We start from the raw sequence: 45551 nt of genomic DNA on the forward strand, positions 1-45551 counted from the left end.
CAACGCCTGGCAGACGCCGAGATCATCGACCAGATCATCACCTTCTTCCTCGTCGGGACCGAGACATCCGCAACCGCCCTCGCGTGGGCACTGCAGCCGATCCTCGCCCTGCCGGCTCGTCCGCCGTGCTGTAGGGCCCCGCCCGGTGAATCCCGCCGCCGCGCCGTCTCGACGCGTCCGGCTCGCAGCGGCTGCCGTCGAGTGATGAACTCCCCGGCCGGCCGAGGGCTCACCGGGAACTCCGCCCGTCAGGAGGCAGTCCCATGGCCGTTCTGTGCAAACCGGCGATAGCTGTGCCGGAGCACGTCATCACCAACGAGGAAACCCTCGAACTGGCACGTCGACTCCACCACGACCATCCCCAGCTCGATCTGGCGTTGCGCCTCATCAAGAACACCAGAGTGCGGAAGCGGCATCTGATCCAACCCATCGACGTGGTGCTGAAGCACCCGGGGCTGGACGAGCGGAGCGCCGTCTTCGAGGCCGAGTCCAGGGCCCGCGTCCCGACGGTCGTACTCAGGGCCCTCGAACATGCCCAAGTGGAGCCGTCCCAGATCGACCTGATCATCTATGTGTCGTGCACCGGTTTCATGATGCCGTCGCTCACGGCGTGGCTGATCAACAAGCTGGGCTTCCGGCCGGAGACCCGGCAGCTGCCGATCGCACAACTGGGCTGTGCGGCCGGCGGTGCGGCGGTGAACCGGGCCCATGACTTCTGTTCGGCCTACCCGGGCGCCAACGTGCTGATCGTGGCCTGCGAGTTCTGCTCGCTGTGCTACCAGCCCACCGACCTGGGCGTGGGATCGCTGCTGTCCAACGGCCTGTTCGGCGACGGGGTCGCCGCCGCCGTGGTCCGCGGCGAGGGCGGGACCGGGATCCGGTTGGAGCGTAACGGCTCCTACCTCATCCCGCACACCGAGGAGTGGATCTCCTACGCGGTCCGCTCCACCGGGTTCCACTTCCAGCTGGACAGACGGGTGCCGGGGACGATGGAGCCCCTCAGCCCGGCCCTGCGTGCGGTGGCGGAGCAGCACCAGTGGGACGTGGGCAGACTGGACTTCTACATCGTCCACGCCGGCGGCCCACGGATCCTGGACGACCTGAGCCACTTCCTGGAGGTGCCGTCCGAGGCCTTCCGCTTCAGCCGGGCCACCCTCACCGAGTACGGCAACATCGCCAGTGCGGTCGTGCTCGACGCCCTGGCCCGGATGTTCGACGAGAGGTCGGCTCTCGACGGCCACCACGGGCTGCTGGCCGGGTTCGGCCCGGGTATCACCGCCGAGATGTCCCTGGGCACCTGGGCATCGTCCGATTCCTGACGCGCGAAGGGGAGCGCTCCTCCATCCGGCCCCCCGTCCGGCCGCCGGCGTACCCCGACCGGTCGATCCGGACGGGGTTCGGTGCAGGCGCACCGCCGTGGCAACAACGCGGGGCCCGACTCCTGTGTTTGCCTTCGGCTCTGGAGGTGTGCCTGTGAAGATCGGAGACGGAACGCCCGGGAGAAGTACTCCCCCCGCTGTCCCACGACGGCCGCTGCTGGCGGCGGCCGGGCTGGCGCCGGTGCTGGTCGGCCTGGGAGGTGACACCGCCGCACAGTCGGCTACAGCCCGGGCTCCCGGCGGTGGTCAGCCGGCCGTGCCGGTGCCCACCCCGGTGCCCACCACCGAGGCGGACTGGGTCGACGTCGTGCGGGCTCTCGGCCGGCCGGGCAGGCTCATCCGCGGGACCTACCACCACACGCCCTTCCCCCGGCACGACCTGCACGTGGTCAGCCGCGGCGTCGTCGTCAGCACCGGGCTCGCACTGGGCTCGCACGTCTCCTTCGCCCGGTACGACGACGGCGGCACGCTGCTGATGGGCGATCTGGTGGTCACCGCAGACGAACTGCCGGCCCTGACCGACGCCCTCCACGCCCACGGGATCGCCCAGACCGCCATCCACAAACACCTGCCGGCCCAGACTCCTGACATCTGGTGGACCCATGTCTGCGCACACGGCCATGATGCCGCGGCACTGGCCCGCGGGCTGCGGACCGCGCTCGACTCCACCGGCACTCCACCGCCCCACCCGCCCCGGCCCCACCCGCACCGCCCCCTCGATCTGGACACCGCCGGCATCGATGCCGCGCTGGGCGCCAAGGGCACGAGCAGCGAGGACGTCTACGCCTGCATCTTCGTCCGCCGCGAGACCATCATGGAGGAGGGGCACGTCCTGCCGGCCGGCCTGGGCGCGACCTCGGCCTTCAACTTCCAACCGCTCGGCGGGGGACGGGCCGCGCTCAGCGGCGATCTCTCCATGGTCGCCGCCGAGGTCCAGCAGGCGCACGCGGCGCTGCGGAGGGGCGGTATCGACCTGGTCGAACTCCACAACCACGGTCTGACGGACGAACCGCGCCTCTTCTTCACCCACATCTGGGCCGAGGGCGATGCCGTGGCCCTGGCCAGAGCGGTCCGCCCCGCGGTCGCCGCCACCAATGCCGTGCCGGCCACCACCTGACCGACCGGCACCGGTGGCAAGCCTCGGCCATGCCCGACGAGCGCGGCCGGCTGCCGGGAGCGCACCCGGGGCTCCCCCGCCCCCGCGCCAAGTGGCCGCCGGCCGTCCCGAGGGGGGCGCCCCGGTTCCCGGCAGGTTCGGTCGCGATGCGGAGCGCACCAAGCTCACTGATACTGAGCCCGATGGTCGGTGACGGAGCGCAGCGCTGTTGCCACGATCCGCGCCCGGCCGTGCGCCGTCGTGGGCGCAGCAGCCGCTGGGCGGGGCGGACGGACGCCACGACCGGCGACCACCTGCTCGGCGGCGCACCGACCGCCGAGTCCTGGACGGAGAAACCGAGGATGCTGAACCGACGAGACCTCCTCAGGGCCGCCACCGTAGGCGGCCCTGTGGCCGCCCTCTTCCCATGGAGCCTCACACCGAGCCCGGCCCATGCCGCGCCGGCCGCACTGCCGGCCGGTCCGGCCAGGTCGGGGCCCAGGAGGCGGGCCGCCCGCATCGTCCCCTTCGAGCACGCCATGCGGGTGCCCCCGGTGCTGAGTCCGGTGTCGCGGACGGACTCCTCGGACCTGTACCGGCTGCGGATGGCCGAGACGGAGGTGGAGATCGTCAAGGGGCTGCTGACCACCGTCCGGACCTTCGGCGGCTGCTTCCCCGGTCCGACCATCCGGGCGGTCAAGGGCCGGGAGGTGGTGGTCCAGCAGACCAATGACCTGAGCGTGCACACCTCCGTCCACCTGCACGGCGGCAATGTGCCGTCGCGGTACGACGGCCTGCCGATGGACCTCGTCGAGCCCGGCGAGACCCGCGAGTACCGCTACCCCAACGAACAGGTGGCCGCCTCGCTCTGGTACCACGACCACGCGCACCAGCTGGAGGCCGAGAACGTCTACCGCGGTCTGGCCGGCGCCTACCTGCTCAGCGACCCGCACGAGAGCGGCCTGCCGCTGCCGAGCGGCGAGTTCGACATCCCGCTGCTGATCCGGGACGCCCGGATCGAGACGGACGGCAGGCTGGTCTACACCGACCCGTACGAGTGCCCGCACATGCTGGTCAACGGCAAGGAGCGGCCCTACTTCGAGGTGGCGGCGCGCAAGTACCGCCTGCGGGTCTTCAACGTCTCACCCAACCGCCACATATCGCTGCGCCTCGCCGACGGCGAGCCGTTCACCCAGATCGCCTCCGACGGCGGGCTGCTCGCCGGGCCGGTGCAGTTGGAGGAACTGACCCTGTCCGGCGCCGAACGCGCCGAGATCGTGGTGGACTTCGCCCGCTACCCGGTCGGCGAATCGGTGGTACTGGAGAACACGGCCGCGCTGGAGACCGAGCGGTCCGAGGTGCTGCGCTTCGACATCACCCGGGAGGCCGAGGACCGTAGCCGGATCCCGGACGTCCTGGCCACCCTGCCGCCGGTCCCGGAGGCGACGGTGCACCGGGAGTTCTGGCTGACGACCTTCCCGGACACCAGGATCAACGGGCGCAAGTACGACCCGGACCGGACCGACGTGCGGACCACCCTCGGCTCCAGCGAGATCTGGACGATCCACAACCACCTCACCCGCCGGCCGGCCGGGGTCTTCCACGCCCCCCACTCCTTCCACACCCACCTGGTGCGGTTCCGGGTGCTGGACCGCGACGGGGAGCCGGTCGGCCCGGCCGAGGCCGGGCTGAAGGACACTGTCCCGATCCATCCGGGCGAGACCGTCCGGATCGCCATGACCTGGGGCGACTACCCGGGCCAGTACGTCTATCACTGCCACCACCTGGTGCACTCCTCGCACGGCCAGATGGGCCGGATCGACGTGCTGGCCTCAGCGCCGGAAGACTCCGACCAAGAGTCGGACGATACCGGCTCGTCCTCGTCCTCGGATGCCTCCGGCTCCGGAGCCGGCCGGTCCGGATCGTCGGCGTCCGGAACGGGTCGGCGGCGACGGCGGCAGCCTCAGCACGGTCGATACCGCCACGGGCACCGCGTCGGTGTCCGGGCCTGACCCTGTCGGCATCCCGGCGTGCGACTTCCTGCGATCACGGTCGTGAGCCGGTCTCGCGGGCACCCGGGGCCCGCGAGACTCCCGAGGAGTGCGGAGCGGTGGGCAGTGCCGCGTTCACGGCCCCGCGATCGCGCCACGGGGCCGGGCGGCGGATCGGCCACCGGGCCCAGGGGCCCGTCGTTCGCCGAACCTAGGACGTGCCAAGGGCCCAGCTCTCCGGGTCGGTCCAGGCGGACAGGGTGCGGCGGCTCTCGAAACGGCACTCGCGGCCGGTCAGCGGGTCGGTGAACTCGACAGCGGAGGCGAGGAGCTGGAGCGGGCGGCGGAAGTCGTCCGGAGCCGGTTCCGGCAGCACCACCGGGTACACCGGGTCGCCGAGGATCGGCACGCCGAGCCCGCACATGTGCAGGCGCAGCTGGTGGGTGCGTCCGGTGAGCGGGCGGAGCCGGTAGCGGGCGAGGCCGTCACGGTGGTCGAGCAGATCGATCCGGCTCTCGCTGTTCGGCGGGGCGTCGACCTCGCGGGCCGCGATCACGCCCCGTTCCTTGACGATGTGGCTGCGGACGGTGCGCGGCAGGTTCAGTGCCGGGTCGTAGGGGGCGACGGCCCGGTACTCCTTGCGGACCAGCCGGTCGCGGAAGAGGGTCTGGTAGGCGCCGCGGTCCTCCGGCCTGACCACGAACATGGCCAGGCCGGCGGTGAGCCGGTCGAGCCGGTGGGCGGGGCTCAGCGCGGGCAGGTCGAGGGCGTGCCGCAGCCGGGAGAGGGCCGTCTCGACGACGTGCCTGCCGCGCGGGGTGGTGGCCAGGAAGTGCGGCTTGTCGACGACGACCAGGTGATCGTCCCGGTGCAGCACCTCCAGGTCGAACGGGACGCGGACCTCGTCCGGCAGGTCCCGGTAGAACCACAGGTGCGCGCCGGGCCGGAACGGCGCGTCGGGCGCGACCGGCCCGTCCTCGCCGACGATCTCCCGCCCGTGCAACGCCGCGTCGATCCGCTCGGCCGCCACGGCCGGCAGCCGCTCGACCAGGTGGGCGCGAACGGTCGGCCAGGGGCCCTCGGCCGGCAGCCGCAGGTGCACCGGGTCCACGCCGTTGCGCTGTGGGAGGGGGGAGGCCGGGCGGCGGCTCTTTCGTCTCATCTCGCGGCCCAGCCTAGTCGGGTGCGCCCGGCCGTCCTCGTCCGAGGTGCCGCCCGCGGGGGCGCAGAGCAGAGTGGACAGTAGGCCCGCCCAGCCGCTCAGTTCTGGAGGACGCGTGACCGCCGCCGACGGCTCGGCCGGTATGCCGCCGCTGCACGTGCCGCGACGCACCCGGCTGCTGCTGCACGTCTCCTTCGCGCTGCTGGTCGGCGCCGTCGTGGCCGATCTGGTGACCGGCCCCGGCACGACGCTCTCCCCCGTCCTCGCGGTGGCGCCGGTGCTGGCCGGAGCGACCACCCGCACGGCCCGGGTGCCGCTGATCGCCGGGGTGATCGCCGTCCTCGCGGTCGGGCTGCTGGAGTCCACCAACACCGATCTGCCGACCGGGGTGCACGTCACCGCGCTGATCACGGTGCTCGCCGCGACGCTGGCCAGTGCCGCCAGCGTCGTCCTGGTGGCGGCCCGCGAGCGCGAGCTGTTCCAGGTCCGGACGGTGGCCGAGGCGGCGCAGCGGGCCCTGCTGCGCCCGCCGCCGGACCGGATCGGGCCGCTGCGCCTGGCCGTGCGGTACGTGGCGGCGGCCGCCGGGGCCCGGATCGGCGGGGACCTGTACGCCGTGGAGGAGACCCGCTTCGGGGTGCGCATCCTGCTCGGGGACGTCCAGGGGCACGGCCTCCCGGCGGTGGAGACGGCGGCGGACGTCCTCGGGGTGTTCCGCGAGGCCGCGCGGACCGAGTCCGACCCCGGGCGGCTCGCCGAGCGGCTGGACGCGGCGCTGGCCGCCCGGCCGTCGGACGAGGGCCGGTTCGCCACCGCGCTGCTGCTCGACGTGGCGCCGGACCGGGGGCCGGTGCGGCTGGTGAACTGCGGCCACCCGCCCCCGCTGCTGCGCCGGGCGGGGCGGGTGAGCGAGCTGGAGCCACCGTTCCCGGCGCCTCCGCTGGGGCTGCTCGGGCTCACCGGCGACGCGTACCCGGACCGTCGGTTCGACCCGGAGCCGGGCGACCTGCTGCTCCTGCACACCGACGGCGTCTCGGAGGCCCGGGACGCCGGGGGCCGGCTCTACCCGATCGCGGAACGGCTGCCCGGCCTGCACGGCGGCACCCCGGCGGACCTGCTGGACGCCGTGCTGGCGGACGTCGGCGGCTGGGTCGGGGACGCCGGGCTGTCCGACGACGCGGCGGTGCTGGCGATCCGCTGGGAGCCGTGACGGTGACGGGAGGCCGACTGTCAGTGGTGTGTGCAAGGCTTCGCGCACGGTCGGGTGGTGCCCGGCCGCCACGGTCGGCGCGCCCGTCGGCCGTGGAGACGTCCGACGAAGGGAGCGTGCCATGGGTGCCACGGCGAGCGGGTCGTTCGAGCTGACGGCGTTCGAGCCGGTGGAGACGGAGGAGCGGGAGGGCGCGTCCTTCGGGCGGGTCGTCGTCGCCAAGACCTTCACCGGCGGGCTGAGCGGGGCGAGCGAGGTGCGGATGCTCTCGGTCACGGGCCCCACCGGCAGCCCGGCCTCGTACGTCGCGGTGGAGCACGTGACGGGTGAACTGGGCGGGCGCAAGGGCTCGTTCGTGCTCCAGCACGCGGCCTGGGACACGACCGGTACGACGATACGCGTGGTGCCGGGCACGGGCACGGGCGAGCTGGCCGGGATCACCGGGGAGTTCCTGCTCACCGTCGACGAGTCCGGCACCCACACCTACGTCCTGGAGTACGAGCTGGGCTGACGCCGGCTGCGGCGCGCGCAGCCGGCTGCCCGAGCCGTCAGAGGACGGGCTGGCCCGCCTCCAGCCGCTGGATCGCGGTCCGGACCGCGTTCGTGAAGCTCCAGAACAGCGGCAGGGTGTTGGTCGCCCGCTCGGCGCGGGTGTTCTTGCCCGGCGCGAACATCGCGACCCGCAGGTCGGTGGTCATCTCCAGCTGGGCGCCCATCCCGAGCAGGCTGCGGTTGCAGATGTTGTCCGGGGAGATGCCCGCGATCTCCTCCTCGCCGGAGGCGGTCACGGCCCGGATGCCCGCCGCCGCGAACTCCTCCATCAGGTACTGCCGGAGGGTGGAGTTCAGGCCGCCGACGAGCACGGCCTGGGCGCCGGCCTCCAGGCCGGCCTGGGCGGCGGTGCAGCCGTGCAGCGACACCACGTTGCGGCTGCCGGCGCACATCGCGCGGGCCACCGCGTCGTCGCAGTGGGTCGAGGTGACGTGCAGTTCGCTGTTGTTGGAGGAGCGCAGGCCCTCGAACATCCAGAAGTCGTGCACCGGCCCGGCGGCCGGGGTCGGGGTGAGGTCGGCGGGGTGGTAGCCGGAGATGGCCAGGCACAGTTCGGAGGTGCCGACCTCGATGCCGCCGCCGTGCGGGGCGATGACGGTGGTCCGGACGAACGGCGTACGGCTCTGCAGGCTCTGGTCGTCGATCAGGTGCCTGCGGTAGCGGCGGCCGTAGTCCACGCCCTCGACCACGGTCGAGCTGGCGTAGAGGGCCGTGTTGGAGGGGTAGAGGTCGGCGGCGGCGCTCGCGGGGGTGCTTCCCACGGCAGCGCCGAGGGTGCTGAGGGCCGGGGCCGCGGCGAGCGCGGCGATCAGGGTTCGACGATTGATCACGGTCAGGGATCATGACAGGAGGTGGGCGATAGGCAAAGACCCCGTAACGCCGTCACCAAGTCGACGCCATGTCACGGCGGGATCGGCCTGACGGTGCGACACCGGCTCGACGGACGCGGGCCGCGTCCCCTGGAGCGCCCGCCCACGCTGTCACGATGATGCGATCAGTGCACGATCGACATCGGAGGGTGGCACATGCCCGGCACGGCGGTGGATCGTACGACGGCGGTGAACGCGGAGCCGGAGACGGTCGAGCAGGTGGTCGGCCGGCTGCGGGAGATCGGGGCGGCGCTGCCCCCGGCCGACGGGGTGGCGGTCTTCGACCGGCTCTACCTCACCGTGACGGAGGCGGTCCTCGAACGGCTGGGCGCCGGGTACTTCGCCGACCCGCCGGCGGTGGCCGAGCTGGACGTGCTGTTCGCCGGGCGGTACCTGCGGGCCGTGGCCGCCGACGCGGCCGGGCAGGAGCCACCCGCCTGCTGGCGGCCGCTGTTCGCGCTGCGCGCCCACCCGGGCGTGCACCCGCTGCAGTTCGCGCTGGCCGGAATGACCGCCCACATCCAGCACGACCTGCCGCTGGCCGTCGTGGACACCTGCCGCCGCCGGGGCTGCGGGCCGGCCGACGTCGAGGAGGACTACCGCCGGATCAACCGGGTGCTGGCCGAGGTGGAGACGGCCGCCCGGGAGCAGCTGATGCCCGGGCCCGACCTGCTGGAGCTCGCCGAGCCGCTCACCCACCTGCTCGGCGCCTGGTCGGTCGAGGCCGCCCGCGAGAGCGCCTGGGGCGCCGTCGAGGCCCTGTGGGGCCTGCGGCACCTGCCGGGCGCCGCCCAGGCCTTCGCCGCCGCGCTGGACGGTTCGGTCGGACTGCTCGGCCGCGCCCTGCTGCTCCCGCTCGGGTCCCTGCTCCCACCCGAGCCGGGCACCGGGAACGCCGGGGGCACCGGGCCGGAGGACGGCCAGGGCGCCCTCCCGGGCACCGGGCACCCCGCAGCGGCCGCAACCGCGGCCGCGGCCGTCCGGCTCCCCGAGGCGAGGAACCGGACGGCCCGCCGCGATCAGGCCCAGCTGGAGTGCAGCGGCTTGCCCTCGGCGTAGCCCGCCGCGCTCTGGATGCCCACGATGGCCTTCTCGTGGAACTCCTCCAGGCTGCCGGCGCCCGCGTAGGTGCAGGAGCTGCGGACGCCCGCGATGATCGAGTCGATCAGGTCCTCGACACCCGGCCGGGCCGGGTCGAGGAACATCCGGGAGTGCGAGATGCCCTCCTCGAACAGCGCCTTGCGGGCCCGGTCGTACGAGGAGTCCTGGGCGGTGCGGTTGCTCACCGCGCGGGCCGAGGCCATGCCGAAGCTCTCCTTGTACTGGCGGCCGTCGGCGTCGGTCTGGAGGTCGCCCGGGGACTCGTAGGTCCCGGCGAACCAGGAGCCGATCATCACGTTGGAGGCGCCGGCGGCCAGCGCCATCGCGACGTCGCGCGGGTGGCGCACGCCGCCGTCGGCCCAGACGTGCTTGCCGAGCCGGCGGGCCTCGGCGGCGCACTCCAGGACGGCGGAGAACTGCGGCCGGCCGACGCCGGTCATCATCCGGGTGGTGCACATGGCGCCGGGGCCGACGCCGACCTTGAGGATGTCGGCACCCGCCTCGACCAGGTCGCGGACGCCGGCGGCGGAGACCACGTTGCCGGCCACGATCGGGATCTGCGGGTCCAGGCCGCGCACCGCGCGCAGCGCGCTGATCATGGACTCCTGGTGGCCGTGCGCGGTGTCGACGACCAGCACGTCGGCACCGGCGTCGATCAGCGCCTTGGCCTTGCCCGCGACGTCGCCGTTGATGCCGACGGTGGCGGCGATCCGCAGCTTGCCGGCCGCGTCCACGGCCGGGGTGTACAGGGTGGCGCGCAGCGCGCCCTTGCGGGTGAGGATGCCGACCAGCCGGCCCTCGCCGTCCACCACGGGGGCGAGCTTGCGGTGCGCCCCGGAGAGCTTGTCGAAGGCGGTCCGCGGGTCGATGGCCTCGTCCAGCACCAGCAGCTCGCGGGACATGATGTCGGCCAGGCTGGTGAAGCGGTCCACGCCCTGGCAGTCGGATTCGGTGACCACGCCGACCGGCCTGCCGTCCTCGACCACCACGACGGCGCCGTGCGCGCGCTTGGGCAGCAGCGAGAGCGCCTCGGCCACGGTGGCGCCGGGGGCGAGCGTGATCGGGGTGTCGAAGACGAGGTGGCGCTGCTTGACCCAGGAGACGACCTCGGCGATGACCTCGGTGGGGATGTCCTGCGGGATGGCGACCAGGCCGCCGCGGCGGGCCACGGTCTCGGCCATCCGGCGGCCGGCGATGGCGGTCATGTTGGCCACGACCAGCGGGATGGTGGTGCCGGTGCCGTCGTTGGAGCAGAGGTCGACGCCCTGCCGGGAGCCCACGGCGGAACGGCTGGGGACCATGAAGACGTCGTCGTACGTGAGGTCGTACGAGGGCTTGAGGTCGTTCAGGAAGCGCATGAAGAAGGGCTCTCTGGCTGGGGGATACACCTCGGGTGCGGTTGCGGCGGTGCCGCCGGAGCGCACTCGGGCGCCCGGCACCCAGCATTCGATTCTCCGTGAGGGTGGGGAGCAAAAGCCAGTTCGAGCAGCATTGCTGGGGCTGTGCACAATCCGTGATCAATGCTCCGCGCGTAGACATGGAGGATCCTCCAAAGACCCCCTCCGACGTCCGGTTTTCGCCCCGGTCCGGAGCGCTCCCGTAGCATTCACGCGGTAACGGGCATGGCTTCACGCGTGTGGGCGTGGCGAACGGGAAAGCGACAGCAGGCGTGGGCATCGGGCAGACCGACATCCGGCAGACGGACATCGAGCAGACGGACATCGAGCAGGACCGGGTCGAGGGCAGCGGGGATGAGATCGACTACGGTCCCGGCCTCGACCCCGAGCGGCTGAAGCTCTGCCTGGAGGTGCTCGCGGAACTCGACGAACTGCACGTGGACCACCCGGACGCGATCACCGTCCGCCAGGCCGTCGGCGGCATATTCCGAACCCTCAAGCAGCGCCGCCGCCAGGAGACCCGGGCCCGCAAGACCGCCAACGACCGCGCGGTCACCGCCCGCACCGCCACCGGCGCGCCCACCCGGATCGACGACGAGACGGCCGGCGCCTTCGGCCTGACCACCGTCACCACCACCGAGATCGCCGGCATCCTGGAGCGCCCGCGCTCCTGCTACACCTGCAAGCAGCGGTACGTCGAGGTCGACGCCTTCTACCACAACCTCTGCCAGGACTGCGCGGTCAAGAACCGCTCCCGCCGGGACGCCCGCGCCGACCTCACCGGCAAGCGCGCGCTGCTCACCGGCGGCCGCGCCAAGATCGGGATGTACATCGCGCTGATGCTGCTGCGCGACGGCGCCCACACCACCATCACCACCCGCTTCCCCAACGACGCGATCCGCCGCTTCAAGGCGATGCCGGACAGCGCCGACTGGATCCACCGCCTCAAGATCGTCGGCATCGACCTGCGCGACCCGGCCCAGGTGATGGCGCTGGCCGACGAGGTCGCCGCCGACGGCCCGCTGGACATCCTGATCAACAACGCCGCGCAGACCGTGCGCCGGCCGCCGGAGTCCTACCGCGAGCTGGTCAACGCCGAGTCCGCACCGCTGCCGGCCGGCGAGCTGCCGCAGGCCACCACGATCGGCCGCTTCGGCAGCGGCAGCGTCGACCTGCCCGCCCTCCCCCACCAGGCGAGCGGCGACCCGCAGCGGATGGCCGCCGAGGACGTCACCTCGCTCGCCCTGGTCACCGGCTCCGCCACACCCGCCCGGATCGCGGCCGGCACCGCGATCGACGCCGGCGGCCTGGTCCCCGACCTCGCCGACACCAACAGCTGGGTGCAGACCGTCTCGGAGGTCGGCCCGATGGAGCTGCTGGAGGTCCAGCTCTGCAACTCCACCGCGCCGTTCATCCTGATCAGCCGGCTGCGTCCGGCGATGGCCGCCTCCGGCTCCCGCCGCAAGTACGTCGTCAACGTCTCCGCCATGGAGGGCGTGTTCTCCCGCGGCTACAAGGGCGCCGGCCACCCGCACACCAACATGGCCAAGGCCGCGCTCAACATGCTCACCCGCACCAGCGCGCAGGAGATGTTCCAGACCGACGGCATCCTGATGACCGCCGTCGACACCGGCTGGATCACCGACGAGCGCCCGCACCCGGACAAGATGCGCCTCGCCGACGAGGGCTTCCACGCCCCGCTCGACCTGGTCGACGGCGCGGCCCGGGTGTACGACCCGATCGTGCGCGGCGAGGCGGGCGAGGACCTGTACGGCTGCTTCCTCAAGGACTACGAGCGCGCCAACTGGTGACCGACTGAAGGAGATGGCGAGTTGAGCACAGCACCGGCCGTACCCACCGCACCGCCCCCGCCGACCGCGCCGCTGCTCGGCGCCGGGATCGTCGTGCCCACCGGGGACGGCCGGGTGCTGCTCGGCCGGCGGATCACCGCCGGCGAGCCGCCCACCTGGAGCCTGCCCGGCGGCAAGGTCGACCTCGGCGAGTCCTTCGAGCAGACCGCGGCCCGCGAACTCGCCGAGGAGACCGGCATCGTGCTGCCCGCCGCGGCGATGCGGGTGCTCGCCGTCCACCTCGACCACGAGCTCGGCCGGCCCCGGCTGACCGCCGCCGTGCTGGCGCCGCCCAACCTGGCCGAGGCCCTGGTCACCGAGCCGCACGCCTGCGCCGGCTGGGAGCGCTTCCCGGTGGACGCGCTGCCGGAGCCGATGTTCTACCCGTCCGCGCTGGTCCTCGGCAGCTGGCTGCCCGGGCTGGCCGTGGCGCGGGCGGACGGGACGCACGGCTACCCCGTCGCCCGCTGACGGCGGGCGACGGGGCGGCACAGGGCACAGGGCAGCGGGCAGCGGGCAACGGCCGGAGCCGGGATCAGCCGTTACGGGCCGCCTCGGGCCCGGTGATCCGCTTCAGCAGCGGCAGCGTCGAGGCGATGATCCCGAGCGAGGCGACCAGCCCGAAGCCGGTCAGCCCGTAGTACACCGCCCCCGGGGACACCAGGTCGTACTGCATCTGCGACTTGAGGAACATCGCCGCCGCCGCGAAGCCGGTGCCGATCGCGATCGCCGACACCACCAGTAGCGGCAGCGCGCTCTCCAGCCCGATCACCCGCTGGAGCAGCCGCAGCGGTGCCCCGGTGAGCCGCAGCATCGCGAACGGGCGGCGGCGGTCCGAGAGCCCGGCCACCACGCTCACCGCGAGGCTGCACCCGGCGATCGGCACGGTGGTCAGCAGCACCACGTGCGCCAGCTGCCGCCAGGCCCGGAGCCGCTTCTGGGCCTCGGTGCCCCAGTCCTCGGCCATCCTGGCCTCGTACCTCGGGTAGGCCTCGGCGAACAGGGTGCGGAGTCGCTCCTTGGCCGAGGAGGAGCCGTCGGTGGTCGCGTAGAGCAACTTCACCGGAAGCGCGGCGGCCTCGGTGGCCGGGACCGGCGCGGTTGGCCACTCCTGGTTCGTGCCCTCCTGGAGGTCGAGGAATTGCTGGACGGGAACGGTCGCCACCGCCGCTCCGGGCGCGCAGTGCCCCAGCACCGGCACCTGTGCCAGATCCGAGCAGAGCACCAACGCGGGCGCGGGAAAGCGGGGTCGGGCCGGGTCGGCACCGATCCGCGTCGGGTTGTCGTGTGCCGACGCCAGCCCCCGGAAGCCCGGGACGGCCCGGGCGGAGGCCACCAGGGAGTCCGGTACGGCGCCGAGCGTCTCCGCGGAGTCCAGCTGGTGCGGGAGGTCGACGACCGACTTGCGGACCTCCGGGTCGCCACTCAGCTCGGCTCCCCGGTTGGCGTCGATGGTCCCGATGATGCCGATGGTCGCACTGGTCACGAACAGGGCCACCACCAGGCCCGCCACCGCGCGGAAGCCCGCCCTCGGATCGTCGGCCAGTCGGCGCACCGCGATCAGCGCGGCCGGCCGACTGGTCCGTAGGGCCACCGCCCGGGCCGCCGCCATGGTCAGCCAGGGCCCGGCGATCACCAGGCCGAGCATCACCAGCACGAACCCGGTGAGGTAGGCGGCGGCTTGCCCGTCGGAGGTCGACGGCCGGTTGTCGACGAAGTAGCCCAGCTCGGCGAGGCCGAGCAGCAGCGGGACCAGCCGCCAGGCCCGCGGTGGCTTCGGGGTGACCCTCCGGCTGACCCCGAGCGGGGAGATGGTGACCCGGCGCAGCGCTAACCGCGCGGCCAGCGCCGCCGCCACCGGCACGCCCAGCGCGACCACGAGTGCCTGGTCCAGGTGCAGGCCCAGGTCCTCGAGGTAGAACCGCTCCCCGGTGAGCCGCATGCCGGCGACCAGCGGGCGCAGCGCGAGGTGGACGCCGAAGCCCGCGACCGTACCGATCACCGAGGCGACCGTGGACTCGACCGCCGAGATCACCGACACCTGCCGGGGCGTCGCCCCCACCAGCCGCATCGCGGCGAAGCGCTGCTCCCGGGTGGCGGCGGAGAGTCGGGTCGCGGTGCCGATGAAGACCAGCACCGGGAAGATCAGCGCGCCGATCACCACGCTGAGGACGAGGGTCACGGCGTCGCCGTGGACGCCGAAGCCGAAGCAGTCGGCCTCGCACGCGGTCGGCATCGCGGTCGCGATCGCGGTGACCGGCCTGGCCTCCGGGATGCCCTTGAGCTCGTCCACGGTGCGGCCGGCCACCATGGCCAGGGTGTCCGGGGAGGTCAGCGCCTCGGGCCCGATGGTGCCGACCGGCCGGCCCTCGAAGCGGTCGCCCAGTTCGACGGCCGGGGCCTTGCGCAGCAGCTCCGCCAGGGCGGGCGAGGCGTAGTACTCGCCGGGGGCCGGCAGCCCCGTCAGGCCCGGCGGCAGCGGCGAGGTGGGGCCGGTCGGGGCGACGTCGAACTCGACGATCCGCTTGCCCTGGTAGTAGTGGTCGTGGCCGTACCACCAGAGCGGGTCCGCCCGGGCCGTCCCGGTCCAGCCCTTGGAGCCGGTGTTCATCCAGAGCAGCCGCCCGTTGGAGTGGTCGACCGCGTTGAGGCTGGCGAGGCTCGACAGCAGCAGCCCGACCCCGATCGCGACCGCCGCCGCGATCATCAGCAGCCGGGCCACCGCCTCCCGGCCGCCGCTGACGGCCAGTCGGAGCGAGAAGGGGATCACGAGGCCACCGTTCCGGCGGAGAGGGTGCGGGCCCGGCCGTCACGGACGACCGCCTCGCGGTCGCAGTAGGCGGCGACCCTGGCCTCGTGGGTGACCACGATGACGGTGGTGCCCTGTTCCCTGGCCGAACCGACCATCAGCTCCATCACCTGTTCGCCGGTCAGCGAGTCCAGCGCACCGGTCGGCTCGTCGGCGAACAGCACCTGCGGACGGGCCACCAGGCCGCGGGCCAGGGCGACCCGCTGGGCCTGACCGCCCGACAGCTCGCCGGAGCGGCGCCTCTCCAGGCCGTCCAGGCCGAGCCGGGCGAACCACGGACGGGCCTCGGCCAGCGCGGCGGCACGGCGTACACCGTTCAGCAGCAGCGGCAGGGCGACGTTCTCCTCCGCCGTCAACTCCGGTACCAGCTGGCCGAACTGGAAGACGAAGCCGAACCGGTCCCGGCGCAGGGCGCTGCGCCGGGCCTCCGGCATGGTGTCCAGGCACTGCCCGTTGAACAGCACCTCCCCCTCGTCGGGCACCAGGATGCCGGCCAGGCAGTGGAGTAACGTCGACTTGCCCGAGCCGCTGGGGCCCATGACGGCGAGCACCTCACCGGCCTCCACGGACAGGTCGGCCCCGCGCAGGGCGGGGGTCTCGCCGAAGGAGAGGGTGACGCCGCGGGCCTCCAGGATCGTGGTCATGCCTTCACCTCCGCGGCGAGCGCGTCCAGCCGGGCGGCGGTCAGGTCGATCCAGCGCAGGTCGGCCTCCAGGTGGAACAGGCCGTGGTCGGCGAGCAGGGCGTCCACCAGCGCGCCGGTGCGGCGCAGTTCGGTGAGTTCGCGCATCCGGCGCAGGTGGGCGGCGCGCTGGGTGTCCAGGTAGTGCTCGGCGTCGCGGCCCAGCATCAGGGCCAGCACCACCTTGGTGAACAGCACGGACTGGAGGTTGGGCTCGGGTGCGACCGGCTCCTGGAGCCAGGTCTCGAACTCGGTGGCCCCGGTCTCGGTGATGACGTAGCGCTTGCGCTCGGGCCCGTCGCCGGGCTCCGCCTCGCCGGCCACCACCTTGCCGTCGCGGGCCAGGCGGCCGAGGGTCGAGTAGACCTGGCCGTACGGAAGGGGCTTGCCGCGGCCGAAGAGGGCGTCGTAGTCGCGCTTGAGGTCGTAGCCGTGGCTCGGCTCACGCTCCAGCAGCCCCAGGAGGGTCAAGGGAACACTCATGGGGGAAACATACACCCGGCGTATACTCCGAGTGTATAGCTAGGCAGAATACGGCCCCGACCTGGGAGTTCGTCAGCTTCGCCGCAGGGAGAGGGCGCAGAGCGGGCGGCAGAGCGGGCGGAGGACCGGCACGGAACAGGCAGGGGGTGACCCCACGACCACCCCCTGCCCCATACCTCGACCCGGCGCCCCCACGGCCGAACCGGGCCACGGCCGCGCCCAAGCACCGGGAGGACGCCGCCGATCTCGAGCCTGCCAGGTCCCCACCGTCGGCGCCGAGGGCCGAACGTCCCGACGGCGGGGTCGAGCGGCCCTGGCGGTCCTACGGACGCGCACGAGTCTTGTGCACGAGGGGCCGCCGGGTGGACATTGGGCGTAACCGCCTCGCGTCCCCGCGCCCCTGAGGAGCCCTCACCGTGTCCAGCACCCCCCGTCCGGCCCGGCCCGCGTCGCTCCCCCGACGCGTCGGCCGACAGCTGCGGCGGGCCGTCGGCACCCGGCACGAGCCGCTCGCCCGCCCCCTCGACCGCTCCCGGGCCCGCGCCTGGCTCTGCGCCGTCCTCGGCGCGGTGCTCGCGCTCGCCCTGGCCACGGGCGGCTGCCTGCTCCTCTACCGCAACACCGAGCACCAGGTCGGCGCGGACCGCGGACGGCTGCGGCAGGTCGACGCCGTGGTCCGCGGCCTGCCCGACCGCGCCGCCGCCACTGCCGCCGGCAGCCGCTTCTCCGGCGGCTACAGCAGTCGGGTGGACGTCGACGCGACGTGGACCGCCCCCGACGGCACCCAGCACCTCGGCACCGTCCAGGCCCCGCGCTCCGCCGTCCCCGGCAGCCACGTCGCCGTCTGGGTCGACCCGGCCGGCGCCGCCTCCGCTCCCCCGGCCGACCGGGTGGCCCTCGCCGTCTCCGCCGCCTGCACCGGCGCCGGCGCCCTCCTCGCCCTGCTGGCCCTGGTCGTCCTCGCCCTCCGCCTGCGCCTCCACGCCCTCGACCGCCGCGGTGAGGCCGCCTGGACCGCCGACTGGGCCCGCCTCGAACCCCGCTGGAGCGGCCGCGCCGGCCACCGCAGCGAGGACTGACCGGGCCCCGGGGCCCGGCCCGTCGGTCGCCGGCGACGCCCCGGAAGCAGAGGGGACGACGGCGCGCCGGCGAGGCGGCTCAGCGGGGGTGGGTCCAGGCGGGGGCGGGGGTGGCTCGGGCGGCGCGGTGGGTGAGGACGGCGACGGCGAGGAGGAGGACCAGGGCCAGGGCCAGGGCGAGGGGGACGTTGGTGCGCAGGACCAGGAGGGCGCCGAGGAGGGCCCCGGCGAACATCCAGACGGCGGAGGCGAGGCGGCGGGGGCCGGTGCGGTCGGCGGCGAGGGCCGTGATGGTCATGGTGAGCACGGTGGTGGTGAGGTCGGGGACCTTCAGGGCGCGGACCACCGCGTTCTGGCCGCCCATGGCGAAGCCGAGCAACCCGATCAGGGTGTAGCGGGCCGGGTCGGAGGTGTGGCCGGCCACAGCCGCCAGCACCGTGGCCGCCGTGACCAGCACCGACTGGGCGGCGACGGCGGCGGTCAGCAGGTGCCCGCGGTGGCCGGGCAGCCGGCGGGCGAGGTGGCCGCCGGTCAGGGCACCGAGCAGGAAGGCGACGAGGGCGGCCAGCGAGGCGGTGGCGGAGAGGTTGGCCGCACCGGCCAGGGCGAAGCCGAGGAACACCACGTTGCCGGTCATGTTGGCGACGAAGACGTGGCCGAGTTCGAGGTAGCTGACCGCGTCCACCACTCCGGTGACCACGGTCAGCGCCAGCAGCATCGGCACCAGCGGCCCGTGTTCGGGGTCGGGGGTCGGCATCGGGCCTCCAGCGGGATCGGACGGGGTTCGGACGACGGGGAGCGTACGACAACGGCGGCGAGTGACTGCCCTTCCGCTCAGGCGAGCGCCGGGTTGCCGGGCTCCTCCGGCTCGTCGTCCAGGTGCCAGTGCAGATCGCGCACGCCGGGCTCCAACGACAGCCGGGTGACGACCTGTTCGAGCGCCGGGGTCACCCGGCCGGTGATCGCGACGGTGGCCCGCAGGCTGGTGGCGTCGCCGCTGTCGGTGCGGCGGGCGCGCAGGCCGGTCGGGGCGAGGCCGGAGGCGGCGAGGGCCTGGAGCAGCAGGGCCCTGATGTGGGTCTCGGACTTGCGGTCGCATTCCAGGTGGACGGTGGCGCGGCAGGTGGAGTCCGGGTCGCTGCCGGACTGCGGGGCCCGGTCGAGGAGCCGGCCGGCCGGGCGCAGCACCAGGTGGACGCCGAGCACGGCGAGCGTGCCGAGGACGGCGAACTCAAGGTTGCCGGAGGCGGCCAGCACCCCGACGGCGGCCGAACACCACAGCGTGGCGGCGGTGTTGAGGCCGCGGACGCCGGCGCCGTCGCGCAGGATGACGCCACCGCCGAGGAAGCCGATGCCGGAGACGACGTAGGAGGCGACCCTGGTGGGGCTGCCGGTGTCGCCGACGGCCTCGCTGTACAGCACGAACAGGGTGGCGCCGGCGGCGACCAGGGCGTTGGTGCGCAGGCCGGCCATCCTGGCCCGCCACTGGCGTTCGACGCCGATCAGTGCGCCGCAGGCGACGCCGGTGGCGAGTCGCACCAGGAACTCGACGGTGGTCAGGGTGTGCACGACGGCACCTCCTTCGCGGGAGGAGGGTACGAACAGGTGGCGGTCGGTCTGACGACCTCGATCATGGCCATCGCCGCCGCGGCCGACGGGGAGGCGCGCGACGGCCGCACGAGCCCCGAGGCCTGCCGCGCTCCGGATCTGACCGCACGTCGGGTGCCGGGCCTTCCGGCACGGCGGGAGGCCCACCCCCGGGGCCGTGAACCTTCCCGAGCATAGACCGCCCCCGAACGATCCGGTCCGGGTTTCCGCCCACATCCTCGACAGCTTTGTAGAAGTTTGACCGAACCCGACCGACCAGCCCCGTGAACACCTGTGGACACCCGCGGACCCTCGGGAACCACCTCGCCTTGCATCACGTCCTCCGGCATATATAGTTCACCGACATATGCAGTTGAGCAGCTCACGAGGGGGAAGTGTGTCCCACACCGATCCGACCCGGCCCGCACCCGTCCTGCGCCTGACCGACGTCACCCGGGTGCACGGGCGGGGCGCCGCCGAGGTGCACGCCCTGCGCGGCGTCGACCTGGCCGTCCACCCCGGCGAGTTCGTCGCCGTCATGGGCCCGTCCGGCTCCGGGAAGTCCACCCTGCTGACCCTGGCCGGCGGGCTGGACCAGCCCAGCGACGGCGAGGTGCTGGTGGAGGGGGTCGCGCTCGGCGGTCTCGGCCGCGGCAAGCTCGCCGACCTGCGGCGACGCTCGATCGGGTACGTCTTCCAGGACTACAACCTGATCCCGGCCCTCACCGCCGCCGAGAACATCGCCCTGCCGCGCGAACTCGACGGCGTCCCGGGGCGCCGGGCCCGCCGGGAGGCACTGGCCGCGCTGGAGGAGCTGGGCATCGGCGAGCTCGCCGACCGCTTCCCCGACGACATGTCGGGCGGCCAGCAGCAGCGCGTCGCCATCGCCCGCGCCCTGATCGGCGACCGCCGCCTCGTCCTCGCCGACGAACCCACCGGCGCCCTCGACTCGGCCACCGGCGAGGCGGTGCTCGCCGTGCTGCGCGCCCGGTGCGACGCCGGTGCCGCCGCCATGATGGTCACCCACGAGGCGGCCCACGCCGGTTGGGCGGACCGGGTGGTCCACCTGCGGGACGGCGCGATCGCCTCGGAGGCCCCGGGCCGCCGGGCCTCCGCCCGCCTCACGGCCGTGCAGCCGTCGGACGCGCTGCACAGGTCCGGCACGGCGTTCCCGTCGGGCCCGGCCGGCGAGGTGGCGCGGTGAGGCTCGGAGCCTGGCGGGTCGCCCTGCGCATCGCCCGCCGTGACGCACTGCGCGCCAAGGGCCGCAGCGCGCTGATCGCCGCCATGGTCGCGCTGCCCGTCCTCGGCGTCACCGGCGCCGACGTGGTCCACCGCAGCGGTCAACTGACCCCGGGCGAACGGGTCGAGCGGGTGGTGGGCGGCGCGGACGCCCTGGTCACCTCACTCGATCCGGGGCGGCCGGTCGAACAGGCCCCGATCGCCGAGGACGGCGCCTTCTCCGTCCAGCCCCGCCCCGGGGACCAGCCCACCGCCGAACAGCAGAAGGGCGCGAGCACCGATCCGGCCGTCCTGGTCGCCTCGCTGCTGCCGCCCGGCAGCTCGCTCACCCCGGCCCGGCCAGGACCTGAGGCCGGCGCGACCTCGCCCGAGGGCCTGGTCCGCACCCTCACCACCGAGGCCGACCTGGCCGACCCGGTCTGGCGCGGCCGGCTCGACCTGGTCGAGGGCCGCGCCCCGGAAGCCCCGCACGAAGTGGCCGTCACCCGGGCCTTCCTGGACCGCTCCGGACTCGCGCCCGGCGCCACCACGACCCTCCAGGGCCTGGAGCACACCACCTACACCATCACCGGCATGGTGGAGCGCCCGGGCGAGCTGGGCAGGGTCGAACTCGTCGCCCGGCCGGGCGAGTTGATCGACCCGCTGAGCGCCGCCCTGGCGGCCGGGGGGCCGGCGGCGGAGAAGCCCACGGCCGTCCGGTCCGCCTGGCTGGTCCGGCTGCCGTCCGGGGCCGCCCTCGACTGGGCCGCGGTCCAGCGGTTCAACGCCCACGGATACACCCTGACCGCTCGTTCGGTGGCGCTCGCCCCGCCACCCGAGCGGGCCGTCCCCTACTACCGCGACGCCTACCGCTACAGCGACCCGATGGCCGCCAACAACACCAGGATGGTCGTCGCCACCGTCAGCGGCATGGCGCTGCTGGAGGTCGCCCTGCTCGCCGGGCCCGCCTTCGCGGTCGGCGCCCGCCGCTCGCGCCGCCAGCTCGCCCTGCTCGGCGCGGCCGGCGGCAGCCGTGCCCACGTCGGCGCGGTGGTGCTCGGCGGCGGCGTGGTCCTCGGCGCGACCGGAGCGGTGGTCGGCGTGGTGCTCGGCACCGCGGCGGTCGCGGTGCTGCGGCCGTGGATCGAGCAGTTCGGCGGGGCACGCTTCGGCCACTTCGCCGTACCGCCACTGGACCTGCTCGCGATCGCCGGAATCGGCCTGGTCACCGCGCTGCTCGCGGCCGCGCTGCCCGCGCTGCAGGCCGCCCGGCGCAGCGTCACCGCCGGGCTCACCGGCCGGGACACCGTCCGCGGGCCCAGCCGCCGGGTCACCGTCGCCGGTGTGGCGCTGCTCGCCCTCGGCGCCGCGCTCGCGATGTACGGGGCGGGCGCGGTACATCGCGACCAGCCGGGCGTGGGCGGCTACGACACCCGCACGCTGACCGTGCTCGGCGGCTCGGTGGTCGCCGAACTCGGCCTGCTGCTGTGCACCCCGATGCTGGTCGCCCTGACCGGCCGGGCCGCCGGCCGGCTGCCGCTCGGGCCCCGGCTCGCCCTGCGCGACTGCGCCCGGCACCGCTCGCGCACCGCCCCGGCGGTGGCCGCGGTGATGGCCGCGGTGGCCGGCGCCGTCGCCATCGGCGTCTACACCACCAGCACCGACGCCGAGAACCGACGCGACTACCGGCCCCAGGCCCCGTACGGCGCCGTCCAGTTGATCAGCCACATCGACGGACCCCGGCTCGCCGACGAGCGCACCGAACTGGAGGGGCAGCTGAGCGGGCTCGGCCCGCGCGGCGACCTCGGCGAGGTGGAGTACCGCTGGTGCGAGAACTGCTCCAGCACCGTCCAGCTCAAGGGCCCGGTCGAGCGGCGCGGCCTCGGCGCGCCGCCGCGGGTGGCCGCCGGTGACGTGACCGTGCTGCACAACCTGTTCGCGGTCCACGACCAGGCCGCGGAGCAGGCGCTGGCCGCCGGGAAGCTGCTGGTCTTCGACCGGGCCCTGGTGGGCGCCGACGGCAAGGCCGTGCTGCTGCTGCGCGGCGGGGGCGGCGCGCCGCTGGAGCCGGGCCAGGTGCCCAAGCCGGAGCTCCAGGAGGTCCCGGTCGACGCGGTGCTGGTGGACGACCCGGCCGCCGCCGACTTCGCCCAGGGCCTGGTGCTTCCCTCCGCGCTGCCCGGGCTCGGGCTCGCCGCCCGGCCGACCGGCTCGGTCTGGCTGCCCGCCACCCCGCCCGACCGCAAGGCGCAGCAGCGCGCCGAGGCGGCCGCCATCCGGCTGGACCGCCTCGCCCAGTTGACCGTGGAGCGCGGCTACCAGCCGAAGGGCGACGCGCTCACCCTGGCGCTCACCGGCTTCGCCGGGCTGGTCGTGCTCGGCGCGGCCGGGATCGCCACCGGCCTGGCGGCCGCCGACTCCCGGCAGGACCAGGCCACCCTGGCCGCCGTCGGCGCGCCGCCGCGGATCCGTCGGACCATGGCGGGCCTCCAGTGCACGCTGATCGCCCTGCTGGGCGCGCTGCTCGGGGCGGTCAACGGGTTCGTGCCGGCGGTGGGACTGCTGAAGTCCCGGGCCAGTGGGTTCGGGGCCGAGCCGGCGCTGATCACCGCGCCCTGGGGCGAGCTGCTGCTGATCGTGCTGGTGCTGCCGCTGGTCGCGGGGCTGCTCGCGGCGCTGCTCACCCGCTCCCGCGTCCCGCTCGGGCGGCGGCTGTCCTGAGCGCGGCGCCTGCCCCGGGCAACGGCTGCGCGTGCACCGGACACCGGCGGCCGGCGTCGGACACGGCTTGGACACCGGCCGACCACCACCCGGGCACCAGCCGGAACCCGCCGGGCGTCCGCCCCCTTTCATCCGGGGGCGGGCGCCCGGCGCTCGCCGTACCATGGGCCGCGTTCCGGCGGGCGAAGGGCGCCGACGGTCGGCTCGGCGAGGGAGAAGAGGGCGGTGCTACGGGGGTTCGGCGATCTGGAGGCCGAGATCATGGACCGCTTCTGGTCCTGGGGCCGGCCCGCCACGGTGCGCGAGGTGGTGGACGACCTCCAGCGGGAGCGGGCGGTCGCGTACACCACCGTCACCACGGTCGCGGACATCCTGCACACCAAGGGCTGGCTGCGCCGCGACAAGGTCGGCCGCGCCTGGGTGTACGAGCCGACCTGCACCCGCGAGGAGTACACCGCCCAGCTGATGCACCAGGCACTGGAGACCACCCCCGACCGGGCGGGCGCGCTGCTCCACTTCGTCGACCGGATCACCGGGGACGAGGCATCGGCCCTGCTCAGGGCCCTGGAGCAGGTGAAGTCCCCGGGCGCCGAGTGACCCTCGCGCTGCTCTGCCTCCACCTGGTGGTGACCGGCGTCCTGCTGCCCCGCCGACTGGTCGGCTCCGCCCGGCTCCAGGCCCGTCCGCTGGCGGGCGCGGCGCTCTGGCTCGCGCTGATGGCCTCGTTCACGGTGGGCCTGCTGCTCACCGCCCACCACGCGGTCGAACCCTTCGCCCACCACCCGGCCGGGCTGCTCGGCCTGCTAGACCTGCCCGGTCTGCTCGGCCGCTCCGGTCTCCTCCCGGGCGCCGCGCCGGCCGGGCCGGTGCCGCCGCACACCCACGACTGGTGGCTGCTCACCGCCGGCGGGGCGCTGCTCGGCGCCCTGGTGACGGCCGTCGGCCTGCGCGCCGGGCGGGCCAGGCGGCGGCACCGGGCGGTACTGGACGTGGTCGCCGTACGGGACCGGCGCTGGGACGCGCTGGTGCTGGAGCACGCGCATCCGACCGTCTACTGCCTGCCCGGGCGGCGTTCCCGGGTGGTGCTGTCGCGCGGGGCGCTGCGGCTGCTGAACGAGCGGCAGCTCACCGCGGCCGTCGCGCACGAGCACGGCCACATCCGCGGCCGCCACCACCTGTTCCGGCTGCCGGCCGACACCTTCGCGCTGCTGCTCGGGCTGCTGCCGCTGGCCCGGCTGGGGCGCTCCGAGGTGGGGCTGCTGCTGGAGATGGCGGCCGACGACGCGGCGCTGGAGCAGGTGTCGCGGGGCGAACTGGCCTCCGCGATCTGCGCGTTGGCGACCGGCGGCGCTCCCGGCCGGGGAGCCCCGGCGGGCGGCGCCGCGCTGGGTGCGACGTCCACCGGGGTGCTCGCCCGGGTACGGCGGCTCGCGCGTCCGGGGAACGGACGGATCCGGCCGGCCTGGCGCTTCGGGGTGTCGGTGCTGCCGCTGCTCCCGTACCTGCTGGTCTGCGCGCCGCACCCGTGAGGCGCCCGGCGGGACACCGCGCCCGGACAGCGCCGGGACGCTCTCCGAGACGCCCGCGGGCCCGTCGGCGTGGGGGTGCCGACGGGCCCGCCGTGGGGGGTGGGGTGGGGGTCCGTGAGATTTGCCGGGACCTTGACCCGCGCGCCTGAACGCGCGGGCCCGGGGCCGCGTTGTCCCCGGCGTCGCACTGCCACCGGGCCGCGCTGTCACCGGCGGCCGCACTGTCACCTGTGCCGCGTGTCACCGGTGCCGCAGGTACGCCCCGGCGGTCTCGCGCAGCCGGTCGTGCAGCCCGTCGTAGGCGCGGGCCCGGCCCAGCAGGCTCTTCGGCAGCTTGGCGACCATCGTGTAGTTGGTGTCACAGACGTTCGCCGCCGGCGCCAGCCCGGCCTGGCTGACCAGCTGGTAGGCGTCGAGCTGGTCCAGGCCGAGCAGTTCGCCGGTCCAGCCGACCAGGTCGTGCTGGCTGATCCGGAACGCGTCCTCCAGCGGACGGGCTGAGCCGGTGCTGATCAGGAAGTCGTCGTTCTCCAGCCGGGGCCAGGCCGGGCCGCCGCCCTTGACCAGGTCGACGATCACGGTGGTGCGCATCGCCGCCTCCACCGCCGTGCCGCACACCTCGCCCTCGCCCTGGCGGGCGTGACCGTCACCGATGGCGACCAGACCGCCCTCGACGTTGACCCCGAAGTAGGCGGTGGTGCCGGCCCGCATCTCGGGGGTGTCCAGATTGCCGCCGTGCGCGCCCGGGGTGATCGAGGCCAGCACCTCGCCGGCCGCCGGGGCGACGCCGACCGTGCCGTGCATCGGGTCCAGCGGCAGCTCCGCCGTGAACTCGCTGTTGCGGGCCCGGAACCGGCAGATGCCCGCCTTGACGTCCAGGTCGTAGACCCAGACCCGCTCCTCCAGCGCCGGGTGCAGCATCGCGGTGGTGTGGGTCGCGGTCAGCGCGCCGAAGTGCGGGAAGGTGCTGGAGATCCCGTACTCCCGGGCCGGGGTGATCTCCACGAAGTGCACCGCGAGGACGTCCCCCGGCTCGGCGCCCGCCACCGCGATCGGACCGGTGACCGGGTTGAGGCAGGGGAAGGCGCACACCCGGCTGGGCAGGTCGCCGGTGCCGCGCACCTTGCCGCCGAAGCAGTCCTCGGTGGTCAGCTCGATGACGGTGCCGGGCTGGACGGTGACCAGCGGGGCGCGGCCGCCGAAGGTGTAGGCGTAGTCCTCCGGGGTCGGGCTCAGCTTGACGGTCTCGGGCAGGCTCACTGGTTCTCCTCGGGGGTGGTGGCGGCGTTCGCGGTGTTCGCGGTGGAGGCTTCGGGGCCCGACTCGGCCTCGGCGACGGCCAGTCGGGGCTTGCGCCCGGTCGCCATCAGCCCGGCGAGCACGATCCCGCCGACGAGCAGCCAGACGAAGCCGAGCCGCTGGGCCGCGATGTTGGCGTTGACCACCACGTACGCGAGGATCGCGAAGCCGAGCGCCGGGGCGAGCAGGTGTCGCCAGTAGTCCCTGCTGCGCTTGCGGACCAGGTAGTGGACGACCACGGCGACGTGCAGGACCAGGAAGGTGGTCAGCGCACCGAAGTTGACCAGGGTGCTCAGCAGGGTGATGCCGTCCTCGCGCGAGGCCGTGTAGAGGCCGAGCACCAGCGAGATCCCGGCGGTCAGCAGGGTCGCGTTGACGGGCACCCGGCGGGTGGGGTGGATCCGGGACAGGAAGGCGGGCAGCTGGCGGTCGCGGGCCATCGCGTACAGCAGCCGGGAAGTGGCCGCCTGGGCGACCAGCGAGTTGGCGAAGCCCCAGGCCACGGCGGTGGAGGCGGCGGTCAGCGTGGCGAGCCAGCCGCCGGCGGCGGTGCGGGCCGCGTCGTAGAAGGCGGTGCCGTTCGGGTCACCGTCCCGGATCAGCGCGTCGGGGTCGGCGACCAGCAGCGAGGCGACCCAGGTCTGCACGATGAACAGGGTGCCCGCGAGCAGCAGCGCGGCCACCATGGACCGGCCGATGGCCTTGGCGGAGTCCCGGTTCTCCTCCGAGAGGGTGGAGATGCCGTCGAAGCCCAGGAAGCTGAGCACCGCGATCGAGACCGCCCCGAAGACCAGGCTCCACGAGAAGGTGTGCGAGTCGTACAGCGGGGTGAAGTCGAAGCCCCGGTTTCCAGATGGAAGGGTTTGGTCGCGCCGTCCCGACTGGCGAGAAGGGGCGGCCCGGGCTACCGCGACAGGACGGCGAAGTCGAGGCCCTCGGCCCGGGCGAGGTGGACCGGCGCCCGGCCCGCACCCTCGCGGTGCAGCAACCGACCCGCGGCCGCCCGCAGGCCGTCCGGGGCCAGCGCCCGACGGGCCGCCAGGTCGGCGAGCAGGTGCAGGCCCTCGTACAGCCCCACCGCATAGGCGTCCAGGACGGGCGCCCACGGGCCGCACAGCGCCCGGTGCCGCTCGGCGAGGCTCTGCCGGCGCTCCTCGGCCAGCGTCGCGAAGGAGGGCATCGCGGCGTACAGCGTCCCGGTGTCGTCGCCGCCGAGCGCGAGCAGGCCGTTCTCCTCCAGGGCGCCGGAGAGCCGCACCAGCCCGCGGTCCAGCCCGCTGCGCCGCAGCGCCCGGTTGAAGTGCACCTGGTCCCGCCCGATCAGGCTGAGCAGCAGGGCGTCCGCGCGGGCGGCGCGCAGCGCGTCCAACAGCGGTTCGAGCGCCTCCTCGACCGTCCCGAAGGGGATCCGCCGCTCCAGCACCACCCGGGCGCCGGCCCGCGCCGCCAGCCCCTCGGCGGCCCGGTGGACGGAGCGCGGCCAGATGTAGTCGTTGCCGATCGCGCCCAGCGGGCAAGGCTATGACGACTCGTCAGTTTCGCCATTGCGGCGCCGAGTTGACGGGACGGGTCGATGCCGGTGCAGAGCACCCCGGGCCGTCGGGAGCCGCCCTCGTGCGGCGGGGTGAAGACGTACGCGACGCGGCCCGCGGCGACGGTCTCGACCGCCCGGTGCACGTCGCTGGTGTGGCACCCGGCGAGCGCGTCCAGTGCCCCGGCGTCCAGCAGCCGCCGCACCTCGCCGGCGACCGGGCCCGGCGCACCGCCGCCGTCCACCAGCACCAGCTCCAGGGCGCGGCCGAGGACCCCGCCGCCCGCGTTGACCTCGTGCGCGGCGAGCACTGCGCCGTCCAGCGCGGACGGGCCGGTGAGCCCGAGCGGGCCGGACTGGGGCACGACGAGGCCCACCCGAAACGCCGGCTCCTCCCGCACGGAGTGCAGCGCGTCGAGCGGATCGATCAACCTCACTTCGGCGCTCACGGTGCGAGTATCGTCGTACCGCCGATATCGGGAAAGGCCGGAAACGGGAGGGTCCGATGACCGCAGTTGGTGCCGCACCGCAGATCGAGGGCCGCTCCCCCGACACCACCGGAGCCTCGGCCGCCGCGGAGCCGCTGCTGGTCGAGCTGGTCACGCTGGCCCATCGCAGGCTCTCCGGCGGCCTCGCCGCCGCCCTGGCCGAGGAGGACTGCACCGTCGACCAGTGGCGGCTGCTGCGCGTCCTCGCGGACGGCCGGGGGCACGCGATGGGCGAGCTGGCCCAGGCGCTGCTGATCCCACAGGCGAGCCTGAGCCGACTGGTGGACTCGCTGGCCGACTCGGGCTGGGTCTACCGGCGCCAGGACGAGCGGGACCGCCGCCGGATCACCGCCCACCTCTCCCGCCAGGGCCGCACCCGGCTGACCCGCCTCGACGCCCTCGCCGCCGCCCACGACGCCGCCGTCCGCCGCGCCTGCGGCCTCACCGACCCCGCGCACCTGCTGCAACGGCTCGCCGCGCTCTGACCCGTCGGCCACCGGGGGCGAGCAGGCCCTTCACCGAGCGCGGCCGGGCCGGGCGCCACCCCCGAGGAGCGACGCCCGGCCCACCCGCATGTCAGGCCCGCCGTCGGTCAGGCGAGCTTCTGGCAGAGCAGCGCGTACGGCCGCGCCGCCCACAGCTGCCACCAGGGCTGGCTGTAGGCCACACCGGCGACGAACTCGTCGTTCGCGCACTGGCCCTTGGCGAAGCCGTACGCGAAGTCGCCGCCCGAGGCCGTCGCGGGCCGGTTGTCACCCTTGTCGAACCACAGTGTGCGGATCGAAGTCCCCAGCGGGGACGCCGACTTGGCGCACAGCACGCTCATCGTCCGGCCGTTGCGGCCGTATCCGGAGACGAAGGAGCCGGCGGGGCACTGGGCCTTGGCGTAGCCCGGCGCCCAGTCGGTGGTCACATAGGTGCCGCCGTGGTCGACGACGTACGCACGGCCGGCGTCCCACAGGTCCGCCTTGGTGACGTCCGTGCACAGGCCGTCGTCGCCGCCGTGGCTGAGCCCGATCAGCCGACTGCCGTCCGGGCAGGACGCCTTGAGGGCCGACGGGTCCCAGTCCGGCCGGGTCTTCAGGTAGGCGGAGTGGGCGTCGTCGGACAGGCCGGAGCTGAGCGAGGTCCAGTCCACCAGGCGCGGCGGGTTCGGGCCGGTGCTCACCGAGGCGAGCAGCCACTCGCGGTGGAACGCGAGGAAGGGCAGGTCTGCCGAGAGGATCGGGGTGCCGAGGATGGCGAGCTGCGCCATCAGAGCCCCGTTGATGTCGAGTCCGCCGTAGAGCGCGGCCGTGCCGTTGATGTCCGGCGTGCTGCCCGCGCCGGCGAGCACGATCGAGCCGTTGACGGCGGCGCGCAGGTACGGCTCGATCGAGGCCTTCACGCCGACCGTGTCGTACAGGGCGATCGAGCCTTCGGCGAGCAGGCCGGTCTTCGCCGAGGCGGAACCCTTGAGGTTGAGGCGCAGCGGGGCGACGGTGGAGGTCCCGGGCTCGGTCGTGGTGGTCCAGCCCGGACCCTTGACGTAGTCGGAGTGGACGCCCCACTGGCCGTCGTACGACTGCTCGGCGTCGAGGGTGACGGTGCCGTCGGCGCCGATGTCGGCGGAGAGGGTGAAGTTCAGGTTGATGACGACGGGCAGGGGGCCCACCATCACCACGGGGTTGGCGCTGTACTTGGCCAGCGGGATGCGGACGGACCCGGTGCTCGCGGTGAGGTCCGCGCTGACGTGCCAGTCGGCGTGCGCGCCCAGGGTGAAGCCGATCCGGGCCTGCTGGGGGTCGAGCAGGCCGAGGGCGCCCTGGTAGGAGAAGTCCACGGACGGGGTGAGCGAGACCGAGCCGGAGAGCGTCGCCGAGGAGCCGTTCGGCAGCGGAACGGTGGCGTGGGCGCTGAGCCCCAGGCTCCCGGAGACGGAGCCCTGGCCCGAGGTCGCGCCGAGGTCGGTGGTGACCTCGATGCCGCCGATCTGCGGCTGGACCTCGAACGCGCTCGGGCTGACGGCGCTGCGCAGGCTGGTGCTGGTCGCGCCGAGCAGCTCGGGGAGGGTGGCCGGGCGGGTGGTGACGGCGACCTTCCCGTCGGCGGTCGGCTGCACGCCGGTGACGGCGACCAGCGCGCCGTGCGGGGCGGCCGGGGTGGGCGGGCTGTCGATCAGCTGCCCGGGCTGGACGGCGGCCGCGGCGGCGTCGGGGGCCGCGGCCCGGGCGGACGGCGCCTGCGGACCGGTGGTGGCCGGTGCGAGCACGGCGGTGCCGGTGGCCGCGTCGTAGGAGGAGAGCGCGAGGCCGGGGGCGGCGGTGGCGGTGGCCGGCGTGCTGCCCTGCGCCGGTGTCGCCACGACGGCCGCGGCCGTGCCGGACGCCGGGGGTGCCAGCGTTGCCGGGGCGCTGGGGCCGGTGGCCGACACGGCCGTCGTGGTGGTCGTGCTGGTCGTGGTCGCGGCGGCCGGTAACGCCGCCACTCCGTTCAGGACGGCGCCGCAGAGGAGGAGCACGGTCGTTGTCGCGGCGGCTGACGACGTCAGCTTGCGCACGGTCACGTGGAGGGTCCCTTCGGGTCAACGGTGCTGGGGCGATGGTGACTTGCGTGGCTGGGCGGAGTGCCCGGAGCAGTCCGCACTGGCCCTGACCGACGGGTAACCTAGCAGTGACCGGGAGCACTTCTGAATGGTTCGCGCAGTACCGGAACCGGATCACCGCAACTTCACGAGCGAGGAACCGGGCTTTCCCCCACGGTTCACACGGCGCTCGGCGGCCCGGACCCGGGAGGGCGCGTTCGCCCTGGGCCCCCGACGGCGGGACCGGCCGTCACCTGCACGCGCGGGAAGGAGAATCGACCGCGCCGGGCAGTCGGCGCACGGCCCGCCGGGGCGCACCCGGCCAACTGTTCGTCCCGACTGCCGCCCCCCTGCACCGACGCCGCACGGCGTCCGGAACGCGGCGGACCCGGGGGCACCGGCCCCCGGGTCCACTGCGGTCGGTCCACGACGGTCGGCCCGATCTCGCGGGCCGACCCTCGTGGATCACATGAGGCGCCCGGTCAGGCCGGGCGGACGGCGCCCATGTAGGGCATCGCGGAGATCGGCAGGACCTCGATGTTCTTGCCCGTGCGCGGGGCGTGGATCATCTTGCCGTCGCCGATGTACAGGCCGACGTGGTGCAGGTCGTTGTAGAAGAAGACCAGGTCACCGGGCTGGAGGTTGGCGCGGTCGACGTGCGGGCCGTCCTTCCACTGCTCTTCGGACGTCCGGGAGATCGTGACGCCCGCGGCGCGGTAGGCCTGGCTGGTGAGGCCGGAGCAGTCGAAGCTGGCGGGGCCGTTCTTGCCCCAGCCGTAGGGCTTGCCGAGCTGAGCCTGGGCGAAGCCGATGATGGCGCCGGCCCGGCCGCTGGCCGACGGAACCGGGGCGTTCATGTCCGGGCGGTCGGCGGAGCGGGAGGCGCGGTCCTTGGCGGCGGCAGCGGCGGCGGCGGCCGCCTGCTGGGCCTCGGCCTTGGCCTTCTCGGCGCTCTGCTGGGCGTTGATCTTGGCACGGTCCTCGGCGCTGAGCTTGTTCAGCATCTCCTGGGCCTGGGCCAGCTTGGTCTGGATGTCCTTCTTCTGCTCCGCCAGCTGGGTGCCCACCGAGTCGAGCGCGGCCAGGGTGGCGGTGGCCTCGGCGCGGTCCTGGTCGAGCTTGCGCTGCTCGTCCTGGGCCTGCTTGAGAAGGCTCGCCTGGGAGTCGGAGACCTGGTTCTGCACCGCGGCGCGCTCCAGGTAGGCGGACGGGTCGGAGTCGAGCATCAGCTGGACCGACGGGTCTATGCCGTTGGTGCGGTACTGGTCGGCGGCGACCGCGCCGAGCCGGGTCCGCAGCTCGTTCATCGCCTCCTGACCGCGGGCGACCTTCTCCTGGATCACGTTGGCGTCGGCCTGGAGCTGCTGCTGCTTCGCCTGGAAGCCGTTGTGCTTCTCGATCGCCTGCTCGGCCGCCTCGTTGAGCTGGTCGACCTGCTCCTTGACGGAGGCCAGGCTCGGGGTCGGCTCGGCGTGGGCGGTACCGGAGGCGAGGACCGCGCCACCGGCCGCCATGGCCGTGGTGACGACCGCCATGCGGGCCCGGCTCGGCGGGCTGGGCTTGCGACGCTTTCCCATGGCGGTCGCTCTCCTTCGGGGGAATCTGGGGAGGGTCCGGACGGAGCCGGGGAACGGCTCGGCCGGGGCCGGGGACGGCGAAGGCGGGCAGGGCGAGCAACGGGGGGGTACCGCCCCGCCCGCCTTCTTCGAAGTAACTTAATAGATGAGGGCCCTGGTTCCGCAATCCCCCTGATCATGACGTTTTGACAGCATGACGGGACATCGATCACGTTCCCTGCCATCGGCGTTGACCTCGGACATCGCGCCCGCCGCCGACGGCCGCCGCCACCCCCGCCGACCTGCGCCCGTCCCGCTCCCGCTCCCCCGGCTCCCCTCGCCCCCCTCCGCTGCCCCCGACTCCCCTCGGCTCCCCCGTACGGCGCCCCTTCCCACCCCTGGCACCCGCCGCCCCGGCGGCCGTGGCACTCGACGCCTCGGAGAGTGCTCGGATCACGGCCCGATCGAGGGCAAGGTCACACGGAATCCCCCTCCTGCGGCCCCGCGAACGGACGCTAACCTGCGCACATGAAGGTCCCGCCCGAAGGGCTCCCCCTTGCCTCCGAGTTCCCGGCCGCACACCGCGAGCAGTGGCAGCAACTCGTCCAGGGAGTGCTGCGCAAGTCCGGTGCCCAGCCCGAGGACGGCGCCGCCGCCGAGCAGGCGCTCACCACCCGGCTCCAGGACGGGCTGAGCGCCCGCCCGCTGTACACCGCCGAGGACACCGACGCGGACCCGGGCTACCCCGGCTTCCCGCCGTTCGTGCGCGGCGGCCGGGCGCAGGGCTCCGCCGTGGCCGGGTGGGACGTCCGCCAACGGCACGCCGACCCGGACCGCCGGCGCACCAACGAGGCCGTACTGGCCGACCTGGAGCACGGCGTGAGCTCGCTCTGGCTGGAGCTGGGCGGTGCGGGCCTGCCGGTGGCGGCCCTGCCCGAGGCGCTGGCCGGGGTGTACCTGGACCTGGCCGCCGTGGCACTCGACGCCGGGCCCGAATTCACCGACGCCGCCGAGCAGTTGTTCAAGCTGTACGAGGAGCGCGAGGTCTCCCCCGGCTCCGCCGCCGGCAACCTCGGCGCCGACCCGCTCGGCCTCCAGGCCCGCACCGGCGACGGCGCCCGCACCGACGCGCTGCTCGCCGAGGCCACCGCGCTGGCCGCCCGCTGCGCCGCCGGGTACCCGGGCCTGCGGGCGCTCACCGTGGACGCCCTGCCGTACCACGAGGCCGGTGCCTCCCCCGCCCAGGAGTTGGGCTGCTCGCTGGCCACCGGCGTCGCCTACCTGCGCGCGTTGACCGCCGCCGGGCTGTCGGTGGACGACGCGCTAGGCCAGCTGGAGTTCCGCTACGCCGCGGACGCCGACCAGTTCCTCACCATCGCCAAGTTCCGTGCCGCGCGACGACTCTGGGCCCGCGTCGCCGAGGTCTCGGGGGCCGGCGCGGCCGATCAGGCGCAGCGTCAGCACGCCGTCACCTCGCGGGTGATGATGACCGCCCGCGACCCGTGGGTGAACATGCTGCGCACCACCGTCGCCTGCCTGGCCGCCGGCGTCGGCGGCGCCGACTCCGTCACCGTGCTGCCCTTCGACACCGCGCTCGGCCTGCCGGACGCCTTCGCCCGCCGGATCGCCCGCAACACCCAGGCGATCCTGCTGGAGGAGTCCCACCTGGCCCGGGTGATCGACCCGGCCGGCGGCTCCTGGTACGTCGAGCAGCTGAGCGAGGAGCTGGCGCGGGCCGCCTGGGCCTGGTTCCAGGAGATCGAGCGGGCCGGCGGCCTGGTCGCCGCCCTCGCCTCCGGACTGGTCGAGGAGCGGATCGCCGCGACCTGGGCGGAGCGGTCCGTACGGCTCGCCAAGCGGCGCGAACCCGTCACCGGCGTCAGCGAGTTCCCGCACCTGGACGAGCAGCCGCTGGTCCGCGAACCGGCCCCCGCCGGATTCGGCGGCGGGCTGCCGCAGGTCCGCCGCGCCGAGGCCTTCGAGGCGCTGCGGGACCGCTCGGACGCCCACGCCGCCACGCACGGTGCCCGACCGAGCCTGTTCCTCGCCTCGATCGGCACCGCCTCCGCGCACACCGCGCGCACCACCTTCGCCGCCAACCTCTTCCAGGCCGGCGGCATCGCGACGGTCTCGGCCGAGTCCGTCGACCCGGCGGCCTTCGCCGAGGCGTTCCGCGCCTCCGGCGCGACCGTCGCCTGCCTCTGCTCCAGCGACGCCCTGTACGCCGAGTACGCCTCGCCCGTCGCCGAGGCCCTGAGGGCGGCCGGCGCCACCAGGGTGCTGCTGGCCGGACGGCTCGGCGAAGTACCCGCCGGAGTGGACGAGTTCATCTTCACGGGAGGCGACGCCGTCGCCGTCCTGACCTCCCTGCTGGACCAGATCGGAGCCGCTCGATGATCCCCGACTTCACCGGAATCGGGCTGGACGGTGGCGCCGCCGGCGACACCGGCAACCCGGACGCCACCGGCAACGCGGGCGTCACCGAGGAGCAGTGGCGGGCCGCCTGGCGCCAGTCCACCGGCAAGGACGTCGAGGAGCTGCTCTGGGACACCCCCGAGGGCATCGGCGTCAAGCCGCTGTACACCGGCGCCGACCTGGCCGGCCTGGACTTCCTGGAGACGTACCCGGGCGTCGCCCCGTACCTGCGCGGGCCGTACCCGACCATGTACGTCAACCAGCCCTGGACCGTCCGCCAGTACGCGGGCTTCTCCACCGCCGAGGAGTCCAACGCCTTCTACCGCCGCAACCTCGCGGCCGGCCAGAAGGGCCTGTCGGTCGCCTTCGACCTGCCGACCCACCGCGGCTACGACAGCGACCACCCGCGGGTCACCGGCGACGTCGGCATGGCGGGAGTCGCCATCGACTCGATCTACGACATGCGCCAGCTGTTCGACGGAATCCCGCTGGACAAGATGTCGGTGTCGATGACCATGAACGGCGCCGTGCTGCCGATCCTCGCGCTGTACATCGTCGCGGCCGAGGAACAGGGCGTACCGCCGGAGAAGCTCGCGGGGACCATCCAGAACGACATCCTCAAGGAGTTCATGGTCCGCAACACCTACATCTACCCGCCGCAGCCGTCGATGCGGATCATCTCGGACATCTTCGCGTACACCTCGCAGAAGATGCCCCGGTACAACTCGATCTCCATCTCCGGCTACCACATCCAGGAGGCGGGTGCGACGGCCGACCTCGAACTGGCCTACACCCTCGCCGACGGGGTGGAGTACCTGCGCGCGGGCCTGGACGTGGGCCTGGACGTGGACGCCTTCGCGCCGCGGCTGTCGTTCTTCTGGGCGATCGGCATGAACTTCTTCATGGAGGTCGCCAAGCTGCGCGCGGCCCGGCTGCTGTGGGCCAAGCTGGTCAAGCAGTTCGACCCGAAGAACCCCAAGTCCCTGTCGCTGCGCACCCATTCACAGACCTCGGGCTGGTCGCTCACCGCCCAGGACGTGTTCAACAATGTGACGCGCACCTGTGTGGAGGCGATGGCGGCGACCCAGGGCCACACCCAGTCGCTGCACACCAACGCCCTCGACGAGGCGCTCGCCCTGCCCACCGACTTCTCCGCGCGGATCGCCCGCAACACCCAGCTGCTGCTCCAGCAGGAGTCGGGCACCTGCCGGGTGATCGACCCGTGGGGCGGCTCCGCGTACGTCGAGAAGCTGACGCACGACCTCGCCGCGCGGGCCTGGGAGCACATCCAGGAGGTCGAGGCGGCCGGCGGCATGGCGAAGGCCATCGACGCGGGCATCCCCAAGCTGCGCGTCGAGGAGGCCGCCGCCCGCACCCAGGCGCGGATCGACTCCGGCCGCCAGCCGGTGATCGGCGTCAACAAGTACCGGGTGGACAGCGACGAGCAGATCGACGTGCTCAAGGTCGACAACTCCTCGGTGCGGGCCCGGCAGATCGAGAAGCTGCGCCGGCTGCGCGAGGAGCGCGACGAGGCCGCGTGCCGCGACGCGCTGCACGCCCTCACCCGGGCCGCCGAGGCCGGTTCGCAGCGCGACGGCTCGCTCGACGGCAACCTGCTGCACCTGGCCGTCAACGCGGCCCGGGCCAAGGCCACCGTCGGCGAGATCTCGGACGCCCTGGAGAAGGTGTACGGCCGCCACTCCGGCCAGATCCGTACCATCTCCGGTGTGTACCGAGACGAAGCGGGCCCGTCGGCCTCCCTCCAGCGCACCCGCGACCTGGTCGAGCGGTTCGAGCAGGCCGAGGGCCGCCGTCCGCGCATCCTGGTCGCCAAGATGGGCCAGGACGGCCACGACCGCGGCCAGAAGGTGATCGCCACCGCCTTCGCCGACCTCGGCTTCACGGTCGACGTCGGCCCGCTGTTCCAGACCCCGGCCGAGGTCGCCCGCCAGGCCGTCGAGGCGGACGTCCACATCGTCGGCGTGTCCTCGCTGGCCGCCGGCCACCTGACGCTGGTGCCCGCACTGCGCGCCGAACTCGCCGAGGCGGGCCGGGAGGACATCACCATCGTGGTGGGCGGGGTGATCCCGCCGCAGGACTTCGACGCCCTCCACGAGGCGGGCGCCGCGGCGGTCTTCCCCCCGGGGACGGTCATCCCGGACGCGGCGTACGACCTGCTGAAGTCCCTGGCGGCCGACCTCGGCCACGAGCTGTGACCGCCTGATCCCATGCCTCCGCGGACGATCGACCTCGACAGCTACGTGACGGGCGTACTGGACGGCTCGCGCGCCTGGATCGCGCGCGCCGTCACCCTCGTCGAATCCTCCCGGCCCGACCACCGCGCGCTCGCGCAGCAGCTGCTCCAGCGGCTGCTGCCGCACGCGGGCGGCGCGGTCCGGGTGGGCATCACGGGCGTGCCCGGTGTCGGCAAATCGACCTTCATCGACTCCTTCGGGACGATGCTGACCGGCCGGGGCCACCGGGTCGCGGTGCTCGCCGTCGACCCGACGTCCAGCCGGACGGGCGGCTCCATCCTGGGCGACAAGACCCGGATGGAACGGCTCGCCGTCGACCCCGCGGCGTTCGTCCGCCCGTCCCCGACCTCGGGGACACTGGGCGGCGTCGCCAAGGCCACCCGGGAGTCCATGGTGGTGATGGAGGCGGCGGGGTACGACGTGGTGCTGATCGAGACGGTCGGCGTCGGCCAGTCCGAGACGGCGGTGGCGGGGATGGTGGACACCTTCCTGCTGCTCAGCCTGGCGCGGACCGGCGACCAGCTCCAGGGCATCAAGAAGGGCGTGCTGGAGCTCGCGGACGTCATCGCCGTCAACAAGGCCGACGGGCCGCACGAGCGGGACGCGAAGGCGGCGGCACGCGAACTCGCTGGGGCACTACGACTGTTGCAGGCACCCGACGCGGCGTGGACGCCGCCGGTACTGACGTGCAGCGGGCGCGACGGCGCGGGGTTGGACGTCCTGTGGGAGCGGTTGCAGCAGCACCGCAAGGTGCTGGACGCCACCGGCGCCCTGGCCGCGAAGCGCCGCGACCAGCAGGTGGAGTGGACCTGGTCCATGGTCCACGACCAGCTCTACGCCCGCCTCCACGAGAACAGCGAGGTGCTGAGGTTGGCCCCCGAGTTGGAGACCCAGGTCCGCGCCGGCACCCTCCCCGCCGGACTCGCCGCCCAGCAGATCCTGGACGCCTTCTTCGCCTGATCCGCAGTACGAAGGTCGAGCGCCGTGCCCCACCCCTGCGTGGGGCACGGCGTTTCGCGGGTTTCGGGGTACTCGAACCACACCACCTTGCCCACCTCCACCGGGTACCACCCCCACGCATCCGCGAGCGCCTCCACGAGTAGCAGCCCCCGCCCACTGGTCGCCTCCTCCCCGGCGCACTCCCGTTCCGGCGACTCCACCCCCCGGGTCAGCCACCTCCACCCGCACCCGCCCACCGCGCCAGCGGACGGAGACGACACACCGCTCCCCCGTGTGCACCAACGCGTTGGCGATCACCTCGCTCGCACACAACTCCAGCTCCTGAAGCGCGGTTTCGGAGAGCGGCACACCCCACTCCCGCACGATCGCCACCACCAACCGCCGCGCCGCCGGCACGGCGTCGGCTCCCGGTGGCTCCTCCCGTTCCAACGGAACCGGGAACCGGGCGTTGCTCAAGGGACTGACGACCATGGACGTCAGGCATCCCGCCTTCCCATGCATCAGACCGCCCTCTCATTCACACGAAGAGCGGCAGCCCACCCCAGTGCGCTCGTGATGTGCTCCGACTGGATGCCGACACGCGGATCCGGCTGGATCAGTAGGGTCGGATTTCCGAATGCGCTGCGATCGGCGGCCCACCTGTGATCCAGCGGCGTGAAGTCGTCGTCGATCCAGACGGCTGGAGCGGTGGCCAACCAGTCCGCGACATGGTTCCGCTTCCAGAGGTAGCCGTCAGGGTGGCTCGTGGTGATCTGCAGCCTCGGCAGGTCGATGTGCTCGAAGTCCGGCACATCGAGCAGCGGAGCGACGATGCGGCGGGCGTCGAATCGCCAGCTGGTGCACCACACGGGCTGAATGAGGCCGGAGTTGATGACCTCGGTGATCAGCGCGCCGTGGGTCGGGTTGAGCCAGACCCAGAATGGCCCGGCCACGTCGTCCGTGTGAACCTGGAAGCGGGCGTGGGTGGTCGGCGTGCTGCCATCGGCGGCGGGGAACGGGATGAGGACGCCGTCGATGTCCAACAGCAGGAACGGGGTGGCAAGCACTACTACCTCCGGGTGTCAGGGCTTCCGTGCGGTGATGAGGAGAGTGGTCGGCCAACGTGCGCCGACCGGAGCGCGGAGGTTGTGCACTCCGGTGACGAGCAGGCCGGCGCGGTTGAGGGCACGCACCCAGGCAGCCGAATCGGCGTCCCAGCGCTTCACCACGGCCTGGGTGCCGTCGGGCAGGGTCATCTGGTCACAGGTGCGGGGATCCACCGGAATGGCGCCGGTCCGCTTCGGGTGAGGAACAGAAAACGCGAGCACGCCACTGCGGTCGAGGCTGCGGGAACATGCGTAGAGGAGCTTGTACGGCTCAGCCGATCCGATCGCACCAAAGACGGACACGATGGCGTCCAGCCGGAGCCGGTCACGGTTGAGGTAGGCACTCGCGGTGGAACAGACGAAGTCGACTCCGGTGTGCCCGTAGTAACTCGTCGCCCGGTGGATCTGGCCACGGGAACTGTCGACCCCGGTGACCTGAGCACCGAGGCCGGCCAGGTGCGCGGCGTTGTGGCCGGGGCCGCAGCCGAGGTCCACGATTCGCCGCCCGCCCAGTTCCTCGCCCAGGATCTCGGAGCCGGGACCGACGCCAGGTCGTTGAGTCCACTCCATCTGATCAGGCGCCGTCAGCAGCTGCGGCGCCGCCCCAGCGAGGCGCTGGGCAGCGTGGGCGTCCCAGAGGTTCACAGTCACGCTTCCAGAAGACGGACGGCCGTGGTCAGGTGCCGACGGACGACGTTGACGTAGAGCGGGTCGTCCTGAGGGTTGTTGATCCACTTGATGGCCTGCTCCATGAACCACTCGCTGGCCCACACGCGGTGCCAGCCGAGAGCCCACTGCTCGGCGGACAGGCCACCGCGTTCGGCAAGCGTGTCCTTCGGGCCGCCGGTGGCGACGTAGGCCTCGATCAGCCTCCGCAGTCGGGCGGGATCGGGGTCGCCGATGGTTCCGTGCCAGGAGGCGAGGTCGAGCAGGCCGGGGCCGGTGAATGCGCGGGCGAAGTCGAGCAGGCGCCAGCCGTTCTCACCGATGTGCAGGCTGGTGGGGTGGAACTCGGAGTGCACCCAGCCGAACGGGGCCAGATCCGCACCGCCCGCACGCTTGGAGGCTGCAAGGGCGAGCGCTTCAAGCATCGCCGTGATGTCTGTGGTGCCCTCGGTCCAACGGCCGTTCTCGCGCAGACGGCGAAGGTGCCCGAGCGCCCGGGAGGGAAGGGCCGCGAGCGCTTCCTCCCCGAGTTCCGACAGGGACTCGGCCACGGGAGCCGCATGGAGGGCGACGGCGGCCACGACGCCATCGACGTCGCCCGCCTCTCGGAGCGGCTGGCCCAGGTCCTCGATGATCATGCCGAGCGTGCCTTCCCGGACGATGGAACCGATGACCTCCGGCACCGGGATGCCCGCGCTGTTCGCCGCCAGAAGGATCCGGTCCTCGCCATCGAACGGCTCGACGGCGTACTTGTAGACCGCGGTACGTCCGTTGTCGAAGCGCAGGCGTTCAACTCCGGACATGCCCCACACGCGCACCGGCTCCCGGGCGGGCGCGGGGTGTCCGGTGCTGAAGCAGAGACCGGCAAGGATGTCGGTGACGAGCTTGTTGTCCACGAGAGGCAGTTCCGTTCTGGTTGGTAGGGGGCTGGCAAGATCCGGGGCGGCAGCGCGCTTGCCGCCCCGGATCGACGTCAACGCAGGGCTCAGGCGACGGTCACGCGGTAGGAGTCGACCTGCTCGACACTCCGCCTTCATGTCGGCCAGCTCGTCGCGGAAGCGGGCCATGGAGGCGCCGTAGGGGGCGACGACGCCACCGGACTGGTCGGGGACGGACTGGCAGCCGTGGACGAGCCGGCCGCCGAGCGCCGTATGGGCCTTGATGCCCTCGATCCGGCGGTGCTCGTTGAACCAGCCGCCGTGGTAGACCTCGCCCCAGCGTGTTAGTGATCAACGACGATGTGTTCGAGGAGCTCTTCGGCGAAGTGGTACGGACCAACGCCGAAGGGATTACGGTCACCAGGTGGAACGGGCAGGACACTTCGTCCGGCATCCCCTTCACCGAACGGAACGTTTCCCGATTCATCAGGAACGAACCCATGGCGCCGCCGGGCGCGGCATGCTTGGCTCTGGCCTGGAAGCACCGCGACCTGCTGCTCAACTCGTAACCAGTTTTTGAACCGTCATTCCCGGTATGCAAACAAGGAGCATCGTGCTCAGCACGCCAGCAGCAGATGATCCGCCGAGTTCCATCAACAGTGCCGAACACTGGCGGCAGGTTCGAGCTTTCCTGAACGAGCAACGGTTCGCCTTGACCGGTCGGCTCCTGAACGAGAGCCCACCGGAGCACCGGGTCCCGGGCACGCCGCTGATCGCTCGGCAGCACTGGATCCCTGAGCAGCCGGTGCCTTTGGAGCGCGTCCGGCTGCGGTGGCGGCCGGACGCGCCGGATGGCCTCCTGGACGGGAGCGAGCCGGAGCTCGACCACGTCCGGCCTCGTCGGGCGGATGGCACTACGTATCTTCATTACGCGGATGCCGTAAGGGAGCTGGCCAAGCCCAAGTTGTTCGAAAACCGTGGCTGCTACCGCCTCTTGGACGTCGATGCTTCCACGGCCGAGCCCGTGCTGACCTTCGGGCGCGGGCAGTACTTCGACGTCATCAACATCTGCGAGGCCGTCGCCCACGAGTACGCGTCGGCCGCCCTGGTGGGCCCGGACCGGCACACGCCGTTCCGGGCCGCCATCGCCGATCCGACCGACCTTGCCCGACGCCCCGTCATGGCGGCCACGAGCACACTCACCATCCGGCACGACCGCCACACCGGCGAGGCGGAGTTCGTCCTCCACTGGCGTGACCCCGAGAAGGTCGCCAGCGGCGGCGGGCTCTACCAGGTGATGCCAGTCGGGATGTTCCAGGCCTCGCACGACGCACCGTGGAACGAGGCCAACGACTTCGACCTGTGGCGTTCCATCCTCCGTGAGCTAAGCGAGGAACTCCTCGGCTTCACTGAGGACTACGGAAGCGACAAGTCTCCCATCGACTACGCCTCTTGGCCGCTCAACCAGAAACTCACCGCTGCACGTGAGGACGGCACCCTACGCGTGTTCTGGCTGGGCCTCGGGATGGATCCGCTGACCTACGTCACCGACATGCTCACCGTGGCCGTCTTCGACGCCGAGCTGTTCGACGAGACGTTCCGACGGATCGTCTCCACCAACGATGAAGGCCGTCGGGTCGGGCTGGACGACGCCACGGGACGCTCGACCGGCATTCCCTTCACCGCGGATCAGGTGGATCGCCTCACCGACACGGAACCCATGCAGCCCGCCGGTGCGGCGCTCCTTCGCCTGGCCTGGCGGCACCGGCACGTACTCCTGCGGCCCCTCGCCGCCGGATAGGCGGCCGTCAGGTGCACGAGGCCCACAGCAGTGTATGAAGGCCGCGAAGGATGCCGCACCTTCGTGGACGCCCTCGTGGGTCTCGGCGACATCGTGGGTCCTGCCGCCCCGCTCGGGCGGGGCGATGAAGGAGTAGAGGTAGCCCTGGTGGGCCATGAAGACGACGCAGTCGTCGAGGGACTCGCCGGGGGCCGCTTCCGACAGGATCTCGCGGGCGCTCTCCTTGGTGCCCAGGATCTCCGGGAAGGCGTACGTCTTCCCCGCAGCGCGTGGAACCCGCCGCCGGCGAGGGCCACTGCTTGAGCACGCCTTCCGGGTCTCGCACGAGCGACGATCCCGCACGTCCCAATGACGGCAGACATGGCGTCACGTCACGTGCCATTCCTGAGGGCTGGGGCCCCGAAGTCGATTCAGGTTCGGATGTAACGCTCCTGTCGTGCGTCGCCAAGAGGAGATGTGGGGGACGGACAGACAAGGGAGTCGATGTGAGGCAACCGCCGGACAGCGGTCTGGTCGCGCGGATCGGTGAGGATCCGGAGGCGTTCGAGGCCTTCTACCGTGAGCACGTGCAGGCGGTGCTGCGGTACGCGACCCGGCGGACCCGGGACCCGCACGCTGCGGCCGACCTGGTCACCGAGGTATTCCTCGCGGCGATCTCGGCCGCCGGCGGGTACCGGCCGCAGCTGGGCACGCCGATCGCCTGGCTGCACGGCATCGCCCGCAACGTGGCCGCGTCCCAGGAACGGCGCGCGGCGCGGATCTGGGCGGCCGAGGGCCGGATAGCCGGCCACCGGCTGCTGGACGGCGATGACATCGCACGGCTGGAGGAGCGCATCGACGCCGAGCGCGCCTCGCGTCAGCTGCTGGAACGCATCGCTCTGCTGCCGCGCGGACCGCGGGAGGTGCTGGAACTGGTGGCGGTTGACGGTCTGAGCGTCTCCGAGGCCGCCAAGGCACTCGGTATCAGCACCGTGGCCGCCCGGGTCCGGCTGCACCGGGCTCGCAAGGCCCTCCAGCAGCCCGGCGCCAATCCCGAGTCCGATCCGTCCCCCTCGTCCCTTGTGGAGGCCTGAATGAACGCCGAACGCTTCGAGGAGCGGTTGATGCACGAGCTCAAGAACCATGTCCAGCAGCGGGCGGAGAGCCCGCACCCCGACCAGTCGGCCACGGCCCGACCCCGCCGTCGCGCCCGCGTGCGCTGGGTCCCGGTCGGTTTGGCCTCGGGTCTGGCCGCCGCCGTGGCGGGTGTCGCCCTGACCGTGCTGCCGAGCCAGCCCGCGGCCGCCTACACCCTGCAGAACGACGAGAGCGACCTCGTCAAACTCACCATCATCAACCCGGCCGGCAAGATCGACCTGGGCAAGCTGCAGAAGGACCTGGACCGCATCGGCGTTCGCAGCCGCGTCCTGGCCGGTGACCCCGACTGCGCCACCCCGTGGGGCAGCCCCGACCCGTCGGCGTCCCCCAGCCCGTCCACGTCGCCGTCCGGTCCCCCCAGCCCGGAACCGCCCCACGGCGAAACGCCGCGCTCGGCACCGCCCGCTTCGGCGAGCCCCAGCCCCGGCGGCACCAGCTCGTCGGCCAACGGCTGGGACATCGGCTGGGAGGACGGCAAGACCGTTCTCTACATCCGCCCCAGCAAGATCCCCGCCGGCAAGCTGCTCATGGTGGGCTTCCCCCTCGCCAAGACCGACCCCTCCCACGCCTACGGCGTGATCACGGGAGGTCTGCTGGACGGATCGGGCCCGGACTGCCTGCCGGCCCCGCCGCCCGGCACCGTTCGCTTCCAGTAGGGCCATGACCGTGTCCACGGGAGGCCTCGCGGCCGCGAGGCCTCCCGTGGTCGCACTGACCACCGTGTCGGGCTCCCCGGCCGCGGCGTCACCCTCCACCGCGGCTGGTAGCGGTGGAGGGTGACGCATGTTCGAAGACCATGGACCGGGGACCGGCGACCCGCGCTCACGAAGCGCGAGCGCGGCCGGGGCGGATACGGCCGTGGCCGGCCTCAGCGGCGGCCGACGGCCTGGCGGGTGCGGCGCACGGCGCGGTGGAGACGCTGGAGGGCGACGAAGCGGTGCATCCGGCCGGCCGTCGTCAGGCCGTACTTGAGGCGCAGTTGGGGGCTGAGGCCGGCCTGGGCCTCGGGGCCGATGGCCCGCAGGAGGCGGCTGACGTGCTGCTGGTAGGCGGCGCGGTAGGCGCGGTCGCCGTCGGGGACGGTCCAGAAGAACATCGGGATCTCCTCGACCAGGCAGTTGCGGTCGTAGGCGCGCAGGTGGTCGGCGAAGACGGGCTCGGGGCGGGCGAGCAGCCATGCGCGGACGAGTTCCATCGAGCGGACCCGGTCGACCAGTCCGCGCGGGTCGGTCTTCTTCTGGGTGATGGAGAGGTCGCCGTCCTCGCGGACCCGCCAGTGGTAGATCGGGTCGGCGAGCACATCGACCTGCTCGGCGAGGAAGTGGTGGGGCACGCTGACCGGGGCGTCCTCGTACAGGATGCCCTCGGGGTAGAGCAGGCCCGCGCCGTCGAAGAAGGTGCGCCGGTAGACCTTGTTCCAGGCGGTGCGGTCGGTGACCAGGGCGGGCAGTTCGCTGACGTGGGTGCGCAGCCGGGTCTCGCGGAACGGGCGGCGGTGGCCGTGCGAGGGGCTGAGGCCGGTGGTGCGCAGCCGCAGGGCGTTGCCGGCGGCGAAGTCGGAGCCGGTCCCGTCCAGGGTGTCGATCATCAGCTGGTAGGCGTGCGGCGGCACGGTGTCGTCGCTGTCGACGAAGGCCAGGTACTCGGTGCCGGGGGTGAGGTGGCGCCAGCCGGTGTTGCGGGCGGCGCCCAGGCCCTGGTTCTCCTGGCTGACCAGCCGGAAGCGCGGGTCCCGCTCGGCGTGGGCCTTGGCGATGGCCGGGCCGTCGTCGGTCGAGCCGTCGTCGACCATGACGCACTCGAAGTCCCCGAAGGTCTGCGCCGCGATCGAGTCCAGGCACTCCTGGAGGTAGCGCTCGACGTTGTGGATCGGGACGACGAGGGAGAGACGCGGGGCCATCGGGCGCCCTTTCGCTCGGCGGCGGCAGCGGCTGCGGCGACGGCGGTGGCGGCGCAGCGGCGGCGACGCAGCGGACAGGGCCGGGAGGCCGTTGCCGGCCGGTCACCGGCGGTGGTCCGAGCGAGCGTAGGGAGGGCACGCGACCGGCAGGCGAACGGCGGGTGGCGTCCGGCCTGCGGCGGGGTGCACCGGCTGTGTCGGGCGTCAACTCCCGTACGGGACAGGTACGACAGGGGTCGGCCCCGGACCGCCCGACCCGTCCGCGGGCCACCGGCCACCGACGGGGTGAGGGCCGCGTG

General features: G+C 73.4%; 37 protein-coding genes and 3 pseudogenes. 21 read left to right on the top strand and 19 right to left on the bottom strand.

All coding sequences use genetic code 11. The features are described from left to right. The first annotated feature begins 263 nt into the window (after positions 1–263). The 3 genes from ACWDBB_RS31275 to ACWDBB_RS31285 all read left to right on the top strand — a co-directional run bounded on the left by ACWDBB_RS31275 (position 264) and on the right by ACWDBB_RS31285 (position 4487). The gene (locus ACWDBB_RS31275; RefSeq protein WP_449792777.1) at positions 264–1319 is read left to right on the top strand and encodes a type III polyketide synthase; all 1056 of its coding nucleotides are present in this window, start codon (positions 264–266) and stop codon (positions 1317–1319) included. A 316-nt stretch (positions 1320–1635) separates the two neighbouring features. Further along, positions 1636–2496, top strand: a complete 861-nt coding sequence (locus ACWDBB_RS31280) for a DUF1259 domain-containing protein (RefSeq protein ID WP_449792778.1) — start codon at positions 1636–1638, stop codon at positions 2494–2496. 182 nt (positions 2497–2678) lie between these two features. Next, on the top strand, positions 2679–4487 hold the full coding sequence (locus tag ACWDBB_RS31285; protein ID WP_449792779.1) for a multicopper oxidase family protein: 1809 nt from the start codon (positions 2679–2681) through the stop codon (positions 4485–4487). Between the two features lie 190 nt (positions 4488–4677). Here the strand turns inward: ACWDBB_RS31285 and ACWDBB_RS31290 are convergent, their stop codons facing one another. Beyond that, on the bottom strand, positions 4678–5628 hold the full coding sequence (locus ACWDBB_RS31290; RefSeq protein WP_449792780.1) for an RluA family pseudouridine synthase: 951 nt from the start codon (positions 5626–5628) through the stop codon (positions 4678–4680). A 115-nt stretch (positions 5629–5743) separates the two neighbouring features. On the opposite strand from ACWDBB_RS31290, the gene ACWDBB_RS31295 reads away from it, so the two are divergent. Together ACWDBB_RS31295 and ACWDBB_RS31300 are read left to right on the top strand one after the other, a co-directional pair. Then, positions 5744–6838, top strand: a complete 1095-nt coding sequence (locus tag ACWDBB_RS31295; RefSeq protein WP_449792781.1) for a PP2C family protein-serine/threonine phosphatase — start codon at positions 5744–5746, stop codon at positions 6836–6838. A gap of 121 nt (positions 6839–6959) precedes the next feature. Beyond that, positions 6960–7349 (top strand): DUF3224 domain-containing protein, encoded by a 390-nt coding sequence (locus tag ACWDBB_RS31300; RefSeq protein ID WP_449792782.1) that lies wholly within the window; start codon positions 6960–6962, stop codon positions 7347–7349. A 37-nt stretch (positions 7350–7386) separates the two neighbouring features. Here ACWDBB_RS31300 and ACWDBB_RS31305 read toward each other — a convergent pair whose 3' ends face one another. Continuing rightward, complete coding sequence (locus tag ACWDBB_RS31305; protein ID WP_449792812.1) at positions 7387–8226, bottom strand: poly-gamma-glutamate hydrolase family protein; 840 nt, start codon at positions 8224–8226, stop codon at positions 7387–7389. A gap of 189 nt (positions 8227–8415) precedes the next feature. Between ACWDBB_RS31305 and ACWDBB_RS31310 the strand changes: the two genes are divergently transcribed. After that, positions 8416–9318, top strand: a complete 903-nt coding sequence (locus ACWDBB_RS31310; RefSeq protein ID WP_449792783.1) for a DUF5995 family protein — start codon at positions 8416–8418, stop codon at positions 9316–9318. Here the strand turns inward: ACWDBB_RS31310 and ACWDBB_RS31315 are convergent. Then, positions 9279–10718 carry a GuaB1 family IMP dehydrogenase-related protein gene (locus ACWDBB_RS31315; RefSeq protein WP_449792784.1) on the bottom strand — a complete coding sequence of 480 codons (1440 nt, stop codon included), beginning with the start codon at positions 10716–10718 and terminating at the stop codon, positions 9279–9281. The two genes, ACWDBB_RS31310 and ACWDBB_RS31315, sit on opposite strands and share 40 nt — an antisense overlap. A gap of 362 nt (positions 10719–11080) precedes the next feature. On the opposite strand from ACWDBB_RS31315, the gene ACWDBB_RS31320 reads away from it, so the two are divergent. Together ACWDBB_RS31320 and ACWDBB_RS31325 are read left to right on the top strand one after the other, a co-directional pair. Then, positions 11081–12568 carry an SDR family NAD(P)-dependent oxidoreductase gene (locus tag ACWDBB_RS31320; protein ID WP_449792813.1) on the top strand — a complete coding sequence of 496 codons (1488 nt, stop codon included), beginning with the start codon at positions 11081–11083 and terminating at the stop codon, positions 12566–12568. 21 nt (positions 12569–12589) lie between these two features. Further along, positions 12590–13078, top strand: a complete 489-nt coding sequence (locus ACWDBB_RS31325) for a nucleotide triphosphate diphosphatase NUDT15 (RefSeq protein WP_449792785.1) — start codon at positions 12590–12592, stop codon at positions 13076–13078. 64 nt (positions 13079–13142) lie between these two features. Here the strand turns inward: ACWDBB_RS31325 and ACWDBB_RS31330 are convergent, their stop codons facing one another. From ACWDBB_RS31330 to ACWDBB_RS31340, 3 genes are read right to left on the bottom strand one after another with little or no spacing between them, the layout of a single operon-like run. After that, positions 13143–15377, bottom strand: coding sequence for an FtsX-like permease family protein (locus tag ACWDBB_RS31330; RefSeq protein ID WP_449792786.1), 2235 nt, complete (start codon positions 15375–15377; stop codon positions 13143–13145). Continuing rightward, positions 15374–16060, bottom strand: coding sequence for an ABC transporter ATP-binding protein (locus tag ACWDBB_RS31335; protein WP_449792787.1), 687 nt, complete (start codon positions 16058–16060; stop codon positions 15374–15376). The genes ACWDBB_RS31330 and ACWDBB_RS31335 overlap by 4 nt, the downstream gene beginning before the upstream one ends. Then, complete coding sequence (locus ACWDBB_RS31340) at positions 16057–16581, bottom strand: PadR family transcriptional regulator (protein ID WP_449792788.1); 525 nt, start codon at positions 16579–16581, stop codon at positions 16057–16059. Before ACWDBB_RS31340 ends, ACWDBB_RS31335 begins: the two co-directional genes overlap by 4 nt. Positions 16582–16997: 416 nt before the next feature. Between ACWDBB_RS31340 and ACWDBB_RS31345 the strand changes: the two genes are divergently transcribed. Further along, positions 16998–17660, top strand: a complete 663-nt coding sequence (locus ACWDBB_RS31345; RefSeq protein WP_449792789.1) for an Rv1733c family protein — start codon at positions 16998–17000, stop codon at positions 17658–17660. Between the two features lie 79 nt (positions 17661–17739). Here the strand turns inward: ACWDBB_RS31345 and ACWDBB_RS31350 are convergent, their stop codons facing one another. Both ACWDBB_RS31350 and ACWDBB_RS31355 read right to left on the bottom strand, forming a co-directional pair. After that, positions 17740–18417 (bottom strand): YoaK family protein, encoded by a 678-nt coding sequence (locus ACWDBB_RS31350; protein WP_449792790.1) that lies wholly within the window; start codon positions 18415–18417, stop codon positions 17740–17742. A 77-nt stretch (positions 18418–18494) separates the two neighbouring features. Then, positions 18495–19229, bottom strand: coding sequence for an MgtC/SapB family protein (locus ACWDBB_RS31355; RefSeq protein WP_449792791.1), 735 nt, complete (start codon positions 19227–19229; stop codon positions 18495–18497). A gap of 385 nt (positions 19230–19614) precedes the next feature. On the opposite strand from ACWDBB_RS31355, the gene ACWDBB_RS31360 reads away from it, so the two are divergent. The 4 genes from ACWDBB_RS31360 (at position 19615) to ACWDBB_RS31375 (ending at position 24718) form a co-directional block, all read left to right on the top strand. Further along, positions 19615–20451, top strand: a complete 837-nt coding sequence (locus tag ACWDBB_RS31360; protein WP_449792792.1) for an ABC transporter ATP-binding protein — start codon at positions 19615–19617, stop codon at positions 20449–20451. Beyond that, on the top strand, positions 20448–23189 hold the full coding sequence (locus ACWDBB_RS31365) for an FtsX-like permease family protein (protein ID WP_449792793.1): 2742 nt from the start codon (positions 20448–20450) through the stop codon (positions 23187–23189). The genes ACWDBB_RS31360 and ACWDBB_RS31365 overlap by 4 nt, the downstream gene beginning before the upstream one ends. Before the next feature lie 225 nt (positions 23190–23414). Continuing rightward, positions 23415–23786 carry a BlaI/MecI/CopY family transcriptional regulator gene (locus ACWDBB_RS31370; RefSeq protein WP_449792794.1) on the top strand — a complete coding sequence of 124 codons (372 nt, stop codon included), beginning with the start codon at positions 23415–23417 and terminating at the stop codon, positions 23784–23786. Then, positions 23783–24718: a M56 family metallopeptidase gene (locus tag ACWDBB_RS31375; protein WP_449792795.1), complete on the top strand. Its 936-nt coding sequence runs from the start codon at positions 23783–23785 to the stop codon at positions 24716–24718. Before ACWDBB_RS31370 ends, ACWDBB_RS31375 begins: the two co-directional genes overlap by 4 nt. 240 nt (positions 24719–24958) lie before the next feature. Here ACWDBB_RS31375 and ACWDBB_RS31380 read toward each other — a convergent pair whose 3' ends face one another. The 3 genes and pseudogenes from ACWDBB_RS31380 to ACWDBB_RS31390 all read right to left on the bottom strand — a co-directional run bounded on the left by ACWDBB_RS31380 (position 24959) and on the right by ACWDBB_RS31390 (position 28075). Further along, positions 24959–25978, bottom strand: a complete 1020-nt coding sequence (locus ACWDBB_RS31380; RefSeq protein WP_449792796.1) for an acetamidase/formamidase family protein — start codon at positions 25976–25978, stop codon at positions 24959–24961. Further along, entirely contained in the window at positions 25975–26784 is an 810-nt protein-coding gene (locus ACWDBB_RS31385) for an APC family permease (protein ID WP_449792797.1), read from the bottom strand. Before ACWDBB_RS31385 ends, ACWDBB_RS31380 begins: the two co-directional genes overlap by 4 nt. Positions 26785–26921: 137 nt before the next feature. Further along, positions 26922–28075: pseudogene (locus ACWDBB_RS31390) on the bottom strand (ABC transporter substrate-binding protein). On the opposite strand from ACWDBB_RS31390, the gene ACWDBB_RS31395 reads away from it, so the two are divergent. After that, complete coding sequence (locus ACWDBB_RS31395) at positions 28054–28521, top strand: MarR family winged helix-turn-helix transcriptional regulator (RefSeq protein WP_449792798.1); 468 nt, start codon at positions 28054–28056, stop codon at positions 28519–28521. The pseudogene ACWDBB_RS31390 and the gene ACWDBB_RS31395 sit on opposite strands and share 22 nt — an antisense overlap. Positions 28522–28628: 107 nt before the next feature. On the opposite strand, the gene ACWDBB_RS31400 is transcribed toward ACWDBB_RS31395, so the two are convergent. Together ACWDBB_RS31400 and ACWDBB_RS31405 are read right to left on the bottom strand one after the other, a co-directional pair. After that, the gene (locus ACWDBB_RS31400) at positions 28629–30581 is read right to left on the bottom strand and encodes a hypothetical protein (protein ID WP_449792799.1); all 1953 of its coding nucleotides are present in this window, start codon (positions 30579–30581) and stop codon (positions 28629–28631) included. 500 nt (positions 30582–31081) lie between these two features. Beyond that, positions 31082–32176 carry an NlpC/P60 family protein gene (locus ACWDBB_RS31405; RefSeq protein WP_449792800.1) on the bottom strand — a complete coding sequence of 365 codons (1095 nt, stop codon included), beginning with the start codon at positions 32174–32176 and terminating at the stop codon, positions 31082–31084. 507 nt (positions 32177–32683) lie between these two features. On the opposite strand from ACWDBB_RS31405, the gene ACWDBB_RS31410 reads away from it, so the two are divergent. Genes ACWDBB_RS31410 through meaB form a run of 3 tightly spaced genes read left to right on the top strand, consistent with a single transcriptional unit; the run spans position 32684 to position 37785 of the window. Then, entirely contained in the window at positions 32684–34552 is a 1869-nt protein-coding gene (locus ACWDBB_RS31410) for a methylmalonyl-CoA mutase family protein (RefSeq protein WP_449792801.1), read from the top strand. Next, positions 34549–36786: a methylmalonyl-CoA mutase gene (scpA, locus tag ACWDBB_RS31415; protein ID WP_449792802.1), complete on the top strand. Its 2238-nt coding sequence runs from the start codon at positions 34549–34551 to the stop codon at positions 36784–36786. The genes ACWDBB_RS31410 and scpA overlap by 4 nt, the downstream gene beginning before the upstream one ends. A 12-nt stretch (positions 36787–36798) precedes the next feature. After that, positions 36799–37785, top strand: a complete 987-nt coding sequence (gene meaB / locus ACWDBB_RS31420) for a methylmalonyl Co-A mutase-associated GTPase MeaB (protein ID WP_449792803.1) — start codon at positions 36799–36801, stop codon at positions 37783–37785. Positions 37786–37986: 201 nt separating this feature from the next. Here the strand turns inward: meaB and ACWDBB_RS31425 are convergent. The 5 genes and pseudogenes from ACWDBB_RS31425 to ACWDBB_RS31445 form a co-directional block, all read right to left on the bottom strand. Next, a pseudogene (locus ACWDBB_RS31425) lies at positions 37987–38286 on the bottom strand (ATP-binding protein); the annotation flags it as partial. Then, positions 38286–38831, bottom strand: a complete 546-nt coding sequence (locus tag ACWDBB_RS31430) for an HAD domain-containing protein (protein WP_449792804.1) — start codon at positions 38829–38831, stop codon at positions 38286–38288. The gene ACWDBB_RS31430 and the pseudogene ACWDBB_RS31425, both read right to left, overlap by 1 nt. A 15-nt stretch (positions 38832–38846) precedes the next feature. Then, positions 38847–39521, bottom strand: coding sequence for a class I SAM-dependent methyltransferase (locus ACWDBB_RS31435; protein WP_449792805.1), 675 nt, complete (start codon positions 39519–39521; stop codon positions 38847–38849). Next, positions 39518–40432 carry a phosphotransferase gene (locus ACWDBB_RS31440; RefSeq protein ID WP_449792806.1) on the bottom strand — a complete coding sequence of 305 codons (915 nt, stop codon included), beginning with the start codon at positions 40430–40432 and terminating at the stop codon, positions 39518–39520. Before ACWDBB_RS31440 ends, ACWDBB_RS31435 begins: the two co-directional genes overlap by 4 nt. Positions 40433–40521: 89 nt before the next feature. After that, positions 40522–40747, bottom strand: a pseudogene (locus ACWDBB_RS31445) (hypothetical protein); the annotation flags it as partial. 14 nt (positions 40748–40761) lie between these two features. Here ACWDBB_RS31445 and ACWDBB_RS31450 point away from each other — a divergent pair. The 4 genes from ACWDBB_RS31450 to ACWDBB_RS31465 all read left to right on the top strand — a co-directional run bounded on the left by ACWDBB_RS31450 (position 40762) and on the right by ACWDBB_RS31465 (position 44008). Continuing rightward, entirely contained in the window at positions 40762–40983 is a 222-nt protein-coding gene (locus ACWDBB_RS31450; protein ID WP_449792807.1) for a hypothetical protein, read from the top strand. Between the two features lie 44 nt (positions 40984–41027). Further along, a complete protein-coding gene (locus ACWDBB_RS31455; protein ID WP_449792808.1) occupies positions 41028–42215 on the top strand; it encodes a helix-turn-helix domain-containing protein in 1188 nt (395 codons plus the stop codon). 485 nt (positions 42216–42700) lie between these two features. Next, positions 42701–43288 carry an RNA polymerase sigma factor gene (locus ACWDBB_RS31460; protein ID WP_449792809.1) on the top strand — a complete coding sequence of 196 codons (588 nt, stop codon included), beginning with the start codon at positions 42701–42703 and terminating at the stop codon, positions 43286–43288. Further along, entirely contained in the window at positions 43289–44008 is a 720-nt protein-coding gene (locus ACWDBB_RS31465) for a hypothetical protein (RefSeq protein ID WP_449792810.1), read from the top strand. A 212-nt stretch (positions 44009–44220) separates the two neighbouring features. Here ACWDBB_RS31465 and ACWDBB_RS31470 read toward each other — a convergent pair whose 3' ends face one another. Beyond that, a complete protein-coding gene (locus ACWDBB_RS31470) occupies positions 44221–45252 on the bottom strand; it encodes a glycosyltransferase family 2 protein (protein WP_449792811.1) in 1032 nt (343 codons plus the stop codon). Positions 45253–45551 lie beyond the last annotated feature (299 nt).

The organism is Kitasatospora sp. NPDC001095, assembly GCF_053598615.1.

Coding starts and splice junctions, on each gene's coding strand:
- ACWDBB_RS31465 (WP_449792810.1), top strand. CDS start 43,289: ATGAACGCCGAACGCTTCGAGGAGCGGTTGATGCACGAGCTCAAGAAC.
- scpA (WP_449792802.1), top strand. CDS start 34,549: ATGATCCCCGACTTCACCGGAATCGGGCTGGACGGTGGCGCCGCCGGC.
- ACWDBB_RS31360 (WP_449792792.1), top strand. CDS start 19,615: ATGCAGTTGAGCAGCTCACGAGGGGGAAGTGTGTCCCACACCGATCCG.
- ACWDBB_RS31410 (WP_449792801.1), top strand. CDS start 32,684: ATGAAGGTCCCGCCCGAAGGGCTCCCCCTTGCCTCCGAGTTCCCGGCC.
- ACWDBB_RS31285 (WP_449792779.1), top strand. CDS start 2,679: ATGGTCGGTGACGGAGCGCAGCGCTGTTGCCACGATCCGCGCCCGGCC.
- ACWDBB_RS31310 (WP_449792783.1), top strand. CDS start 8,416: ATGCCCGGCACGGCGGTGGATCGTACGACGGCGGTGAACGCGGAGCCG.
- ACWDBB_RS31350 (WP_449792790.1), bottom strand. CDS start 18,417: ATGCCGACCCCCGACCCCGAACACGGGCCGCTGGTGCCGATGCTGCTG.
- ACWDBB_RS31335 (WP_449792787.1), bottom strand. CDS start 16,060: ATGACCACGATCCTGGAGGCCCGCGGCGTCACCCTCTCCTTCGGCGAG.
- ACWDBB_RS31395 (WP_449792798.1), top strand. CDS start 28,054: ATGACCGCAGTTGGTGCCGCACCGCAGATCGAGGGCCGCTCCCCCGAC.
- ACWDBB_RS31340 (WP_449792788.1), bottom strand. CDS start 16,581: ATGAGTGTTCCCTTGACCCTCCTGGGGCTGCTGGAGCGTGAGCCGAGC.
- ACWDBB_RS31275 (WP_449792777.1), top strand. CDS start 264: ATGGCCGTTCTGTGCAAACCGGCGATAGCTGTGCCGGAGCACGTCATC.
- ACWDBB_RS31470 (WP_449792811.1), bottom strand. CDS start 45,252: ATGGCCCCGCGTCTCTCCCTCGTCGTCCCGATCCACAACGTCGAGCGC.
- ACWDBB_RS31300 (WP_449792782.1), top strand. CDS start 6,960: ATGGGTGCCACGGCGAGCGGGTCGTTCGAGCTGACGGCGTTCGAGCCG.
- meaB (WP_449792803.1), top strand. CDS start 36,799: ATGCCTCCGCGGACGATCGACCTCGACAGCTACGTGACGGGCGTACTG.
- ACWDBB_RS31290 (WP_449792780.1), bottom strand. CDS start 5,628: ATGAGACGAAAGAGCCGCCGCCCGGCCTCCCCCCTCCCACAGCGCAAC.
- ACWDBB_RS31315 (WP_449792784.1), bottom strand. CDS start 10,718: ATGCGCTTCCTGAACGACCTCAAGCCCTCGTACGACCTCACGTACGAC.
- ACWDBB_RS31405 (WP_449792800.1), bottom strand. CDS start 32,176: ATGGGAAAGCGTCGCAAGCCCAGCCCGCCGAGCCGGGCCCGCATGGCG.